Source organism: Micromonospora sp. NPDC050276, from assembly GCF_044459545.1.
Classification (GTDB): Bacteria; Actinomycetota; Actinomycetes; order Mycobacteriales; family Micromonosporaceae; genus Micromonospora.
This window is the reverse complement of sequence record NZ_JBITJA010000001.1, coordinates 478,600-536,142: the sequence shown is the minus strand read 5'-3', so window position 1 is coordinate 536,142 and position 57,543 is coordinate 478,600. Positions and strand designations below refer to the sequence as shown.

The window sequence follows — 57,543 nt, the reverse complement described above, 5'->3', positions numbered from 1 at the left end:
GGGCGTCGTTGACGGCCGCCAGGTCCTGGGCGGCCACCAATCCGTCCGGCAGCGGCCGCGCCGGCGCGGTGGGTTCGGGCACCGGCGTGACCGCCGTCGGCGCGACGGCCAGCCGGACCACCGGGGTGGCCAGCTCCCTGAGTGTGAACAGCCAGGCCGGGACCTGCGCCGAGCCCCGGCTCGTGTGGACCGGCACGGCGCCGAACGTCACCCGGGTGACGGTGAGCGGAAGACAGGCGGTCTGGGGGGCGCTCGTGGCCCATCCATCGGGCCCCGGTTCGACAGTGGGGCCGCCGGGGGTGGGCCGGCCGGGCCGCTTCGGCCGCCCGGGGCAGGGCAACGGGTCACCCTGGTCGAGCTGCCGGTACGCCTCGGCGGCGCTGACCAACGGCAGCGTCAGCCGTCCGTCCGGGAATCGGATCTCGCCGCCGACCCGGGTGGGCGGTATCGGGACGTCCGCCCGGTACCAGCCGGACCGGAAGGCCGCCTCGGTGTCCGGCGTGAAGCCCGGGTCGCCGGTGAGCAGGGTCGGCCCCTCCAGCGGCACGTACCCGGTGCGCCAGTCGGGGCCGGGCCGCCACGCCTCGGCCACCTGACTGGCCCGTTGGTCGAACGCCGCCGCGCCGTGGGTCGGGCTGCGCGGGCCGTCGGCCGGGCCGACGTCGGCCGCGGCACAACCCCCCGTGAGCAGCAACGGGAGTACGAGCAGCAGAACCGGTCGACGCATGTACGGTTCGACGCGTCCGTCGACCGGTCGGTTCCCGACCTGGGCTCAGGTCTCGCCACCCAGATCCGTCTGGTACGCCTCCCAGAGCAGGTCCGCGCCGCGCCGCCGATGCCGGGCCAACCTCCGCAGCAGGTGCCCGGCCCGATGCCGCAGCTCGTCGGGGTGCGCCTTGGGCCGCTCGGCGATCTGCTGAACCGCCAGGATCGCGGCGACGATCGCCGCGTGCTCGCGGGTCAGCAGCCGTACCCCATGGTCCAGTCGCGGCGACTGGGCCAGCAGCTCCCGGTAGAGGCCGGTGGGGCCCTCGGTGACCCGGACGTGCTCGGCGAAGCCCTGACGCACGGGACGGAGCCGGAGGAGGACGTCTTCGCGCCAGCGCGGCTCGGTGCTGGCGACGGCGACGGCTCGGCCGAAAGCGTGCACGTCACCGGCGAGTCCGGCCGGGCGTGGCTCGCCGGGCAACCCGATGGGATGTGCGTCGGCGGGGAGCCCCGCCGGCTGCGCGACGCGCGGTCGGGTGACGAGTGACGGCTGCTGGACCGGACCGGTGACCATGGCACCTCCCGCGCGGCGCTGCTACCTCATACCGCGATGGTGAGGCTGCCCACCCGCCCTGTCCAGGGCCCTGTGCCGCCTCATCTGCCCCGTTGGCCACAAAGTCCCCATCCGCCACACCTGTCGACCTGAACCGCCACGCGGCGGTGCTGCTGCTCAACCGGTCGGCGGGTGCGCTGCCAGGCGGCGCAGGTGGTCGGCCACGGCGTGCGTGTCGTGGTCCCGCCCGTCGCCCGGTCGACCCGTCGTGATCGCCTCGGGTCGCAGGCCGTCTCCCGCGGACAACGAAGCGCCCCGGCTGGTGGGCAGGGGCGCTTCGTTCGAGGTGGTGGAGGTGCCGGGAATCGAACCCGGGTCCTTCGCCGGTTTGTCAGGGCTTCTCCGAGCGCAGCTCGCTGTGCCTCTACTCGGCCCCACCGCTCACGCGAGCAAGTTGGTGTGACGGGCCCAGTCGCTGATTAATCTCGCCGCACGGACCCCGCGACCGGGTCCGATTGGCCAGCCTTCTAGCTGATGCCGGCTACTGGGACGAAGGCGTTCCCAGGCCGACAGACTTAGCTACTCGCCTCAGGCGGCGAGAGCGAAGTCAGCGCGAGTGTTCTTGGCGCTTATAAGTTTCCGACGACCGATTCTCGAGACGACGTCGGCTTCCTCGGCTCGCTTCCCCTGTCGCTGCGTACGAAGTCGAAACCAGTCACCCCCTCGACAGGCCACCGATGTGGTGGCACTGACAAGCCTAACGCCTGCCGCAACAGCTTTCATCCCGAGCCCCGGGCCGGCGCGCCGACCCGGACAAACGAGACGAACTAGTCGTCCATTCCCTTTCCTCGCCGGCCGGACACCCGGGCGATCTCCCGGTCCGCGTCCCGCTTGGCGAGGTCCTGGCGCTTGTCGTACGACTTCTTGCCCTTGGCCAGAGCGATCTCCACCTTGGCCCAGCCGTCGGAGAAGTAGACCTGCAACGGGACGATGGTCAGCCCGCCCTCCCGGGTCTTGCCGACGAGCTTGTCGATCTCGCCCCGATTGAGCAGCAGCTTGCGGGTACGCCGGGGCTCGTGGTTGGTCCAGGTGCCCTGGGTGTACTCCGGGATGTGCATCGCGTGCAGATACAACTCGCCGTCACGTTCCTGCGCGAACGCGTCGACCAGCGACGCCCGCCCGGCCCGCAGCGACTTGACCTCGGTGCCGGTCAACGCCATGCCCGCCTCGTACGTGTCGAGGATCGCGTAGTCGTGGCGCGCCTTCTTGTTGGAGGCGACCACCTTGCGCCCCTTTTCCCGTGGCATCGGCGCCACCCCCTCTCCTACGACGTCCGTGGCCGGGCTCACCCCGACCGGACAACCGATCATGCTACCCGAATGAGGCTTATTCGGGCTCTCGCCGCCGAGCAGGCCGTGCCATCGTCAGCGCCGCCCGAATAAGCCTCATTGACAAGGACCCTCCCGGGCCGTTTATTTCCGGCCGCGGGAGGGTCCTCGGGAGACGACGGGTCGACCCGTACGGTGCCTAGACCCGCAGGTAGAAGCGCAGGGTGATCCAGGCGGTGCCCGCGCTGACCAGACCACCGACACCGGCCATCAGCGGGAAGATGAACAGGATGTCGCCCCAGGTGATCGGCGAGAGCAAACCCTGCAACGCGCTCAACGACCCGTCGAAGAGCAGATACTTCGCCGCGACCAGGGCCACCAGACCGAGCAGTGCACCGATCAGGCCGGCCACCACGGCCTCCAGCACGAACGGCGCCTGGATGAACCAGTTGGACGCCCCGACCAGCTTCATGACCGCCACCTCACGCCGCTTGCTGTACGCGGCCACCTGAATGGTGTTCGCGACCAGCAGCAGAGCGGCGATCGCCATCACGATGGCGGCGGCCAGGGCGATGTTCTGGATCGAGGTGAGGATGTTGAAGATCTTGTCGAGCAGTCGACTCTGGTCGATGATCTCCTCGACGCCCGCCGTGTCCTTGTACTGCTCGTAGATGTCCTTGTATTGCTCCGGGTTGTTCAGCTTGAGCCGGAACGCCTCGGGCAACTGGTCCGGCTTCACCGCGTTCACCAGGTCCGGCGCGTCCTGGTACATCTCCTTGAAGCGCTTGTACGCCTCGTCCTTGTTGACGTAGAGGACCTCCTTCACGAGAGGGTCGCTCCGCAACTTGGTGTCCAGGTCGGTGCGCTCCTGCTCGCTCACCTCCTGGGTCAAGAAGATCGAGACTTCGATGTTCTTGTAGTAGAGGTCCTTCATGTCGTCGACCTGGCGGTACATCAGACCGCTGGCGCCGAGCATGGTCAGCGAGACCGCCATCGTGATGATCATCGCGATGGACATGGTCACGTTGCGCCACAGTCCGACCAGTACCTCGGACAGGACGTATTTCACGCGCATCGGGATTTCCTCCGGGTCTCCGGCATGAGGTGTTCGTCGTCAGGCTGCGCAGGGGTGGAGCGCCGGCTCACCCGTAGACGCCGCGGGCCTGGTCACGCACGATGCGACCGCTCTCAATCTCAACGACGCGGCGGCGCATCTGGTTCACGATGTTGGAGTCGTGGGTGACCATCACGACGGTCGTGCCGGTGCGGTTGATCCGGTCCAGCAGACGCATGATCTCGATCGAGGTGTCCGGGTCCAGGTTTCCGGTGGGCTCGTCCGCCAGCAGGATCAGCGGACGGTTCACGAACGCCCGGGCGACGGCGACCCGCTGCTGCTCACCACCGGAGAGCTCGTGCGGGTAGCGGTGCTCCTTGCCACCGAGCCCGACCAGCTCCAGCACCTCCGGCACGACCCGGCGGGCAACCGCCTTCGTCTTGCCGATCACCTCGAGGGCGAACGCCACGTTCTCGTACGCGGTGCGGTTCGGCAGCAGCCGGAAGTCCTGGAAGACACAGCCGATCGAGCGCCGGAAGTGGGGTCGCTTCCAGGACCGCATCGACGTGACGTCCTTGCCGTTGACGACGACGCGCCCCTTGTTGGGGGCCACCTCGTGCAGCAGCATCTTGATGATCGTGGACTTGCCGGAGCCGGATGGACCGATGAAGAAGACGAACTCGCCCTTCTCGATCGAGACGGACACGTTGTCGAGCGAAGGCCGGGACGCCTTCGGGTACGTCTTCGTCACTTGCTCAAGCTGAATCACGGGTGGTGAGTCTACGCGGTGTAACAACTGAGCCAAGCCCCACGCCCCGCCGATCCGGCACGAGTCGTCGAATCAGGCTTCTACCTGGAGATCGACGACGCGCTCCGCCCGCGCCCCGTCACGCACCGTCGCCGGCAAGCTGCCGCTGCTTACGCCAGCGGATGCCCGCCTCGATGAAACCGTCCAACTCACCGTCGAAAACCGCGCTCGGATTGCCGGTCTCCTGCTCAGTTCGGAGATCCTTCACCATCTGATACGGGTGCAGGACGTAGGAGCGCATCTGGTCGCCCCACGAACCGGCCGCGTTCTCCTTGAGCCCTTCGAGCTTGGCCTGCTCCTCCTGGCGCTTACGCTCCAGCAGCCGGGCCTGGAGCACCCGCAGCGCGGAGGCCTTGTTCTGCAGTTGGGACTTCTCGTTCTGGCAGGTCACCACGATGCCGGTCGGAATGTGGGTCAGCCGCACCGCCGAGTCGGTGGTGTTGACGCTCTGCCCACCCGGGCCGGAGGAGCGGTAGACATCCACCCGCACCTCGTTCTCCGGGATGTCGATGTGGTCGGTCTGCTCGGTCACCGGCAGGACCTCGACACCCGCGAAGCTGGTCTGCCGACGGCCCTGGTTGTCGAACGGGCTGATCCGGACCAGCCGGTGGGTGCCCGACTCGACGCTGAGCGTGCCGTACGCGTACGGCACCTTGACCGCGAAGGTGGCCGACTTCAGGCCCGCCTCCTCGGCGTACGACGTCTCGTAGACCTCGGTCGGGTAGCCGTGCCGCTCGGCCCAGCGCAGGTACATCCGCAGCAGCATCTCGGCGAAGTCCGCGGCGTCCACGCCACCCGCGCCGGCCCGGATGGCGACCAGCGCCTCCCGGGAGTCGTACTCGCCGGAGAGCAGGGTGCGGACCTCCATCTCCTGGATGGCCTTGGTCAACCCGGTGATCTCCGACTCGACCTCGGTCAGCACGCCCGGGTCGGCCTCGGCCTCGGCCAGCTCCAGCAGCACCTGAGCGTCGTCGAGGCCGGAACGCAGGCTGCCCAACTTGCTGATCTCGCCGTTGACGTACGACAGCTGCGAGGTCACCTGCTGGGCCTTGGCCTGGTCGTCCCACAGGTCGGGGGCGGAAGCCTCCTGCTCAAGGCGGGCCTTGTCCTCGTGGAGCCGGTCGATGTTGAGGACGGCCTCGATGTTTCGCAGGGTCGCGTCGAGTTCCTTGAGCTGTTCGGCGTAATCGGCAGCGGTCACGACAGACAAGCGTACTGCGCGGACCAGGAGTGAGCTTGCGAGCCCCGCAGGTCAGCGCAAAAGTGGCACTGTGCCTCCGGGAGCGGAGCAGCTCGTTGCCGGTGGGCGAACCAGCTGGAGGTCACCCGACGGGGGCGGACTTCAACCACGACAGGGCCGCCCGGTGGTAGGCGACGGCGAACTCCAGCGCGCTGGCGTCGTACGTCTCGCCGTCCCGTTTGGCGTTCTTTACCTGCTCCCGGACCTGGGCGAGGGCCTCGGTGTGGTATTCGTTGGCCGAGGCGTACAGGCCCTTCAGCTGGCTGGCGGAGTGCAGGTTGCCGAAGGCCATCCGCAGCGCGATCGGGTTGCGGATGGTGTCCCGCCCCGGGTTCTCCGCCAACCAGCGGGAAAATGTCCGTTTTCCGCTGGCGGTCAGCGCGTACGGCTGACTCATCCGCGGACCCGGCTTGCCGAGCCGCACAAAACCCCGCTCGGCCAGCACCGGCAACTCGCGGTACACCTGACTGCGGGTCATCGACCAATACGGCGCCAGACGGCGCTCAGCGGCGGCCATCAACTGACCGCCTGTCATCGGGCCCTCGTGGAGGAGGCCGAGCAGGGCCGCCGCCGTAGGGTTGACTCCGGAATCCGCCATGCCCACTACGCTGCCACTTTGCGCACCCGGCGTCCAGGATTTGCCAGTTTGCCACCCAACAGGACTTCCTAAGTGCACTGTCGGCGGCAGACTGTCCGTTGAGGACTATCGATGGCTTGCGCCATCTCGGCCGTCCGCCGGCGGCGCCACGCGCGCCGCCGGCGGATCGTCGCCGGTCAGCCCATGTGGGGGTACGTGTGGTCGGTCGGCGGCACGAAGGTCTCCTTGATCGTCCGCGGCGAGATCCAGCGGACCAGGTTGAGCCACGAGCCGGCCTTGTCGTTGGTGCCGCTGGCCCGAGCGCCACCGAACGGCTGCTGCCCGACCACCGCGCCGGTCGGCTTGTCGTTGATGTAGAAGTTGCCGGCCGCGTACCGCATGCGCTCGCCCACCGACTCGACGACCCGACGATCGGTGGCGAACACCGAGCCGGTCAGCGCGTACGGGGCGATCGACTCGGCCTGCGCGACCACCTCGTCGAAACGGGCGTCGTCGAAGACGTGCACGCCCAGGATCGGCCCGAAGTACTCGGTGGTGAACGTCTCGTGGGCCGCATCGCCGCACTCGAAGAGCGTCGGCCGGACGAAGTAGCCGACCGAGTCGTCGGCCGTGCCACCGGCCAGCACCCGGCAGCTGTCGTCGCCGCCGATCAGCTCCAGCGCGGCGGTGTGCCGGGCGAACGCCTTGTCGTCGATCACCGCACCGCCGAAGTTGCTGAAGTCGGTCACGTCACCGTAGGTCAGCGAGTCGGCGGTGGCGGCCAGCCGGTCCCGCAGCCCACCCTCCCAGATCGAGCGCGGCACGTACGCCCGCGAGGCCGCCGAGCACTTCTGGCCCTGGTACTCGTACGCGCCTCGGATAAGGGCGGTGTGCAGGGCGTCCACGTCCGCGCTGCTGTGCGCGACCACGAAGTCCTTGCCACCGGTCTCGCCGACCAGGCGCGGGTAGCCCCGGTAGCGGGCGATGTTGTCGCCCACGGTCCGCCACAGCTGCTGGAAGACCTTCGTCGAACCGGTGAAGTGGATGCCGGCCAGCTCCGGGTCGGCGAGGACGACGTCGGAGACCTCCTCGCCCCGACCGGTCACCATGTTGATCACGCCGGGCGGCAGGCCGGCGGCCTCGAACAGCCGCATGGTGAAGTGCGCGGCGAACTGCTGGGTCGGGCCCGGCTTCCAGACCACCGTGTTGCCCAGCAGGGCCGGCGCCGACGGGAGGTTGCCGGCGATGGCGGTGAAGTTGAACGGGGTGACCGCGTAGACGAAGCCCTCCAGCGGGCGGTGGTCGAAGCGGTTCCAGACGCCGGGCGAGGACGCCGGCTGCTCCTCCAGCAGACGGCGCGCGAAGTGCACGTTGAACCGGAGGAAGTCGATGAACTCGCAGGCCGAGTCGATCTCCGCCTGGATCGCGGTCTTCGACTGGCCGAGCATGGTGGCGGCGTTGAGGGTGTCGCGCCAGGGACCGGCGAGCAGCTCGGCGGCGCGCAGGAAGATCGCGGCGCGCTCCTCGAAGGGCAGCGCCCGCCACATCGGCGCGGCGTCCTTGGCAGCCTTGACGGCGGCGCGGGCATCGTCATGGTTGGCGTGCCCGGTCACACCCAGCACGTGCGCGTGCTTGTGCGGCTGCACCACGTCGATCGGATCGCCGCCGGCCATCCGCTGCTCGCCGCCAATGGTCATCGGCAGGTCGATGCGGTCGGCGGCGAGCTCGCTCAGCCGCCGCTGGAGCCGCTCCCGGTCGGGGCTGCCCGGCTCGTAGTTGCGAACCGGCTCGTTGCGCGGCTCGGGAACGGAGAACACGGCATCCATCAAGGCTCCTGGCGATCTCGACAGCAGTGGCGAAACCGGACCCGCAGGCACCGACCGGACGGTCGGACACCGGACGCCGCGCGGGAGGCCGAGCAGCGGCGGGACCTCCCGTGATTCTCCCATGAGGGGCCGGGCGCCCCGCCTCCGCCACCGCCCTGTGCCAAGGACCGGCCCACCCCTCCTCCCCTTACCGACCGGTCTCGATCCGATGACCCGCCCCCAGGTCCGGCCGCCGCCCGGCCCGCGCGACAGACATCCGCCCCGGGCTCGCTACGTTCCGGCCGTGGCGGCCCGGCGGACGGCCCAGTCGAGCCGATTGCGGGCTCGAACCGTTGCGGCCATCCCGGGGCGGCGGGCGGCCCAGCAGGCCCGCGTACCCTGAATGGTCGGTGACCTGCCGCCTCGAAGGGGAGACGATGACCAAGCAGCCCGGCCGCGTCCCGGCCGCCGAGTCGGACGAGCCGGCGGTCGACGAGACCAGCACCAGCAGCCGGCTGCTGCCCGCGCCCGGCGCGGCGGTGCTCGCACTGCTCGCCCTCGGGTGGCTGGCCGCGATGCTCTGGTCCACCCGGGAGGCCATCTCATCGGCGGCGGCCGGCGTCACCGCGATCAGTCTCTCCGCGTTCGCCCTGCCCGGTGTGATCTCGGCCGCGCTGGTGGCCGGGGCGGCCGTCGCGCTGGCCGGCGGCAACCTGCTGGCGCGCCGGTACGGCGACTGGGCCACCCTGCGCTTCGCCGGGGCGATCGGCGGCGGAATGGTGGTCGGCCTCGCTGCCGCACTGGCCATCAACCTCACCTACTTCGACACGTCCACCACCAACGTGATCGCCGGCACCACGGCCGCCGCGGCGATCATCGGGAGCGCGCTGGCCGGCGCGCGCACCGCCCCGGCGATCGGCGCGGTGGTCACCGCCGCGCTGGGCACACTGATCTTCGTGGTCGCGTTCAGCCAGGCCCGGGACCCGCTGTTCGACCTCTTCGGGGCCGGTGACAGCCAGGAATCGGTGGTCAACGCGGCCAAGTGGGTGTCCCGTACCGAATCGCTCGTCGCCGGGCTGCTCGCCGGGCTACTGGCCTTCGGCTACCTGACCTGGGCGCGACGTCGAGCCGTCCGCCGCGATCCCGAGGCCCCCGCGCTGCGCTGGCCGGCGTACCTGCTCGCCGGCGCCGGGCCGGGGCTGCTCCTGCTGCTCGCCGAGGTGATCATCCGGATCGGTGGCCGGTCGCTGCTCGATCTCGCCAGCGCGCTCAGTGAGGCGGACGCGGTGGCGCAGACCTCGCTAGGCACCTCGCGGGTGGACAACGGCATCTGGGTGCTCTTCGTGGGGGCGCTGACCGCCCTCATCGCCTTCGGCCGCACGCTCAGCCCGGCCCACGCCGACGACGACGAGCCGGCCGACGACTCGAACACCATCGCCGACCAGGTCGCCCCGGAAGACGACAAGCCGGGCTACGCCAAGGCGTTCGACACGGACCCGGCCGAGACGTTCGACGGTGACGCGTCTGAGACGTTCGACGCGGACCCGGCGAAGGTGGACCCGGCTCGCTGACACCGGACCGGTCGGCGGGTGTCCGACTCCGGCGGCCGGGCGGTGTCCAGCACAAGCCGGCGCGGGTGGTCTGCGGCCCAGGTGCCCCGCACCCCGGGGTCCAGCTCAGTCGGCCGCGCGCAGCAGCAGGTCCAGCTCCGTCACGTCGTACCACTCCAGCTCGTGGTCCTCGGCGCCGTCGACGGTGAACTGGGCGTCCGGGTCCCCGGCCGCCGCCTCCGCCACCACGTCGGCCGCCGCGCCGACCTCCTCGACCGCGTCCGCGCCGTCCACGTGGATGGCCGCCACGGCGCCCACCGGCAGCGCGCCCGTCAACGTCACGGTGCTAGAACCCAGCTCATCGTCACCGCGCCCGACCGCACCCGACGGCAGGTCGACCGAGACGACGACGCGGCGGCGGGGAGCGGTCGGGTCGGCCCGGAGCAGGTGCAGCGCGTCCTGGGCGGCCCGGGTGAACGCGACGTACTCCAGCTCCTCCTCGTCGCCCTCGGCGTACCACTCACGCAGCGTCGGAGTGACGGCGTGTGCCTGCTCGGCGGCCAGCCCCTCCTCGCGCAGCCGGGCCAGCATCGGTACGGTCGCCGGCACGTACACCCGGACAAGCTCCTCGGTCACCGGTGGTCTCCCCCGCGTCGTCCTCCACCGGCGGCCGCCGGCACGGGCGCAGATCATGCCGCACGCCGTGACCGTCATACACCCCAACCTCCGGCCGGAGGAAGTTCCCAGCCGGTGTGTCTCGCACGGTCGGGCTGCCATTAACGCGGTCTGCTGCTGGGCGGTCGGGGCTGTCGATGGCAAACTGAGCCAAACGCCACCAACCCCGGGAGTTCCTGTGCAGCCGAGGTTCCTGCTGCTCTCCGACGTGGCCGCCGAGCTCAATGTGTCGGACTCGCAGGTCTACCACATGGTGCGCAGCGGTGAACTGCCGGCGATCAAGATCGGCGGGCGCGGCCAGTGGCGGGTCGAGCGCGCCCGCCTGGAGGAGTACATAGCCCGCAAGTACGACGAAACCGCGGACTGGGTACAGAGCAACCCGCTGGTCGACCGCGACCCCGAATAGCGGCAGCCCGACCGCCCCGGCATCGCCCGCCCCGCGCCGGGCGTGCCCAACGCGCCCGACGGCACGCCCAGCGCGGCACGCCCAACGCGGCACGCCCAACGCGGCACGCCCAACGCGGCACGCCCAACGCGGCACGCCCAACGCGGCACGCCCAGCGCGGCATGATCAGCGCGGCAAGACCGGCATGACCAGCGCGGCATGATCAGCGCGGCAAGACCGGCATGATCGACTCGGTTTTCTGGAAGTCGGGGCATCAAGGCCGCTCCGATGCCCCGATATCAATGAACCCGAGTGGATCATGCCCATTGTCGGGCGAGAGCTGGCAGGAGCCATTGACCGAGGCTGTTTTTTTGCTCAGAATTGGTCTAGTCGAAGGCAAACGTAGGCAAACACAAGATCATGGAGGCCCTAATGAGCGGAGCGAGACCCGGTCCCTCTCGGCCACCGGTGCGATTGCGTCCCGTTCCGCCCTTCGACCCGCCATACGTCGACGAGACCGACGGGCCGTACTGGCCGGCACCGACCGAGGGTCAGCTCGCCCTCGACCTATTCGCCTCGACTCGACCACATCCGGTCCGGCCACCGGAGCGCCGAGCCGTCCTGCGCCCGGTGCCCACCCGGTCCACCGTCACCCATCCGGTCACGTCCTTACCGCGGGCGACCGCCCCGGAGACCACCCGAGCCGCACACCGCTTCGTCGGCAGCTGCCTGGAGGTGATCAACGGTTATCGTTCACCAGCCCAGGTGCGAGCGCTGCTCGATCCGGCCCGTGCAAGTGCCCTGCTGACCGAACTGGCCCGCGCGTCCGGCCGGGCCGGGGCATCCCGCCAGCGCGCCGGCCGGCCACTGGTCCGGCTGCTCCGCCTGCGAGTCTGCGAGCCCCGGGAGGCCGCGGTGGAGGCAGCCGCCGTCCTCACCGGCGCGGGCGGCCGGAGTTGGGCGATGGCGCTGCGCCTGGAGCATCGCCGGGGCCGCTGGCTCTGCACTGCCCTGCACGTCCTCTGACAGCCCGCGACTGACCACAGCCCACCGGCGAAGCAGAGCCCACCGCCGACCACAGCGCGCCGCTGAGCAGAGCCGCCGCCGACCACAGCGCACGACGAAGCAGAGCCGCCGCCGACCACAGCCCCACCGCTGGGCAGAGCCGATCGCCGACCACAGCCCACCGCTAAGCCGAGCCGATCGCCGACCACAGCGCGCCGCTGAGCAGAGCCAAGCCGCCGCTGAGTCGATCAGTCCAGCCACGCCCGCACGACCCCGGGCCGGGCACACCCGGGACGGGACCGGGGTGATCGACTCCGGTTGCAGGAAAACGTGGCATCCGGCTGTCGAGGATGCCCCGGTTTTCAGGAAGGCGAGATGCCGACGGGTCCCGGCCGTGAAGGCCGGGACCCGTCGGTCAGATGCTGGCGGTGCAGCTGCTGTCGGTCAGTTGCCGCCGTTGGGGGCGCCGTGGCAGCGCTTGTACTTACGGCCCGAGCCACACGGGCACGGCGCATTGCGGGACGGGCCGTTGCTCGCCTCCGCCTGGTTCGGTGCCGGTCGACGGGCGGCGGCCGACGGAACAGCCGGGCCACGCAGCCCGGAGGTCGGCCGCTGCGGAGCGGACGGTGCGGTCCGCCCCGGTGCCGCCGGGGCACCCGGAGCCGGTCGGCCCACACCGAGCGCCGGTGCCTGCTGCTCGGCCTGCTCCACGGCGACCGCGCCCGGGCTGGCCTCACCGTCGATGGTGGGAGCAGAGTATTGCAGGCCCTGCCGCTGCGGTGCCTGGTTGAGACCCTTGGCCCGGATCTCCACCGGCTTGTCGAGCAACGTGACCTCGTCGCCCCCCGCCTCCGGCTCCGGTTCGGTCACCTGGACATCGATGTTGTAGAGGAAGCCGACCGTCTCCTCCTTGATGCCCTCCATCATGGTGGCGAACATGTCGAAGCCCTCGCGCTGGTATTCGACCACCGGGTCGCGCTGGGCGTACGCCCGGAGGTTGATGCCCTCCTGGAGGTAGTCCATCTCGTAGAGGTGCTCGCGCCACTTCCGGTCGATGACCTGGAGCAGCACCATCCGCTCGAGCTGGCGCACCCCCTCGGTGCCGAGCTGCTCCTCACGCCGGTCGTACGCGGCGTTGGCGTCCTCCTTGAGGCGGGCGACCAGGAAGTCGGCGTCCATGCCGGCCCGGGAGCCGCCGGCCTCCTCCTCCAACTCCTCGATCGTCACGCCGACCGGGTAGAGCTGCTTGAGGCTGGACCAGAGCTGCTCAAGGTCCCAGTCCTCGCCGTAGCCCTCGGAGGTGGCGCCCCGCACGTACGCCTCGACGGTGTCGTCGATCATGTTGCGGACCTGGTCGGAGAGGTCCTCACCGTTGAGCACCCGGAGCCGCTCGGCGTAGACGACCTGGCGCTGCTTGTTGAGCACCTCGTCGTACTTGAGGACGTTCTTACGGATCTCGGCGTTCTGGCCTTCAATCTGGGCCTGGGCGCTCTTGATCTGCCGGGTGACCATCTTCGACTCGATGGGCACGTCCTCCGGGATGTTGAAGCGCTCCATCACCGCCTCGACCGCACCGGCCCGGAAGCGCCGCATCAGCTCGTCCTGCAGGGACAGGTAGAACCGCGATTCGCCCGGGTCACCCTGCCGGCCGGCGCGACCGCGCAGCTGGTTGTCGATGCGCCGGGACTCGTGCCGCTCGGTGCCCAGCACGTAGAGGCCACCGGCGGCGGCGACCTCGTCCGCCTCGGCGTCGCAGGCCTGCTTCCAGGTGGGCAGGACCTCCTCCATCGCCTTGGCGTACTCTTCCTCGTTCTCCAACGGGTCGAGGCCGCGCTGACGCAGCTCGTTGGCGGCGAGGAACTCGGCGTTGCCACCGAGCAGGATGTCCGTGCCACGGCCGGCCATGTTGGTCGCCACGGTGACCGCGCCCTTACGCCCGGCCTGCGCGACGATCTCGGCCTCCCGCGCGTGGAACTTGGCGTTCAGCACGTTGTGGGGGATGCCGCGGCGGCGCAGCAGCTGGGAGAGGATCTCGGAATTTTCCACCGAGACGGTGCCCACCAGCACCGGCTGGCCCATCTGGTGCCGCTCGGCGATGTCCTCGATGACCGCGTTGAACTTGGCCTTCTCGGTCTTGTAGATGACGTCCGGCCGGTCCTCGCGAACCATCGGACGGTGGGTCGGGATCGTCACGACGCCGACCTTGTAGACCTTGTTGAACTCGCCGGCCTCGGTCTGCGCCGTACCGGTCATTCCGGACAGCTTCTCGTAGAGGCGGAAGTAGTTCTGGAGGGTGATCGTGGCGAGGGTCTGGTTCTCCTGCTTGATCTCCACCCCCTCCTTGGCCTCGATCGCCTGGTGCATGCCCTCGTTGTAGCGGCGGCCGTGCAGGATGCGACCGGTGAACTCGTCGACGATCAGGACCTCACCGTCGCTGACGATGTAGTCCTTGTCGCGCTTGTAGAGCTCCTTGGCCTTGATCGCGTTGTTGAGGTAGCCGACCAGCGGAGTGTTCACCGACTCGTACAGGTTGTCGATGCCGAGCCGGTCCTCGACCTTGGCGACACCGCGCTCGGTCACCGCGATGGTGCGCTTGGAGTGGTCGACCTCGTAGTCGCCCTCACCGTCGGTGCCGGGCTGGAGCCGGCGCACCACGCCGGCGAACTCGCCGTACCAGCGGGCGGAGTGCTCGGCCGGGCCGGAGATGATCAGCGGGGTGCGGGCCTCGTCGATCAGGATGGAGTCGACCTCGTCGACCACTGCGAAGTTGTGCCCGCGCTGCACCAGCTCGTCCTTCGACCAGGCCATGTTGTCGCGCAGGTAGTCGAAGCCGAACTCGTTGTTGGTGCCGTAGGTGATGTCGCACTCGTACGCGGCACGGTGCTCGCTGGCCGGCCGGTTGGGCAGCACCACGCCGACGGTCAGCCCGAGGAATTCGTGCACGCGGCCCATCCAGGCGGCGTCGCGCTGGGCGAGGTAGTCGTTGACCGTGATCACGTGCACGCCCTTGCCGGACAGCGCGTTGAGGTAGACGGCCATGACCGAGGTCAGCGTCTTACCCTCACCGGTCTTCATCTCGGCGATGTTGCCGAAGTGCAGTGCCGCGCCGCCCATCACCTGGACGTCGTACGGCCGCTGGCCGAGCACCCGGGCGGACGCCTCGCGGGCCACCGCGAAGGCCTCCGGCAGCAGGTCGTCGAGGGTCTCCCCGTCAGCGAGCCGCTCCCGGAACTGTTCGGTCATGCCGGCCAGTTCCTCGTCGCTGAGGTTGACGTAGTCGTCCTCGATCGAGTTGACGGCGGCGGCGATGGCCTTCAGCCGGCGCACCATGCGGCCCTCGCCTGCGCGAAGGACCTTTTCCAGAATCGACACGGATCAACGCTCCCCTAGACGGTCTCGAACCATCGTAGGCGCTCCATCGGCGTGATGGTCACTGGTAGCGGCGGTCCATGGCGCCGAACCCGACATAACTCACGTACCAGATACGTCGGGGGCGTTATCCGGTTACGCCGTCGGCGAACGTTGCGGCACGATGCACGGGTGGATCCAGTGGAGATCATCGAGGACGGCGTGCTGCTGCGTCCCTGGCGGGAGGCCGACGCCGATGCCGTGCACAAGGCGTGCCAGGACCCGGACATTCAGCGGTGGACCACCGTGCCGCGCCCATACCTCCCGGAGCACGCCCACGGTTTCGTCGCCGAGATGAGCCGGCGGGCCTGGGCCGAGGGCACCGGTGCGCCGCTCGCGGTCTGCGACCCGAGCACGGGAGAGCTGCTGGGTTCCAACGGCCTGATCTCCATCGACCAGAACGGCACCGGTGAGATCGGCTACTGGACGGCCCCCTGGGCGCGTGGTCGGGGTGTGATGGTCCGGGCCACCCGAGCGGTGGCCCGCTGGTCCTTCGACACCCTCGGGCTGCGCCGGCTCATCTGGCAGGCCGAGGTGGGCAATCACGCTTCCCGGCTGGTCGCACTCCGGGCCGGCTTCCGGATCGACGGCCGGTTGCGGCTCGCCGACCCGGCGCCGCACGGCGGCGCGGACGGCTGGATCGGCTCGCTGCTGCCCGGCGAGGTGCCCGCTGTCGGGTCGACCGGTCCGGCCGGTCCGGGCACCCTCGCCGCCCGGCGGGCCGCCGTCTTCGGCCGCCCGCAGCCCGTTCTGTTCGCCACGACGGGGGCCGGCGAGCTGCGTCTGCGGCCGATGGAGGAGCGGGATCTGGACGGCGTGGTCCAGACCTGCCGGGACCCGGACACCATCCGCTGGACCACAGTGCCGGACCCGTACGAGCACGCCGACGCGCAGGGGTACCTGGTCTACGGCCGGGACGCCTGGGCTCGGGGGGACTCCGCCTGCTTCGTGATCGCCGACGCGGACGACCGGTACGCGGGCACGATCGACCTGCGGCTCTCCCCCACCGACGCACTGCTGGCCGACGTCGGCTTCATGACCGCGCCGGCGGCCCGGGGCCGGGGCTATCTGCCCGCCGCGCTGGTCGCGCTCAGCGCCTGGGGTTTCGGCACGTTGGGCCTGGCTCGGATCGAGTGGAAGGCGAACGTCGGCAACGCCTCCTCCCGTCGGGCGGCGGAGAAGGCGGGCTTCGTGATCGAGGGGACGGCCCGGGGCGGGGTGCTGCACCGGGGCGGACGGGTGGACGTGTGGGTCGGGGCGCTGCTCGCGAAGGATCTGGGATGAGTCGCGAAGGATCTGGGATGAGTCTGCGGCCGGTCGTCGAGGCGCACGGGGTCCGGCTGCGGCCGTTTCGCGCCGAGGACAGCGCGGACGTGGTCGACGGCTGCGCGGACCCGCTGACCCAGCGGTTCGTCCCGGGCTTGCCGACGCCGTACACCGAGACCGACGCCCGTTGGTGGATCGACGTCGGCGCGCCGGCGGCCTGGACCGGCGGTGGCGCGGCGTACGCCATCGCGGACCCCGCCACCAACCGGCTGCTCGGCGCGGTGGGGCTGTCCAGCCCGGTGCCCGCCCGAAGTCAGGCCGGCATCGGCTACTGGGTGCGACCGGCGGCGCGCGGGCGCGGAGTGGCCACGGCGGCCACCCGCGCGCTGAGCGAGCACGCCTTCGCCACCGGGACGGCCCGACTGGAGTTGCTCACCGACCCGGAGAACACCCCGAGTCAACGGGTCGCGCTGGCCGCTGGGTTCCAGTACGAAGGGCTGCGCCGGTCGGCCACCGTGAGCGCCACGGGCCGGCACGACCTGCTGGCCTGGGTACGGGTCGCCGGCGATCCGCCCGGCCCGACCGCCCGGCTGCTGCCTGACCTGCCCGGCGGGGTGCTCACCGACCAGGTGGTGGCGCTACGCCCGCTCGCGCCGGACGACGCGGCGCTGATGTACGACCTGCACAGCCGGCCCGAGGTGGTGGCGAACCAGGCACCGCCGGTGCCGCCGACGCCCGAGGCGATGCAGCGGCGTTGCCGGCTCGCCCAGAGCGGGTGGCTCACCGGTGAGATCGCCCGGTTGCTGATCGTGGATGTCGCCAGCGGGGAGCCGGCGGGCAGTTGCGGCCTGTCGTACAGCGACGTGGCCGCCGGCGAGGCGTCGGTCGGCTACGCGCTGCTGCCCGACTGGCGTGGCCGGGGGTACGCGACCCGGGCGGTCCGGCTGCTCGCGGGCTGGGCGTTCGGCCCGGCTGGCATCGCCCGGCTGTCGGCGGGCACGGTGCCGGACAACACCGCGTCGCACCGGGTGCTGGAGCGGGTCGGGTTTCGGCGCGAGGGTCTTCAGCGCGGCCGCCTGCCAGGGCTGGCCGGCACCCGTCTGGACGATCTGACCTTCGCGCTGCTCCCCGCCGACCTGCGCTGACAGATCATGGAGTTGTGGTGGGCACTCCCCACCACAACTCCATGATCGACACGGATCGGTTACCGGTCAGGTGGCGAGGGAAATGATGCCGTAGTCGTACGCGTGGCGCCGGTAGACGACGCTGGGGCGGCCGGACTCCTTGTCCTGGAAAAGGTAGAAGTCGTGGCCGACGAGTTCCATCTCGAACAGCGCGTCGTCGATGGTCATCGGCTCCGCCGGGTGCACCTTCTCCCGGGCGATGTGCCACGGCTGCTGGTCGTCGTACTCCTCCTCGACCCGCTCGGCGACCGCGGTGCCGGCGCGGGCGCCGTCACTCGGCGCGCTCAGCGCGCTGGAGACCAGGTCCGCGACCGGTAGGCCCGCGGTGGCCTCGGCGACCGAGATCGGCGCGTGCCGGCCACGGTGTACGCGGCGGCGGTCGGCCGCGCGGCGCAGCCGGGTGTCGAGCTTCGCGATGGCCGCGTCGAGTGCGCTGTAGAAGTCGTTCGTGCAGGCCTCGGCCCGAATTACCGGGCCACGGGAAACGCAGGTGATCTCCACCCGCTGGCAATGGTCGGCCTGGCGCGGATTGCGCTCGTGAAACAGCTCGACATCGACGCGAATAAGTTTGTGGTCGTAGCGTTCGATCTTCGCGAGTTTCTCAGCTACGTGTACCCGGTAATGGTCCGGCACTTCGACGTTTCGGCCCTTGACCACGATGTCCACGTGACCTCCCTTGTTCGGACGGTCTTCGATCCGGTTAGCCCGGCCGCGCGCCGTGGGGAGACCCGCTGGCGTCGACCGGTTGGTACGGCTACGCCTCCTCTCACCGCCGAGGGCGGTTGGAACGACCTCCTACCCCCGACAGCGAAACGCTAACTCCTGTTTGCCCGGCCGTCACCCCATGTTGCCGAGACGACCCAGGATTTTTCGCACCTCATACACCAACGGGTGAAACGGAAACACGATCGGTTACGACTGGTGTCTTTTCTCGGTCGCCGCGAGCACCGCGGCGACACTCGGTGCCCATCCCGTCGCGCTGAGCACCCTGGTCGCGGCGGCCAGTGTGACGCCGGTGGTGACGATGTCGTCGAGCAGCACCACGACCGGCGGCACGCTCGCGGCACGCACCCAGGCCGGCCCGGTCGAGCGGGGCTGGAAGGCGGCCTCGGCCGCCGCCGCCCGCCCGGCGCTGTCCAGGGTGACCGAGTCGGGCCGGGGCAGCGCCCGCAGCGGACGATGCACCCGCGCCGCCCAGCCGCCCTGGTTGAGCCGGGCCGCGCAGTGCCGGGCCAGCCGGTCGAGGTGGTCCCCGTAGCGGGACCGGGCCGCCGCCGCGGTGTCCGGAACGGGCACCAACGCCAGCGGACGAGCCACGCCGACGGCCGCGGCGACGACCTCGGCGAGCAGGGCCCCGAGCGGGCGGGCCAGCCCGTGCCGGCCGTGTTCCTTGTACGCCAGCAGGGACTCACGCAGCGGGCCGGCGTACGGGCCGAGCGCGACGCAGGGCGGCAGGCCCGGCGGGACGGGGGTAGGCAGGACCGATCGGGGCCGCAGGGCGCCCAGCGCCGCGACGCAGGCCGGGCAGACCCCGTGCCGGAGGCCGGATCGGCGCTCCCGACAGCCCGCACAGTCGGCCGGCAGCACCAGGTCGGCGAGGTCCGCCCAGAGCCCGCTCACCGTGTCAGTAGAGGAAGAACGGCGCCGACGGGTTGCTCGGCCGCACGCCGGTCGGCACCGGGGCGATGTCGCGGACCCGGCCGGGCTCGATCCGTTCGAACGGGCTGCTGCGGTAGGCCACCCCGTTCGCCTCGTACATGTAGGCCCCGCTGGGCACCCGAACGCTGCGATTGGTCGGGTACGCCGTCAGGTGATTGACCTTGGCACCGAGGTCGGTCCGCAGCGGCGTCTCCAGGGCGCCGTCGACACTGATCTCGTAGATCGCCGGCTGACCGGCCGACCCGGCCACCACCAGCTGATCCTCCCTGCCCCAGTCGACCGCCGTGATGCCGGTCAGCGAGGTGACCAGCTGGCGGGGCGGGCCGATGGAGACCCCGCCGCCGTCCAGGTTGACCGCCGCGACGTAGAGACGACCACCGGCGACCAGCGCGACCCGTTGGCCGTCCAACGCGGCAGCCACCGCCGTGACGGTGGCGGAGGGCAGGTTGAGCGGCACCGGATACATCCGGGCCGTCTCGTCGAACCGGTAGAGCTGCCCGTCGGCCACCACCAGGCCGCGACCAGGACGGGAGTCGACCGTACGCAGCCAGACCGGGCGGCTGATCGAGGAGTATTCGGTGCTGCTGCGACTGAGCACCGAGACCGGCTCGGCGCCCGTGCCCACCGCGAGTCGGTACCGGCTCTTGCCGGTGCCGGCCACCACCATCGCGGCGAGGATCCGCCGATCCTTGGCGAGCCCGAGGCTGGCGGAGACGACGTTGCGGTTGACCTCGGGTGCCAACGGCACCGGGCCGCTGGGTTCGCCATCGAAGTCGAGTGGGCGGATCGCGCCCTCGTACACCCCGAAGCGCTGCGGGCTGGCGGTGTTCGGGTAGAGCGCTTGGGAGTCTCGTCGCTCGCTCAGGTTCACGACGGGTTGCGGGTTGTTGCGGATCTTCAACTCCAGCTCGCCCGGCAGGTCGCCCAACGACCACGCGATCTGCGTGATCAGCTGGTCGATCCCGGTCTGGTCGTCACCGGACATGTCCAGGTTGACCTCCCACCGGCCGTTCCCGCCGGTGGCGTTGTTAATCAGCTCGGTGCGGTCGGGCAGCCCCACGACTCCCGGGCGCAGCCAGTCGGAGGGGCCGCCGACCAGCCACTTCACCACCTCGTTGACCCGGCGCTCGTCCGGCACCGCCTGCGGCCGGTAGCGCTGGTCGGGCACCAGGCGGGTGCGGTCGGAGCTCCAGAAGTAGATCGTCTCGTCCTGGTAATACTGTCGGAGGGCGGTGTCGCTGAGCAGCAGCACGTTGGGCGGGTTGATGATGTACAGGCCCGCTCGCTCGTCGTTGACGCCGCCGTTGAAGGCCGCGCTGCGCAGGCCGAACTCGTACTCCGTTTCGGTGGCCACCGGCGGCGCCAACGTGCCGTTGGCCCGCAGCACACCGATCTGCTGCACCGTGATCTTCACGGTGGTGGTCGAGTCGCTGTTGAGGGTGTAGATCGCCTCGCGCAGCCGGACCACGTTCAGCGCGACCTCGCTGCCCTTCTTGTCCTGCAGGCGGATCTTGTCCTCCGGGGCCACGAACGCCTTGACCCGCTCGTACGCCCGGTCCGGCTCACCCGCGGCGGCGGACAGGAAGTTGCGGACGAACGCCTCGTTGACGCTGCCGCTGGCCGTCCGCGTCGGTGGCTCACTGCCCCGGCTGATCACACCGGCCTCGGTCGCGGCCCCGCCCTTGCCGTCCACCCGCACGTCGGACGCCGCCGGGATGCCACAGCCGGCGCCCAGCAGCACCACCACGCCAAGCGCCCCGAGCAGAGTCGGCCGTCTCACGAGCGCACCTCCGCCCGCTGCCCGTCCCCGGCCGGAGCCGGGCCGATCGCCAGTGCCCCGCCGGTGCCGGGGCCGATGGCCAGGGGGCCGCCGTCGCGGGGACCGCCGAACGGCAGCGCGGCGTCGGCCGGCACCAGTCGCAGCGGCGAGGTGGTCAACCGGTCACCGGCGCGGGCCGGCAGGGTGAGCCGGAACTGCGCCCCCTGCCCCGGAGCACCCCACGCCTCCAGCCAGCCGCCGTGCAGTCGGGCGTCCTCCAGGCTGATCGACAGGCCGAGGCCGGTGCCGCCGGTCTGCCGAGCCCGGGACGGGTCCGCCCGCCAGAACCGGTTGAACACCAACTTTTCCTCACCCACCTTCAGCCCCACGCCATGGTCGCGCACGGTGATCGCCACGGCGGTCTCGTCGATGCCGAGGGTGATCAGCACGGGGCGGGCCTCACCGTGCTCGACGGCGTTGCCGACCAGGTTGCGCAGCACCCGCTCGACCCGGCGCGGGTCGACCTCGGCGATCACCGGCGTGCCCGGCAGATCAAGCTCGATCGGTACGCCCACCCGCTCGGCCAGGCCAGCCAACCGGTCGACCACCCGGTGCACCACCGGCACCAGGTCGGTCGGCTCGGAATCCAGCATGGCGAAGCCCGCGTCGAACCGACTGATCTCCAGCAGGTCGGTGAGCAGCTCCTCGAAGCGGTCCAGCTCGGCCTGGAGCAGCTCGGCACTGCGGGCGACCGCCGGGTCGAACTCGTCGCGCTCGGCGAAGATCAGGTCAGCGGCCATCCGGACCGTGGTCAGCGGAGTCCGCAACTCATGGGAGACGTCCGAGGTGAAGCGACGCTGCAACCGGGACATCTCCTCCAGGCGCAGGATCTGCCGTTGCAGGTTGGTGGCCATCTGGTTGAACGACGCGGCGAGTAGGGCGAGGTCGTCCTCGCCGTTGACCACCATCCGCTGATCGAGCAGGCCGGCCGAGAGCCGCTGGGCGGTCCGTGCGGCGACCCGGACCGGGTTGACCACCAGCCGGGTGACCAGCGCCGCGAGCAACCCGAGCAGGATCACCAGGGCGACACCGGTGGCCACCACGGTGGCTCGGGCGTCGGCGGCGGTGACGTCCTGCCGGGTCAGCGGCACCAGATAATAGAGCTCGATCTGACCGAAGCGGGTGGGCACCGGCGAGCCGTAGACCAGGTACTTGGTGGAGTCGCCGGTGAGCCGCCCGGTGCGGATCTGGCTGGCCACCTTGCCGTCGGCGACCGCGGCCCGCAACTCGGGGCTGATCAGCGACTGGACATTCGCGGAGGGGGCGGTGCGCGTCTGGATGTCGTTGGGGTAGCCGTCGGCGGTGATCGCCACCACCACCCCGCTGGTCTGCTGCGGATCGCCACCGGCCAGGTAGTTGACCGTGCCGTCGATGGTCTCCTGGAGCTGCGCCTCCTGCGGTTGGCCATAGAACGAGACCTGCTTGGCCGCGTAGCTGGCACCGCTGGTCACCCGCTGCCGGACGTCGCTGCGAGCGTTGTCGAGCAGGATGGTGGTGATCTTGTCAGCGATCAGGAACGCGAACCCGCCGACCAGCAGGCTGGACGCGACCAGTGTGATGGTGACGACCCGGACCTGCAGCGAGCGGCGCCAGGTCTGGTGCACCCGACTCACCACTCGCGCGAGCCGACCGCTCACCGCACGCCACAGCTCCCCGCCGGCGCTGGGCCGGCGGGCAGTCGTGCTCGGCGAGGGTGGGGGCGGCGAGGTCGACACAGTGCGACCAGGCTATCCGGTCCCCGCCTTGTAGCCCACGCCCCGCACGGTGAGGATGATTTCCGGTCGCTCCGGGTCTGGCTCGATCTTGGCCCGCAACCGCTGGACGTGCACGTTGACCAGTCGGGTGTCGGCCGCGTGCCGGTAGCCCCAGACCTGCTCGAGCAGCACCTCGCGGGTGAAGACCTGACGTGGCTTGCGGGCGAGCGCGACCAGCAGGTCGAACTCCAGCGGAGTCAGCTTCACCTCCTCGGCGTTGCGGCTCACGGTGTGCGCGGGCACGTCGATGGTGATCTGGTTGTCCGGTGGCCCGATGGTCAACATCTCGGGGGCCACGTCCTCGCCTCGGCGCAGTCGGGCCCGCATCCGGGCCACCAGCTCCTTGGGCTTGAACGGCTTGACCACGTAGTCGTCGGCGCCGGACTCGAGGCCCAGCACGACGTCCACGGTGTCGCTCTTGGCGGTCAGCATGACGATGGGCACGCCGGACTCCGCCCGGATCGACCGGGCGACGTCGATACCGCTCATCCCGGGCAACATCAGGTCAAGCAGCACGATATCGGGACGACTGTCGCGAAAGGCGGCCAACGCCCGCTCGCCGTCCGCCACAAACGAGGGCAGGAAACCCTCACTGCGCAGCACGATGCCGAGCATCTCGGCGAGCGCGGGGTCGTCGTCGACCACCAGTACGCGGGCTCTCATGGGATTAATATTGCATCCTCATTCAGATCGGTGGGACCGGCGTCCGCCGGTAACGCTGCGCACCGCCGTCGAACCGCTGACCGCGACCTGCGGCGGCGGCGCCACGTGCTGCGGGGGCCCGGCTCACGAAAGCGGCGCTTTACCAGGCCGTCACCATGATCCCCCTTCGACGCCGCCCGGCGCCACCGTAGGCTCGGCGGAGCCCACTGTCGCCATCCGGACGACGGTCAGCCGAACAGCGCGCGACCCCAGTGGTCCCCGCCGTCGCGTACCCCGGGCGGGCAGGCGAACACACCGCTGGAGACGTGCCGCAGGTACTCGTTCATCACGTCGTGCCGGGCCAACTGGGTCTGGATCGGGACGAACTGGCGGCGTGGGTCGCGCTGGTAGGCGATGAAGAAGAGGCCCGCGTCGAGCCGGCCGAGGCCGTCCGAGCCGTCCACGAAGTTGTATCCCCGGCGCAGCAGCTGGGCGCCGTTGTTGCGGCTCGGGTGGGCCAGCGCGACATGGGCATGCTCGGCGATCACCGGCTCGCCTTCCGTGCCACGCGCGGTGAAGTCGGGCTCGTCGAACTCGTCGGTCCGACCAAGTGGCGCACCGCTGCCCTTGCTCCGGCCGACGATCTCCTCCTGCTCGGCCAGAGAGGTCCGGTCCCAGGTCTCCACCAGCATTCGGATCTTGCGGGTGACCAGGTACGAGCCACCGGCCATCCAGTCCGGCCCGTCGCCCGGTTGCACCCACAACTGGTCGCGCAGCAGCTCGGTGTCCTCGGCCTTGAGGTTGGCCGTGCCGTCCTTGAAGCCGAACAGGTTGCGGGCGGTGGCCTGGTCGCGGGAGGTCGAGGAGGTCCGGCCGAAACCGAGCTGCGACCAACGGACGCTCACCACGCCCATGCCGAGCCGGGCCAGGTTGCGGATCGCGTGCACCGCCACCTGCGGATCGTTGGCGCACGCCTGGACGCAGAGGTCGCCGCCGGAGAGCTGCGGCTGCAACGCGTCGCCGGGGAACTTCGGCAGTTCGGCCAGTGCGGCGGGCCGCCGGTCGGCAAGGCCGAAGCGATCCCTGCCGTCGGCGTCGCGGAACAGCGTCGGCCCGAAGCCGATGGTGAGGGTGAGCTGCGAGGGAGGCAGGCCGAGCGCCTCGCCGGTGTCGTCCGGTGGGGCCTCCGGCATCCCGCCGACCGCGCCCAGCACCCCGGCGTCACGCCCGGCGGTCATCCGGGCGGCGGCGGCCGTCCACTCCTCGAGCAGTTCGACCAGCCGGGCCCGGTCCTTGGTGATCACGTCGAAGGCGACGAAGTGCAGCCGGTCCTGGGCCGGGGTGACGATGCCGGCCTGGTGCTCACCGTGGAACGGCACCGCCCCCGCCGGGTGGTCGCTCGCCGCAGCCGGGCCGTGGGAGCCGTTCATCAGTGCCCCCGCACCGACCGCCACTCCCGCGACACCGGCCACCCCGGCACCGGCGAGCGTGATCGCCCGCCGCCGGGTCAGTCTGCTCCCGCTCATCGAATCGCCCCCCTCTGCCATCCGGTCACTTCGCGACGGCCGCGGCGACCTTGCTGATCGGCTCGGCGAGCGCGTTGATCCCGTCGGAAAGCTCCTTGAGCTCGGCCTTGCTCAGCGCGGTGTGCAGCTTCCACCCGTCGCCGTCGCGGTGCTTGCCGAGCAGTGCCTCGACGTTGGCGAACTCGGTGTCCAGCTGCGCGACCAGCTCCGGCGCGCGCTGTTGCAGCGCGGGGCGGAGGGCGGAGACGGCGGCCTTGGAACCTTCGAGGTTGGCGGCGAAGTCCCACAGGTCGGTGTGCGAGTAGCGGTCCTCCTCGCCGGTGATCTTGCCGCTGGCCACCTCGTCGAGCAGTTCCTTGGCACCGTTGGCGAGCTGGAGCGGCGAGAGCTTCTCGGCGTTGGCCTTGGCCACGATCTCCTTGACGTCGACCAGCAGGCGGTCGGCGATCGGGCCGTCCTTGCTGATGTCGCCGGACTGCCAGAGGTCCTTCTCGATCCGGTGGAAGCCGGTGAACTCCATACCCTCCTCGATGACCTCCTCGCGGCCGTCGATCTTGGGGTCGAGGTCACCGAAGATCTCGGCCACCGGCTCGATCCGCTCCCAGTAGGTGCGGGCGACCGGGTAGAGCGCCTTGGACTTCGCGACATCACCGGCCTTGACCGCGCCGACGAACTCCTCGGTCTTGTCCAGCAGGGCGGCGGTCTGGCTCTTGACGTACCGCTGGTAGTTGTCGGTGGCGTCACTCAGCGCGGCGTCGGCGGTGAGCGGCTGCGCCGATCCGCTGACCTTGAGCGCGCCCCGGATGCCCTTGCCACTCATCCCCGGCTTGCAGGCCGTCTCGTACGTGCCGGCGGGCAGCTCCACGCGCAGTTCACGGCTCAGGCCGGGGGCGATGTTCTCCACCTCGCCCATCACCCGGTCGCCGTCGGCGTACACGTAGAACTCGGTCACCTTCGCGCCAGAATTCGTGATCTTGAAGGTGGCGGTGCCGGCGCCCAGGTCGGTCGAGCCGACCTCACAGGCGGTGTCGCTGGCCTTGACCACGATCGGGCCGCCGGCCGCGGCCGAGTCACCCTTGTCGGCATCGGAGCAGGCGGCCAGGCCGGCCGTCGCCAGCACGCCGGCGGCGGCCAGCGCGAAGAACTGGGTGGTACGCATCTGAGCTGTCTCTCCTCGTGGGTCAGGCACGCTGCGGCGTGGACGCCGCCTCGGCCTCGGCGCCGGTGTCGGCCCCGCGCTCGGTGATGGTGGTGGTGGTCGCGGTGGGTGCCGGCTTACGCCGGGCCGGTCGCAGGAAGAGCAGAAGAACCGGTACGGCGTACGCGACCCAGGCGATCGTCTCCAGCACGGTGGGCGCGGGCGTCACGTTGAACATGCCGGCGAGCAGGGCGGCGTACCAGGTGCTCGGGTCGAGCGCGCTGGTGATGTCGAAGGCCAGGTCGTTCAGGCCGGGCAGGACACCGGCCTCCTGGAAGTCGTGCACGCCGTACTTGAGGATGCCGGCGGCAACCAGGATCAGCAGCGCGCCGGTCCAGGTGAAGAACTTGCCGAGGTTGATCCTCAGGGCGCTGGCGTAGAGCAGCACACCGAGCACCACGGCGGTCACGATGCCGCCGATCAACGCGAGCAGCGGCCCGCTGTCGCCGGCCGCGCCCTGGGCGGCCGAGTAGAAGATCAGCGCGGTCTCCAGGCCCTCGCGGATCACCGCGAGGAAGGCCATGCCGGCGACCGCCAGGGACCCGACGGCCAACGCCTCGGTGAGCTTGCCCCGCAGCTCACCAGCGATGGTCCGGGCGGCCCGACGCATCCAGAAGATCATCCAGGTCACGAAGACCACGGCGGCGACCGAGGTGATCGCTTCGAACAGCTCCCGGTCCTCGGACCGGGACAGCAGCGAGGTCGACGTGTACTCGATCAGCCAGCCGAAGAGCACCGAGAGCGCCACGGCCAGGCCGACACCGCCCCAGACCTGCGGCAACCGGTCCCGGCGCTGCGACTTCACCAGGAAGGCGACCAGGATGCTGACCACCAGGGTGGCTTCCAGCCCTTCCCGCAGGCCGATCAGGTAGGTGGCGAACATCCAGGCTCCGAGTGGGTTAGGTACGCCTTGGCTGACTTAGGGCAGGCATACCTTCCTCCCTGCTCAGGGCCCTCGTCAAGTCGTTCACGACAACCTCACTCGCCGCACCACGAGGACCGTCGTCACCCGGCAGCCGGTCGGTCTCGGTCGGCTGTGGAAGGATCCCCGCCGTGAGGGGATTCCTGCCGTGGTTGACGGTGCTGGCCGTGGTGCTGCTGCTCAGCGCGCTACGCCTGCGGGCGCTGGCCACCGTCGTGTCGGTCGGCTGGCTGGCCTGGTGCGTCTGGACGTGGTTCCGCCCCCGTAACCGCAACCCCTAACCCCACTCCCACTTCCGCGATCTTGCACTTTCTGCGGTGGCTTCTCGCTGCAAAAGCCGCACATCTCCATCCGAAACTGCAAGATCGCGGGAGTGACGGGCGCGGCGCGGGAGTTACGGGGGCGGGGCTTGGGACGACGAAACCGGGCCGGCTGCGAACAGCCGACCCGGTCCGGAGATGTCGATCAGTAGCGGTAGTGGTCCGGCTTGAACGGACCCTCCGTGGAGACGCCGAGGTAGGCGGCCTGCTCCTTGGTCAGCGTGCTCAGCTTGGCGCCGAGCGCGCCCAGGTGCAGCCGGGCCACCTTCTCGTCCAGGTGCTTGGGCAGCACGTAGACGCCGATCGGGTACTCCTCGGTCTTGGTGAAGAGCTCGATCTGAGCGATCGTCTGGTTGGCGAACGAGTTCGACATCACGAAGCTCGGGTGCCCCGTCGCGTTGCCCAGGTTCAGCAGGCGGCCCTCGGAGAGCACGATGATGGCGTGCCCGTCGGCGAAGCGCCACAGGTCGACCTGCGGCTTGATGTTGACCCGCTCGACGTCGGAACGCTTGGCCAGACCGGCCATGTCGATCTCGTTGTCGAAGTGGCCGATGTTGCCGACGATGGCCTGGTGCTTCATCCGGGCCATGTGCTCGTTGGTGATGACGTCGAAGCAGCCGGTGGCGGTGATGAAGATGTCGGCCTGCTCGACCACGTCGTCCAGGGTGGCGACCTGGTAGCCGTCCATCGCAGCCTGCAACGCGCAGATCGGGTCGACCTCGGTCACCACGACCCGGGCGCCCTGGCCACGCAGCGACTCGGCGCAGCCCTTGCCCACGTCGCCGTAGCCCATGACGACCGCCATCTTGCCGCCGATCAGCACATCGGTGGCCCGGTTGATGCCGTCGATGAGCGAGTGCCGGCAGCCGTACTTGTTGTCGAACTTGCTCTTGGTCACCGAGTCGTTGACGTTGATGGCCGGGAAGAGCAGGGTGCCCGCCCGGTGCATCTCGTAGAGCCGGTGCACGCCGGTGGTGGTTTCCTCGGTGACGCCCTTGATGCCGGCGGAGATCCGGGTCCAGCGCTGGTTGTCCTCGCCGAGCGAGCGGTGCAGCAGTTCGAGGATGACCGCGTACTCCTCGGAGTCGGCGGACTCGACCGGCGGAACGGCCCCGGCCCGCTCGAACTCGGCGCCCTTGTGTACGAGCAGGGTGGCGTCGCCGCCGTCGTCGAGGATCATGTTCGGGCCCTGCCCGTCCGGCCAGGCGAGCACCTGCTCGGTGCACCACCAGTACTCCGGCAGGGTCTCGCCCTTCCAGGCGTACACCGGGACACCGGAAGGCGCCTCGGGGGTGCCGTTCGGGCCGACGACGATCGCCGCGGCGGCGTGGTCCTGGGTGGAGAAGATGTTGCAGGACGCCCAGCGCACCTGCGCGCCGAGCGCGACCAGCGTCTCGATCAGGACGGCGGTCTGGATGGTCATGTGCAGCGAGCCGGTGATGCGCGCACCGGCGAGCGGCTGCGCCTCGGCGAACTCCCGACGGATCGCCATCAGGCCGGGCATCTCGTGCTCGGCGAGCTGGATCTCTTTACGCCCGAACTCGGCGAGCGACAGATCCGCCACCTTGAAGTCGCCGTCGGCAAGCGTGCTTGGCCGGGCCTCGGACGGCGTGCCGCTGGCGGACGCCGGGAGGGTGCTGGTCATGAAAGCTCCTGTCGAACGATGTCTGCGCCGACCCTCCACCTTACGCGCGTCAGTGACGGGCAGCGGGGCACGGCCCTCGGACAGCGCACGGGGCGGTCGGTGATGGACGGTTTCCCGCCCACGTCCCGCCCGCCCCGTGCATCCCCCCGGTTTGGTTCCCCCGCACGTTCTCGGACCGTCGTCGCGATAACGCTGCGTACTCATAGAGTCACACTCGGCCAGGGTGACGTCAAGCTATTCCGGGAAAGTCGGACTTGTGTCGTTGCCCGGCGCGGGTCAGCGGAGCCCAGACGTCGCCACGTACGCCAGACCGGCACCGTCAATTCGCAACGGCTCGCCGGCCGCCGTGCCGATCGCCGCCTCGCCGGAGACCATCGTCAACGCGCCGGCACCGTCATCCACGGTGATCGAACCGCCGGCGCAGAGCACCACCCGGGGGCCGGGCAGCGGTAGCGCCACCGAGGGCACCGCTGCGTCCACCCGCACCCGGTGCAGCGCGAAATCGTCCACCGGCACGGGCCACCAGTCCACACCCGGGCCGACCGGCTGCGCGGCCCGCACCGGCTCGTCGAGCACCTCGAAGCGCAACACCCGCAGCAACTCGTCGACGTCCACCCGCTTCGGCGTCAGACCGCCGCGCAGCACGTTGTCGCTGGCCGCCATGATCTCCACTCCGCAGCCGCTCAGGTAGGCGTGCAGGTTGCCGGCGGGCATCCAGATCGCCTCCCCCGGCACCAGCCGCACGTGGTGCAACAGCAGCGCGACAAGCGCCCCCGGATCTCCCGGGTACGCCCTGGCCAGCCGGCGGGTCAGCTCCGCGTCCGGGCCGTCGGCCGCCGACGCCACCACGGCGGCCAGCAACTCGTGACGCCGGGCGGCCGGCCAGCCGAGCAGCGTCCGTACCGCCGTCCGCAGCCCCGCCGGCCCGGTCCGCAACGCGGCGACCACCGGCGCCAACTCCGGTACGCCGAACGCGGCGAGCGCCTCGGCCGACTGCGCCGGATCCCGGAACCCGCACAGCGCCTCGAACGGGGTGAGCGCGACCAACAACTCCGGCTTGTGGTGCGGGTCGGAGTAGTTGCGCTGCTCCTCGGGACGCCCCGCCTCCGCCGCGTAGCCGACCCGCGCCTGCTCGGCGTCCGGGTGCGCCTGCAGACTCAGCGGAGCGTCGGCCGCGAGCACCTTGAGCAGGAACGGCAGCCGATCGCCGAACCGCTCGGAGACCCGCTGGCCGAGCCACTGTCCGGGCTCGTCCCGCACCAGGTCGCAGAGGCTCACCCGCAGACCGGCGCGGTCCACCCGGGCCGGGGCGCCCGGGTGGGCGCCCAACCACAACTCCGCCTCCGGGCCCGCGCTGGGCACCGGTCGCCCCTGGAGGAGGGCGATGGCCGAGCGGGACCCCCAGGCGTAGTCCCGGATCGGCCCGTACAGTGGCTCCACCCGTCAGCCCCCGGGTCGCCCGGCCGCCTCGCCCGGCGTGTCCTGCGGCTGCGGCACGGCGGTGTCCGCGGCGGTACCGGTGCCGGCCTCGGCCGCGGCGACGCTGTAGACGTCCGGCTCCAGGTAGATCACCCGGGCGATCGGCACCGCGGCGCGGATCCGCGCCTCCACGGCGTTGATGCCGCGCGCCAGGTCGTGGGCGCTCTCCCACGCCGGGACGGCGATCTTCGCGGCCACCATCAGCTCTTCCGGCCCCAGGTAGAGCGTCTTCATGTGGATGATCCGCTCCACCTCGGGGCCGTCGGTGACGGCCCGCTCGATGGCGGCCACGTCGGACGCCTCGGCGCCCTCACCGAGCAGCAGGCTCTTCGTCTCGATGGCCAACACGACGGCGATGACGACCAGCAGGATGCCGATCATCGCGGTGCCGGCGGCGTCCCACTCGCCGTTGCCGGTGATCAGCGTCATGGTGACGCCGAACAGCGCGAACACCAGACCGACCAGCGCGCCGAAGTCCTCCAGGAGCACCACCGGCAGCTCCGGCGCCTTGGCCCGACGGATGAAACGCACCCAGGACTGGTTGCCCCGGACTTGGTTGGACTCCTTGATGGCGGTCCGGAAGGAGAACGACTCCATGATGATCGCCGCCACCAGCACGGCCACCGGCAACCACTGCCACTCGGTGATCCCGTGCGGATCGTGCCACTTGTGGTACGCCTCGTAGAGCGCGAACAGGCCACCGATGCTGAACAGCACGATGGACACGATGAACGCGTAGATGTAGCGCTCCCGGCCGTACCCGAACGGGTGTTCCGGGGTGGCTGCCCGCTTCGCCCGCTTGCCGCCGAGCAGCAGGAGGCCCTGGTTGCCGGAGTCGGCGACCGAGTGGACCGCCTCGGCCAGCATCGACGACGAGCCGGAGAGCAGGAACGCAATGAACTTGGTGACGGCGATGCCGATGTTGGCCAGCAGGGCGGCGACAATCGCCTTCGTCCCACCGTTGGCGCTCATGCCACCGCTCCGCTTCGCCGCACGAAGCCGCCCGGTTCGCACATGGCGCGCCGCCCCCTACGTTGGTTCACTGGTTCGACAGCTCCTTCATCTCGGTGATGGCCGGAACGGCCATCGGGTCCAGCCCGTGGGCCAGCGCAAGGTAGATCGAAGCGAAATCCGGCACGGCGATCAGCGAAGCCAGCCGCTCCAGGGCGGAACCACCCTCGGCGGTCACCACGTCGCACCGCACACCACGACGCTCCGCGAGGGTCTGCACCGCGTCCGCACGGCGCTCCTCTACGGCGAGGGGCTCGTCGGTGTCGTCCTCGGCGTTGAGCCCGCCGTCGCGCAGCAGCACCAGCCGCAGCCGGGTGCCCTCGCCGTCGTCCTCGGCCGGGTCGGCGAAGATGTCCCGCTCACCCTCGGCCAGGCCGCCGAAGACGCCGTCGAGCAGCCCGACGCGGCCCCGCCCGGCCTCACCCAGCGCCCCGGTGACCACCGGATAGCGGGCGTTGGCCGACAGGGTGTCACCGAACCGGCGGGCGGCCACCGTGGCCAGCGGGGACGAGCCCCAGACGATCGGGATCGAGCCGGCCAGGCCCAGGGCCAGCGACTTCGCCGGGTTGACGAAGGACTCCGCAGCGGACCGGCAGCGGTCGGCGTCCGCGTCGAGCCGGGCCGCCGTCTCCGCCAGGTCCGCCTCGTTGACCTTCACCAGCCCGAGGGAACGGGCGGCGAGCAGGACCGGCACGGTGAGCGCCCAGAGGCTGGCCCGGGCCGGGGCACGCCGGGGCACCGGAATGAACGGCGCCCGAGCCTGCTCGGCGATCGACTGCAACTGCGAATCCGGGGCGCCCACGGCGACCAGTCGGGCGCCACGCCGGTGCGCCGCCTCGGCGGCGCCGAGCGCCTCCGGGCTCCGGCCGGACGCGCTCACCGCGATCACCACGTCGGCCGCGCCCACCCAACCGGGTACGCCGGCACTGCGGTGCGCGATGACCGGGACGGGGCAGCGCGGTCCGGCGACCGTGGCCAGCACGTCCCCGGTACGCCCCGCGGTGCCGATGCCGGCGATCACCACGGCTCGCGGACGCCCGTCGTCGGCGAGCACCGCCAGATTCGCCTCGGCGGCCAGGGCAGCGCTCTCCCGGACCTGCGCACCGGCCGACGCCGTGTGTCGGAGCATGCCACCCGGGTCGGCCTCGGCCAACGCCGCCGGGTCGTCGAGCAGGGCCTCGTCGGCGTCACGGCGTCCGCTGACCCCGGCCGTACCGTCGATCATGACGACTGCCCGGGGCCGCCGCGCGCCTCGTCGAGCAGCAGCACCGGCACGTCGTCGCGGACCTCGAAGATCCGGCCGCACTCCGTGCAGGTCAACGTCTGCGCCTCGGCGTCGTAGATGAGCGGGGCGTGGTGCGTGTCCGGACAGGCGAGGATCTCGAGCAACTGCGGATCCAGGGCCATGGCACGGCTCCTTCCACGTGTGCGGCTTGACCGACGGCGGTGCCGACCGGCGCAGGCGATCTTATCGGCGAACGCGGTCGAGCACGTCGTCCCGGAGCGAGACCATCCGATCCCGGGTGGGCGCCTCGACGTTGAGCCGCAGCAACGGCTCGGTGTTGGAGGCACGCAGGTTGAACCACGCGCCGTCGGGGAAACGCAGGGTGAGCCCGTCCATCTCGTCGGCCACCGCGTCGGGGTACGCGGCGCGCACCTCGGCCACCGCCGCCGCCTGGTCGACCACCGTCGAATTGATCTCACCGGAGGCGATGTAGCGCTCGTACTCACCGGCCAGCACGGACAGCGGCAGCGACTGCTCGCCCAGCGCGGCCAACGTGTGCATCGCGGCGAGCATCCCGGTGTCGGCGAACCAGAAGTCCCGGAAGTAGTAGTGCGCGGAGTGCTCGCCGCCGAAGACGGCGTTGGTCCGCGCCATCTCGGCCTTGATGAAGGAGTGCCCGACCCGGGCGACGACCGGCTGCCCGCCGTGCTCCCGAATGATCTCCGCGACCGCGCTGGACGTGATCAGGCCGTGGATCACCGTGGAACCCGGGTGCTTGGCCAGCTCACGGGCGGCGACGAGAGCGGTGATCGCCGACGGCGAGACCGGCTCACCGCGCTCGTCCACCACGAAGCACCGGTCGGCGTCACCGTCGAAGGCCAGCCCGATGTCGGCTCCGTGCTCCACCACCGCGCGCTGGAGGTCGACCAGGTTCGCCGGGTCCAGTGGGTTGGCCTCGTGGTTCGGGAAACTGCCGTCCAGCTCGAAGTAGAGCGGCACGATCTCCAGCGGCAGCGGCGACAGGGCCGCGTCGCCCAGCACGGTCGGAACGGTGAAGCCACCCATGCCGTTGCCGGCGTCGACCACCACCTTCAACGGCCGGATGCCCGAGAGGTCGACCAGCTTGCGCAGGTAGCCGGCGTAGTCGGGAAGCAGGTCGCGCCGCTCGGCGGGGCGGGTCGGCGCACCGGCGGGACGGGCGTCGCCCGAGCTCAGCAGGGCCTGGGCCCGGTCCCGGATCTCGGCCAGACCGCTCTCCTGGCCGATCGGCCGGGCGCCGGAGCGGCACATCTTGATGCCGTTGTACTGCGCGGGGTTGTGGCTGGCGGTGAACATCGCGCCGGGCAGGTCGAGCGAGCCGGAGGCGTAGTAGAGCAGATCGGTGGAGGCGAGCCCGATCTCGATCACCGAGCGCCCCTCGGCGCGTACGCCGGCGGCGAAGGCGGTCGCCAGACCAGGCGAGGTGGCCCGCATGTCGTACCCGACGACGACCGCGTCGCCCGGCTCGTCGGTGGAGTTGAGCAGCTGGGTGAAAGCGGCTCCCAGCGCCTCGGCGACCCGCTCGTCCCACTGGTCCGGCACCGTCCCTCGGACGTCGTACGCCTTCACAATCTGGGACAGATCAGACACGTGTTCCACTCCTTGGCCGCAGGTTAGACACCGATCCTGAGCCTAACGGAGGGGCCGGGTCGTACCCCGGTCAGCCGGGGAGCCGGGGTATGAAGACCGTGTGACCGTCACCGTCGGCGGGCGGATCCCCAGGCAGCTGCCGACCCTCGGGCCGCCCCGGCATCGGCTGCGTCGCCTCCGGCGCGGGCGCGGGAATGCCCGGCCGGGCACCGTAGACGCCACCGGTGGCGGGCCGCGGGGACGGCACCGTACCCCAACCAGCGGCCGGTGGCTGCTGGCCGTACACCTGGCCGGGGCGATTGGGCGCGGCCGGCAACCCACCCCCGGCCCGGTAGGTGGTGCCACCGGGGTTGCCCGGCAGGATGCCGGGCTCCTCGTCGGTCGGCTTCCGATCCTGTCGCGAGCGACGGAACAGCAGCACGATGAGCAGCAGACCGACCGCCACCAGCACGATGCCGAAGAACATCACCGGCGAACCACCTCCGGACGATTCGGCGGCGGTCGCCGTGGTGTCCGGCGGGTTGGACGCGACGCCCAGCGCCGCCGGGTTCACCGCTTCGTCGACGGTCGCGGCCTCGGTCGGGCTCGGGGTGGGCGTCGGCTTCTTCGACGGCGTCGGCGACGGCGTGACCCGCGCGCCGGTCAGCCGCGCCGCGTCGGAGGCGCGGCCCAGCAGGTGGCCGTCGGCACGGAGACCCGCGCCCGTGACGATGAGCCGGCCTGCCGGGGTATCGGTCGCGAACGCCACCCGGTAGCGCACGGTGATGCTCTTGCCCTTGCATAGGGTCGGCTTCGAGGGCGACGTCTGCGCGGTCGACACGTTGCCGGCGCCGCCGCTGACGGCCACCGGGAACCAGCGCCCGCCCGCGTTGACCTCGACCGCCACCTGGTTCGGTTGGAGATTCTCAAGTTGGAAGCCCAGCGCGGTGCGCAGCAGGACGCACCCGTCGGTGCGCTTGCGCACCGCGACGTTCACCCCCTGGGCGGAACCACCGGCGGCGAAGCTGCTGGCCGCACCCACCCGGACCGAGTCCTCGTCGGCCAGCGCCGGCGACGCACCAAGCATCACCAGGCCGCCCGCCAGACCGCAGACCGCCGCGAGCCGTGCCACGCGTCGACGCACAGTCATGATCACCTCACCGTTCTCCCCGGGTGGGGTCCGCGGGTCAGGCTACTACCGGCCCACCCACCCCACCGGTCATAGAGCGGCCGGCATGTGTGCGGCGTTACGGTTTACGGCCCGCCCACCAACCCCCGGTCGGCCGGGCTGACCAGCCAATCAGTCGGCCGATCCGGCCTGCTGCGCGTCGCGGAGGGCGTCGCGGCAGAGCCGGTCGGCGGTGCGGGTGGTCTCCGGCAGGCGGTAGCGCGGAGTCAACGCGAGCACCTGCGTCGTCGCGTTCTCCAGGCTCATCCGATGCCCGACGCTGACGAAGACCGGCTTCACCTTGTCCTGGGTCCGCAACACCCGGCCGACCACGTCACCGCCGTCCCGCAACGGCGACCAGGCGCCCCGCTCCGCCGACGGCGGCTCCCACGTCCCCACCAGCGGCGTCTTGCCCACCCCGATCGTGGGCAATCCGGTGACCACCCCGAGATGACACGCGAGCCCGAACCGGCGCGGATGGGCCAGCCCGTGCCCGTCGCAGAGCAGCAGATCCGGAATGGTGGTCAGGCGGTCAAGCGCACCGAGCAACGCGGGCAACTCGCGGAAGGCGAACAACCCCGGCACGTAGCCGAACGCCGGCCGCCCCACACCGACCGCGGAGTCCACCACGGTCAACGTCCGGGCATCCAGGACCGTCACGGCTGCCGCCAGAAGGTCACCACCCTCGGCGTACGCGACATCCAGCCCAGCCACCGTCGCAGGAGCGCTCGGACCCGGCCCGACCAGGTCGACCAACGGCCGCAACCCCTCCTGTACGGCCACCGCCTCGGCCACACTGCCCGGCCCCGCGCCCGCCGCCCGCCATGATCCACTCGACGTCCTGAAAGTCGGGCCATCCCTGCGGCCTTGATGCCCCGACATCAATGAACCGGAGTCGATCACCCTCGACTTGAGGCATCGGCGCCGTCCCCGGCAGCCCTGCCGTCCTGGCCACCCTGGGCAGGATCGCCTGCAGCCCGGCCCCGGATCACACCCAGGCCGAGCGCGAAGGCGACGCCGAGGGCGACACCGAAGGCAACACCACCCTTCGCCCCGAACACGGGAATGCCGATCGCCAAGCCGATCAGGATGCCAACCGGCCAGGCCCAGAGATTGGACGTGCTGCTCTGCGTACCGGATTTCGCCACGGGTCGATCTTATTCGGCTCCGCCACAACCACCTCGCCGAGCGCATTCCACGACAGACTCCCGGTCAGGCGTCATCACCTGGTGGACCGTGCCCACCCAGAACAGCGACTCGCCCTCACCACGGGCGTCACCCAACTCCCAGTAGAGCCCGGCCGCCCGCTCGAAGAGCGGCAGCTCCGCCGCGTCCTCCAACCCGGTATCGAGGAAACGCGCGTGCAGGATCTTCCCCCGGGCCAACGCCACATCAGCGTCCATCGGCTATATCGGGGTCCGCGCCAAGGTCACCGGCCGCGCGAAGCTGCTCCTCGAACATGACGAACGTCCGCTGCCGAATCCCGCGGATGATGGCCTGCTCCTTCGGCGGCACCCTTGGTTACGGCTGACCGGACGACTGCGAACCAGCGGCGCTGGCGCCAGCCGCGAACATAGCTCGGATATCGTCCTCGTCCGGCAGTTCGGCACCCCCGCTGATGGTCTCGGCAACCCTCTCGGCCGCCGCCCGATCAACGGTTTCATAGCGGTCATCATTTCGATAATCATTGACAAAGCGCACAACCAGAGCTGGATCGAAGGCCCAGCCCCCGCTGCGGTGATCCCAAAGGATCGCCTTACCTTCCCCTACGTCCATCACAAAGAGTCCGGCGGGACCTCCTGCCCTCTCGTCATTCCGGTAGATTACGTAATACGTCAACAATCTCTTTCTCCAACTTGACGGCGACGTCCGGTGCTATCGGGAAGTCGGAAGAATTTAACCCCAACCCATGCACTACTTGCGAAAAGCTGACCCCTTGACGATCGAGCCACGATCGATACTTCTGCCAGGCGTCTCCATTCCGACTCAACCACTTGGCAAAACTTGCGTCCTTTGTGGGGAAATGATCCTCCAAGTCGGGTGGGACGGATTCCGACATCCGACGTTCACGGTTCGCGGCAAGCATCCGTAGGAACGCTTGTACATGCTCCTCCGGGCTGATGGAGACCCTGCGCAGGATCTCGTAATCACCATGAGTCTGCATCCAAGCTTCCCGCGAGCCGTGCGTGTGCAGCTGCAGCTCGACGAGGAACCCGTCGGGAGATCGTAGGGTGCAGTTGAATCCGTAGAACCTGTTGCCTGCCCGCCAAAAGTTCTTGAGGTCCGACGGCGGGACGGAGAACCCGGCCTCCACAAGGCCCGCGAGTACCAGCTGAACCGCGCGCCGATAATTCTCCCCGGGCGGCATCTCGAACAAGAATCGGAGCACGTCGTTAACCGTCTCTGAAAACTCCTCGACCCCGATGTTCAGGCCTCGCGCCTCGTCGACGAACTTCCGCGCCAGCGAATCCAGCCCCTTGACACGAAAAGCGCGGTCGCGCAGCTGCACCGGCACTCTCAGGCCCATCGCCTCTGTCACGTTCCGCCCGACCTGAGTCAGAGTCTCCTCGACTTGATCGGCGACCGCGAGTGCGCGCTGACGGAGATTCGTGAGAGTTGCCAGCTCCGCTGTCGTAAGTTGCGCCAGCTCCGCCCCTGGATCACGCGACTCATTCGCTGCGGTCGCGTCGCTCGGCGTTTCCGGCTGCTGCACGGAGCCCGGGCCGTCAAGGAGGAGGTACATCCGGTTGATGTACGGGTCACCGTGGCTGCCGTTGTCGTGTGTCGGCGGGTGATCCGGCAGGTCGGGCCGCTCGCTGAACCGGCCCCGGGGCAGTCCGCCGAGCGGCATCGGTCGGCCGTCCCCGCTCAGCACGAGCGCGTCGATGCCGACCACGTCGGGGTAGAGCGGCCGGTCCCGGACCACGTTGTTCTGCGGGTCCACGTAGAGCACGGTGCCGTTTTGGTTGAGCGCCACCCAGGCGTGCGAACCGCCGTGCGGCCACTCGGTGACCATGAACGCGTAGCTGCCGTGGCCGCCCAGCAGCAGTTGGTCGTGCAGATTGCGGTAGCCCCGGTCGGCGGCCTGCCGCGCCTGTTCGGCGTTCGGGCGTTGGCCGGTCTGCGGGGCGAGGAGTTGCTGGAAGCGACCGCCGGTCACGTCCTCGACCCGTCCCGGGCCGCCTGCCTCGCCCCGGATGGGCCGCCGAGTGTCACCATCCAGGTAGCCGTCGAAGGTTCGCGGGGCTGACACGCGTGGTCGCCCGTGCACCCACGTCTCGAACAGCGACAGCGTGCAGTCCAGGCAGTTGATGCCCCGGGTGGCGTCGGCCGCGGGGCCGCCGTCGTTCAGGAGCCGGAACCAGCCGCCCTGTCGGGGGTCGGCGGTGCGGGTCACGGTGCCGTCCGGGTCGCGGGGCACCTGCCGTTCGACGTCGACCTGATGCAGGGCGAGCGGTGGGCGCAGGCCCCCGGGCCGCCCGTACGGTCGGGAGTCGTCGATCGGCGGGGGATTGTCGTCGCCGGTGAGCCGGGACGGGCCGGTGGCCTCTACCGCGCCGAGCGCGAGCGCGCCCACGTCCCGGTTGGCGTGCTCGAAGGTGGCGGCGCCGATGTCTACGACCGCGGGCGCCGTGGTGCCGGCCAGCACCGCGTCTGCCAGGTCACGCCACTGGGAGTACGCGCGAGCCTCGTCGTTCGCGGCCCGCTGCCAGCCGTCGGACCACTGCCGGTTGCCGGCTTGGTGCAACTGTCGGGCGTAGGTGGCGTACTCGACGGCCCGGCGATCGTGCTCTGCTGCCCGGGCGCGTAGTCGGGCGGCCTCGGCCTGCCGGCGGTTGGCCTCGAATCCGGTCCGCTGGGCTTCGTAGTGGCCCTGGTAGCGCTGCCGCTCGGCGGCTTCGGCCGCGGCGGCCCACTGCGCCGCGTACGAGTCGTCGGTCTCGGTCTCGCGCACCGGCGGGGCACCGAACGCGGCCACGTCGACCGGGATCGACGCCCTTCCCCGGGCCGGGTGGTCGGGCGCGCGGACCTCCCGGGTCGGAACCCGCGCTGGCACGGCGAATCGACCCACCACCGGTTGGGTGGGGACAACCGGCGACGGGCCGTTGGTGGTGGCCGGGGCGGCGAACGGGACCGGCGTTGTCGGGCCGGGGGCGATGGTCGGCGTGGCCGTCCCAGTCGTCGGAGACCAAGCGGTGGGTGCGGAGGCGCTGGCGTGCGGCGATTGGCCGGCGTGGCCCGACGGGGCACCGGTGGAGGCCGGCCCGCTGCTCGATTCGTAGGCCCCGGCGACGGGCGCGGCCACCGACGACAGCGCCGGATCAGCAGCCACCGACGACAGCGTCGGATCAGCAGCCACCGGCGGCCTCGGATCGGCCGCCACCGCCGACCGGCCGGGATCGGCGGCCGCCGAGAGCGTGGGGTCGTTGGTGAGCGGGTGCGGTGCGCCCACTCTCTCCCCGACCGGCCCGCCCGGCAACGGCGTCGCCGCCTCGGACGGGCGCACCGAACGGTCCTCCGCGTCCACGTCGGACACCGGGTCGACCGGCGACGGTGACGTGGTGGTCACGTCGGACACCGTCGAAGACGCGAGCCGGGCTTCCCGCCCCTCACCGACGCCCGAGGACGTCAACGCCTCGGCGCGCGCCGACGCCGGTTGGTCCGGCGATGACGTGGTGACAGCCTCCGTGGCCTGCGCAGGGATGCCCGGAGCCGGGCCCAGACCACCGGAAGCCACGCCGCCGACGGCCACCGCGGACGAGACCGTCGCAGACGCAGCGTCCGCCGCGGACGCGGCACTCGGGGAGGAAGACGCCGAATCCGCGGCGACAGGCGGCACGGGCGAAAGGGAGGATCCCGCGATTGATGCTCCGGTGAGGGCATTGGCCTGCGCGTCGAGCCGGGCGCGTAGCGCGTGGTCGGTTTGGCCGGTGGCCGAACCGGTGGCGCCGGACGCGGCAGCACGCGCCACGTCCTCCATTGAGGTCAGGCCCTGGCCGGTCGCCATGCTGGCCGCGTTCTCGGCGAGCACTTCGCCGGTCATCTCGCGCCCCAGGTGCTCCCCGACCCGCGCGGCTCGCCCGGTCGCGTGCCGGCCCAGACCGGCCAGCGGAGCCACCGCCCCACCGGCGAGCCCCCCGACCGCCGAGGCACCGAGGTCGGTCAGGTCCAGGCCGTGGGCCCGCCCGGTGGAGTTCTGGTACGCCTGGGTGGCCAGGGTGACCCCGGCCTCCTCGGCAGCCTCCTCCAGCCCTTCGCGGGTGGCCCGCTTGGCGAGCCCCCGTACGCCTCCGCGGGCGACCTCCTTGGCGGCCCGTTCACCGGCCTCCTTGAGCCCGTGCTTGAGGGATTTGCTGGCCAGTTGGCCCATCAGCCGCTTGAAGATCTGTTGGACCAGCAGCCGCGTCGCGGTGATCGCCGCGCCGGCCGCCGGGGTCGCGGCACCGGCGGTCAACACCGCCGCGACCGCCACGGTGAGCAACTCGATGACCAGGATGCCCAGCTCGATCCAGACTTCCAGCTTGGCGCCCTCGATGTCGCAGCCACACTCCTCGACCAGTCGGCCCAGGTCGGCCGTGACCGCGAGCAGCACGGGCAGCGGGGCGTCGGCGTCCTCGGCGATCCTTCGCCAGGCCGCCTCGAACGCCGCGTCGACCATTCCGACACCGCCGTACCCGCTGCGCACCTCGACGGCGGCCGTGGCGGCGTCGTTGTGCGGCCCGGCGAGCACGGAGGCGACGGCGTACCACTGGTCGGCGACGTCCCAGACGGCCCGCTCGTTGCCCTCCGGCCACTGCACACCGACCACCCAGTCGAGGGCCTCGTAGATCCAGCCGGGCACGTCCCACGGTGCGTAGTCCAGTGGGTGCGGGATGGGACTCGGCAGCACGCTCATCTCAGATCGTCGGCCGTCAGCGCTGGTCGGCGGCCCGACCGAGCCGGATGGCGTTGGCCCCGTCGGTCTGCACGCTCGCATCGACCGCCTCGACCACGTCGTTGCCCAGCTCGGTGAGCCGATGCCCGACCCCCGCCCAGGCCCGCAGCACGGTCTGCTCCAACCCGCGGTAGTTGCGCTCGAACGCGGCGCCGATGTCGTCACGACCCCATGGCCTGGCGCCGCTGGCGGCCTCGATGGCGCCACCCTCGGCGGCCCGACGGGCCGTCACCGCCTCGCCGGCTAGTGCCAGGTCGGCGCCGCCCCGACGGGCCCGGAGCGGATCGAGCCAGAGCTGCCCGTCGGTCATGCCGCCCCCTCACCCTTGCCGAGCGCGGCGTCGGCCCGGCCGAGCAGCGCGGCGTAGTCGCCGGTCTTGAGGAAGTCCATCGACCCGGAGCCGGCCGGCATGCTCTCGGCGACGAGGTCACGTGTGGCGTCGGCGGCGGCGCTCGCGGCGGCCCGGATCGTTTCGGTGACTTTTCGGCTGAGCGCGGCGACGTCCCGGTCCCGGTAGACGGCGGGCGTCAGCTCGACCTCGATCACCTGGCCCTGCGCGCCCACCGTCGCCGTCACCTGCCCGTCGGCCGACCGGCGGGTCACGCGCAGCGCGGCGAGTCGCGTCTGGAGGGTGTCCAAACCGGACCTGAGCTGCTGGTATTGCCCGTACACGTCGTCGAATCGGGCCCGTAGCTCGCGATTGACGCCCCGGTCCGCCTGCTCGCCCACCGCCGCCCCTCCCGTCACCGTCGGTAGAGCGAAACAATACCGGCCGCCATCGATCCGTGTAGTCCGGTAGTTTCAATGCGTGATCGACCGTCAACAGGCCGAGCAGCTCGCGGCCACCTGGGCCCGCCGCGACTCGCAGCGCCTCGGCTACGAGTGCACCGCGATGGTCGACGAGTTCGACCTCGGTTACGTCATCACGTCCGTGGTGCCGACCGAGGTGCGCACCGTGCCGGGTGACCTGCCGACGACCGTCATCGACAAGCAGACCGGCAAGGTCACCACCTGGCCCCGGGTGCCGAGCACGGTGGTGGCGGAGATGTACCGGCGCAGCCAGCCCACCGGGCCGACCGCTCCCCGCACGGTCGACCCGTCGAGTCTGCTGGTCCGGGAGATCAACCGGGGCGTCACGCCGAACACCGAGGCGCATCTGACCATCGACGGGCGGATCTGGACGGCCCAGGGCACGAGGGCCGAGGTGCCACTCAACCATCACCCGCTGGTCCGCGATTATCTCCACCAGCTGCCCCCGGGCGAGCTGGTTCGCGGCGGGGAGGCCCATGCCGAGCTGATCGTGGTCTCCGACGTCCTGCATGAGTACGATCACCGCCGCGCCGCCGAGGGCATCGCCCCGATGGGCCGGGCCGAGGCGGCCGCGCTGCTGGAGGACGCTCGCTTCGAGGTCTTCCGGGTCCGCGAGCCGGGTGATCCCGCTGCTGGGCCCGCCGAGCTGCCCTGCGACTCGTGCATCAGTTTCCTGGTGCGGGCCAACGTCCTGCCGGAGTCGGCTCGCGCCTACACCGAGCCCTGGCACGCGCCGGAGGCGCCCGACCCCGATCCGGGGCGCTTCCCGGCGGAGGTCGCCAACGCGCTGGTCGCGGCCGGGTGGCGACCACACATCGGGGATCAGATCATGGCCGCCGCGGCGGTACGGGACGTCACCGCGGTGGCGGGGGTGAACCATCAGCACACGGTCTTCCCGGCCGCCGTGGAGGCGCTGACCGCCTTCCCCAGCCTCGTCGGCGCCCGGCGCGGGCGGGGTGAGCAGGTGTGGATCTCCCGCTTCGACATCCGCCCGCACACCATCGCGCACACCGCCGACACCCTCGCCGACTTCGGCGCGGTCCTCGGCGTACGCCTCTTCCCGATCGGCACCGAGCAGCAGGACAGCATCCTGGCGGTGGATGAGCGCGGCCGGGTCTTCGCCCTCGATCAGGCCGGCGAGTGGTTCCTCGGCGACACCATCGACGCGGCCCTGACCACGCTGCTGCTCGGCCGCGCTCCTGCCCGGGTCCGCGACGACGGCACCTGGCCGGCCGGCTAGCCCGGCCGGGCTAGAGCGCGAGGCCGGTCAGCACCATGACCCGGGGTTCGGTGTAGTCGTCCATCGCGCTGCGCAGCCCCTCCCGGCCGACACCGCTGCCCTTCACTCCGCCGTACGGCATCTGGTCGGCGCGGTACGACGGCACGTCACCGACGATCACCCCGCCCACCTCCAGCGTGCGGGCGGCGGCGAAGGCCACGTCCAGACGCCGGGTGAACACGCCGGCCTGCAGCCCGTACGCCGAATCGTTGACGGCGGTGAACGCGGCCTGGTCGTCGGTGACCGGGGCGACCACCAGCACCGGCCCGAAGACCTCCTCGGCGACGACCTTGGCGTCCGCCGGCACACCGGTGAGCACGGTCGGCGGGTAGGTCGCGCCGTCGCGGAGGCCGCCCACCTCGACGGTGCCGCCGGCGGCGACCGCTTCGTCCACCCACGTCTCGACCCGGCGTGCCGCGTCCTCGGACACCATCGGCCCGACGTCGGTCAGCTCGGACGCGGGGTCGCCGGTACGCAGCCCTCGCACCGCCGCCACCAGCCGGGGCAGGAAGTCGGCGTGGAGCCTGTGGTGCACGTACACCCGCTGCACGGCGATGCACGACTGGCCGGCCTGGTAGTTGGCGAACGTCGCGATGCGCTGCGCGGCGAAGTCCAGGTCCTCGTCGGAGGTCCAGTCCGCACAGAGCACCGCCGCCGCGTTGCCGCCCAACTCCAGCGTCACGTGTTTCTCCGGTGCCGCCCGACGGATGGCCGCGCCCACCGGCCCGGACCCGGTGAACGACACCACCGGAAGCCGGGGGTCGCTGACCAGTTCGGCGGCGCGGTCGTTGGGCAGCGGCAGCACCGAGAACATGCCGATCGGGAGGTCGGTCTCGGCCAGCAACTCGCCGAGCAGCAACGCGGACAGCGGGGTCGCGGGTGCGGGCTTGACGATGATCGGCGCACCGACGGCGATGGCCGGCGCCACCTTGTGGGCGACGAGGTTGAGCGGGAAGTTGAACGGCGTGATGCCCAGCACCGGCCCCCTCGGCACCCTGCGAACCAGCGCGATCCGCCCACTGGCGGCCGGGTCGGTGTCGAGGCGTTGCAGTTCGCCGGAGAAGCGCCGGGCCTCCTCGGCGGCCCACCGGAAGGTCGACACCGCACGCCCGACCTCGGCGCGGGCCCACTTGAGTGGCTTGCCGTTCTCCGCGGTGATCAGGGCGGCGACCTCGTCGGCGCGCTCGGCGAGCCGCCGGGACACGTGGTCCAGGGCCGCCGCGCGGGCGTGCGCGGGCAGAGCCGCAGCCTGCGCGGCCACTCCGGCCGCCGCCGCGAGAGCGGCGTCGACCTGGTCGGGCGTGGCAACCGTGGTACGCCCCACCGGGCGGCCGTCGTACGGGTGGTGGACGGTCAGCTCACCCTCGCCGGTGGCGGGGCGGGAGGCGACGAAGAAGGGTGCGGACTCCACGCCGAGCAGCGTAGCCGGTTGACCTGTCGACGGAAACAGTCGCGATAACCCTTGTCTGCCGCGAATTCGGTAGCGAAGATGGCAGGGAGATTGCGATAACCGCCGCAGAACCGCACCCCCGGCCCCCTCGGAGTGATCCCGTCATGAGTGACCAGCAGCAGCTGCGCAACTTCGTCAACGGCTCCTACGTCGACCCGGCCGATGGCGGCTACGCCGACCTGGTCGACCCCTGCACAGGTGAGGTGTTCGCCCAGGCGCCGGTCTCCGGTGTCGCCGACGTGGACGCGGCGATGAGCGCCGCCGCCACCGCGTTCGAGAGCTGGCGGGAGGTCACCCCCGCCGAGCGGCAGCGGGCGCTGCTCAAGCTCGCCGACGCCGTGGAGGCGCGGGCCGCCGAGCTGGTCGACGCCGAGGTGCGCAACACCGGAAAGCCCCGCCAGCTCACCGCCGAGGAGGAGCTGCCCCCGGCGGTGGATCAGTTCCGGTTCTTCGCCGGCGCGGCCCGGATGTTGGAGGGGCGGTCCGCCGGGGAGTACCTGGCCGGGCACACCTCCTACGTGCGGCGAGAGCCGATCGGCGTCTGCGCGCAGGTCACCCCCTGGAACTACCCGCTGATGATGGCGGTCTGGAAGATCGCCCCGGCGCTCGCCGCCGGCAACACGGTGGTGCTCAAGCCGTCGGACACCACGCCGGTGTCGACGCTGCTGCTCGCCGAGATCGCCGCCGAGTTCTTTCCGCCGGGGGTGTTCAACGTGGTCTGTGGCGACCGGGACACCGGTCGTACCCTCGTGTCGCACCCGACCCCGCAGCTGGTGTCGATCACCGGCTCGACCCGCGCGGGCATGGAGGTCGCCGCCGCGGCGGCCCCGGACCTGAAGCGGACCCACCTGGAGCTGGGCGGCAAGGCCCCGGTGGTGGTCTTCGACGACGCGGACGTGGCGGCGGCGGCCGAGGCCATCGCGCTGGGTGGCTACTTCAACGCCGGGCAGGACTGCACGGCGGCCACCCGGGTGCTGGCCGGTCCGGGCGTCCACGACGACTTCGTGGCGGCGCTCGCCGAGCAGGCCCGCACCACGAAGACCGGCGCCCCGGACGACGCCGACGTGCTCTACGGTCCGCTGAACAACGCCAACCAGCTCGCCCGGGTCAGCGGCTTCGTGGACCGCCTGCCGGACCACGCGGCGATCCAGACCGGCGGGTCCCGGCAGGGCGAGCGCGGTTACTTCTACGCGCCGACGGTGGTCTCCGGGCTGCGTCAGGCCGACGAGATCATCCAGGACGAGGTGTTCGGGCCGGTCATCACCGTGCAGCGCTTCTCCGACGAGGACGAGGCGGTGCGCTGGGCCAACGGCGTCGACTACGGCCTGTCCGCCTCGGTCTGGACGAGGGACCACGGCCGGGCCATGCGGATGACCCGCCGGCTCGACTTCGGCTGCGTCTGGGTCAACACGCACATCCCGTTCGTCTCGGAGATGCCGCACGGTGGCTTCAAGCACTCCGGGCACGGCAAGGACCTGTCGGTCTACAGCCTGGAGGACTACACCCGGATCAAGCACGTCATGCACAACATCGAGACTCAGTGAAGCGCGAGGAGTGAGCCGGGTTTGCGAGCCCCGCAGCCGCGAACGAAATGAGGCACAGGCCCATGACCACATCCGATGAGTTGCACAAGCGGCGCGGCGGTGCCGTCGCCCGGGGTGTCGGCAGCGTCATCCCGTCCTACGTGGACCGCGCGTCCGGCGGGACGATCACCGACGTCGACGGCCGGGAGTGGATCGACTTCGCGGCCGGCATCGCCGTGACCAGCGTCGGCAACTCCGCCCCACGGGTGGTCGAGGCGGTCCGGGCGCAGGTCGAGCGGTTCACCCACACCTGCTTCATGGTCGCGCCGTACGAGTCGTACGTGGCGGTGTGCGAGCAGCTCAACGCGTTGACGCCCGGCGGGTTCGAGAAGCGCTCGGCGTTGTTCAACTCCGGCGCGGAGGCGGTGGAGAACGCGGTGAAGGTCGCCCGCCACGCGACCGGGCGACCGGCGGTGGTGGTGTTCGACCACGCGTACCACGGCCGGACCAACCTGACCATGGCGTTGACCGCGAAGAACATGCCGTACAAGCACCGGTTCGGGCCGTTCGCCGGGGAGATTTATCGGGTGCCGATGTCTTACCCGCTGCGTGATGGCGGGCTCTCCGGCGCGGAGGCGGCGACCCGGACCATCGAGATGATCGAGAAGCAGGTCGGCGCGGAGAACGTCGCCGCGCTGCTCATCGAGCCGATCCAGGGTGAGGGTGGCTTCGTCGTACCCGCGCCGGGTTTCCTGCCCGCGTTGCGTGCCTGGGCGACGGCGGCCGGGGTGGTCTTCGTCGCCGACGAGATCCAGACCGGTTTCTGCCGGACCGGCGACTGGTTCGCCTGCCAGCACGAGGGCGTCGAACCCGACCTGGTGACCCTGGCCAAGGGCATCGCCGGTGGCCTGCCGCTGGCCGCGGTGACCGGTCGGGCCGAGCTGATGGACGCCGTGCACGTGGGTGGGCTGGGCGGCACCTACGGCGGCAACCCGATCGCCTGCGCCGCCGCGCTGGCCACCATCGAGACCATGCACGAGCTGGACCTGGCCGGCGCGGCCCGACGGATCGAGTCGGTGCTGGCCTCCCGGCTACGGGCCATCGCCGCGCGGGATCCCCGGGTCGCCGAGGTACGCGGCCGGGGCGCGATGCTCGCCGTGGAGTTGGTACTGCCGGGCACGCTCACCCCCGACCCGGTCGCCACCGCGGCGGTCTCGGCGGCCTGTCACGCCGCCGGTCTGCTCACCCTGACCTGCGGCACGTACGGCAACGTGCTGCGTTTCCTACCCCCGCTGGTCATCTCGGACGCCCACCTCAATCGGGGCGCGGACCTGCTCGACGCGGCCTTCGGCTGAGCCGAGGAGGGGCCCGGTGCACGGGCCCCTCCTCCGAGGTCAGCGCAGCACCTCGACCGTGTTGCGGCGCACCAGGTTCTTGCCCGGCTCGCGGATCTGCTCCATGGCGGCGGAGTTGAGCAGCACGCAACTGCCCGACGGGCCGGTCACCGTCACCGTGGTCGCCCGGTTGTTGTCCAGGTTGGTCACCCGCAACCGGGTACCCACCGGAAACTGTCCGCTGGTCGCCGCCGGCCCGGCCGCCTCCTCGAAGAAGGTGATCGCCCCCGAGCAGGCCGACCGGGGCGCCGGGCCGGGCGCGCCGGGCGACGCGGCGCCGGGGCGGACCGTGCCGGGAGCCGGAGCGCCGGCGGGCGGTGCCGCGTCGTCGACGCGCTCCACCACGTTGCGTCGGATCACGTTCTTCCCGGGCTCCCGGACCAGTTCCATGGCCGCCGCGTTCAGCAGCACGCAACTGCCCGACGGGCCGGTCACCGTCACCGTGGCCGCCCGGTTGTTGTCCAGGTTGGTCACCCGCAGCCGGGTACCCACCGGGAACCGGTCGCTGGTCGCCGCCGGCGCCCCGCCCTCCGCCGAGAAGGTGACCGAGCCGGAGCAGACCGACGACCGTGCGGGGGACGTGTCGGCGAACCCGAAGCTGGTCCCCACCGACACGCCCACCGCGGCGAGCACCGCCACACCCGCCGCCAGCACGTGCCTGCGCTGCACCCTCATCGCCGTCACTCCCGTCCTCGGTGGTGTTCTTCCTCCCCTGGTACGGACCGGAGCGCCCTACCGTTCAGCCGGCACGGGTATCGATCGGGCGGCGGCCAGGTCCACCGGCCCGTACCGGGTGCGCGGCGCCCCGGTGATCAGCGCCCAGTAACGGTCGCCGTACGACCAGTGCCACCACTCGGTCGGGTAGTTCACCATCCCCGCACCGCCGAGAGCGTCCACCAGGATCTGCCGGTGCCGACGGGCGGTGCCGACGATCGCCGGCGCGTCGGTGAAGCAGGCGTCGGCGCTGTCCTCCGGGGTGGCGTCGATGGCCGTGCCCAGGTCCAGCTCCACACCGTCGTCGGTGCACAGCGTCAGGTCCACCGCGCCGCCCGTGCTGTGCGGGGCCACCTCGACCGGTGAGACGAACTTGGTGGTCTCCCGGTGCAGCCGCTCCGGCGACCAGTCCGGGTGTCGTCGGCGCAGCTCGTCCCGGTAGCCGGTGAAGATGGCCAGCTGTGCCCGGTACGGCCGGTAGCCCTCGACCACCAGCAGGCGCATCCCACCGGGCAGGGCACGCTGCGCGGCCAGCAGGCGCTTCACCACACCGGCGCGCAGCCGGGCGTACGCCCCGGCCGGGTCGGCGGCCCGGCCGTCGAGCCGCAGCTCGGGCAGCTCTCGCAGGTCAACCAGCGGGTCACCGTCGTCGGCGCTGGGCACGGCCGCCACCCGGGGATCGGAAAGCAGGATCATCGGAGGCTCCCCACGGTGCTCGTCGGCCGTTCCGCGTGCCGGGCCCGGGCCAGCTCGACGAGTCGGTCCACCACCTCCCGGTAGCTGACACCGGCGGCGGCCCACACCTTCGGATACATCGAATGCGCGGTGAAGCCGGGCATCGTGTTCAGTTCGTTGACGTACAGCTCACCGGCCGCCTCGTCGTAGAAGAAGTCGACCCGGGCCAGCCCCCAACCGCCGATCGCGGCGAACGCGCGGACCGACAGCTCGCGGATCCGCGCGGTCACCTCGTCCGGCAGGACGGCGGGGACGATCATCGGGTCGGCGTCGCCAAAGTACTTCTGCTGGTAGTCGAACCAGCCGCCGGCAACCCGTACCTCGCCCACCGCCGACGCCTCCGGCCGCCAGCCGCCGAGCACCGCGCACTCCAACTCCCGGCCGGTGACCCCCTGCTCGACCAGGACGAGCTGGTCGTGGCGGAACGCCTCCTGCACGGCGGCGGCCAGGTCGTCGCCCGCACCGACGCGGGAGATGCCGATCGAGGAACCCATGCTGGCCGGCTTGACGAAGAATGGCCGACTCAGCCCACGCACCAGCTTCTCCGGGTCGTCGGCCGCCCGGTAGGTCTGCGCGTCGAACGCCACGTACGGGGTGACCGGGACGCCCTCGGCGCGAAGCGCCCGCTTCATCGCCACCTTGTTCATGCCCACCGCCGAGGCGAGGATGCCGCACCCGACATACGGCACGTTCAGCGACTCCAGCAGCCCCTGCACCACACCGTCCTCACCGAACGGACCGTGCAGCACCGGGAAGACCACGTCGAGTTCGGCGTGCACCGCGCCGGGGGCGCTGGCCGCGGAGACCTGCACGACACCCGGACGCGGACCGGGCCGCAACTCGACGGCCGGCCCGGTCACCACCAAATGATCGTCGATGGCCCGCGCACCGGGCGGCTGATCACGCAACTCGGCCAGCAGCGCGTCGGGCAGCAACCGAAACCCGCCGCTGCGGGTGACACCGATGGCGACCGTGCGGTAGCCACCGCCGGCCAGCGCCCGGACCACCCCGAGGGCCGAGGCGCAGGAGACCTCGTGCTCCGCCGACGGTCCACCGAACAGGATGCCGATCCGCGTGGGCGCGCTCACGCCGCCGCCCCTTCCGCGGTCGTCACCTCGACGGGCCGCGGGAGCATCAACCGGGCCACCAGCGCCGCCTCCACGTTCCCGCCGGTCAGCACGACCCCGACCGTCCGCTGCCGGTCCGTTTCGGGAGCGAGGCGAAGCACGCCGGCCAGACCCGCCGCCCCGGACGGCTCGGCGAGCACCTTGAGCTCCATCAGGATCAGCCGGAACGCCGCCGCGATCTCGTCGTCGTCGACCCGGACCACCCCGCTTAGCGTGTCCCGCACGACGGCGAACGGCAACTCGCCCACGCAGGACGGCCGCAGCCCGTCCGCGATGGTCGGCGCCGGCGCGACCGGGACCCGTACACCCGCAGCCAGGCTGCGGGCCAGCGAGTCGCAGCCCACCGGCTCCACGCCGTACACCTTGATGCCCGTGCCGGCGGCGGCCAGGCACGCGCCGGCCACTCCGCCACCACCACCGACCGGTACGACCAGCGCGTCCAATGGCGTACCCGCGCGCTCGGCCTCCTCGATCAACTCCATGCTGGCCGTGCCCTGCCCGGCGATCACGTCCGGGTGGTCGTACGCGTCGATGACGGGATGACCACTCTCGTCGCTGAGCCCGTTGGCCACCGCCACCCGCTCCTCGACGGCGGTGCCGGCGAACACCACGCGCGCCCCCGCCGCCCGAGCCCGGTCGACCTTCGTCGGTGCCGCGTCGACCGGCAGCACCACCGTCGCCGCGAGCCCGTGCTGCCGCGCCGCCAACGCCACCGCCACCGCGTGGTTGCCGGTGCTCTGCGCGATCACCCCGGTGTGGCCGGCCTCGGCGAGGCGGCCCACGGCGCGCAGCGCACCCCGCATCTTGTACGAGCCGCCGTGCTGGAGATTCTCGGCCTTGAGCAGGACCCGTGCCCCGGCGATTTCGTCGATCACCGGGGACCGCAGCACGGGGGTACGGACCACCCGGCCGGCAAGCCAGCGGGTGGCCTCCCCGACATCGACCCGGACTTGGCCAACGGTGCGTGACATCGTTTCTCCTTTCGGGCACACCACGGGCGGGATCCAGCGGTGCGTGGATCCCGGTGACGTGGGTGGAAGAGTTAGGTCAGGGTGGGTAGCTGGACGTCGACCCGCAGGCCGCCGTACTCGGCGGGCCGGGCCGCGATGATGCCGTCATGCGCCTGCGTGATCGAGCGGGCGATGGCCAGACCCAGGCCGGCCCCACCCCCCTGCGAGGTCCGGTCCCGGGCGAGTCGACGGAACGGCTCGAAGAGACCGGCCACCGCCTCGGCCGGCACGGGCTGGCCGGTGTTCACGACCGACAGCGCGGGCGTGTGGTTCACCACGACGGTCAGCGATCCGCCCGGCCGGTTGTACTTGATTCCGTTCTCCACCAGGTTGGTGACCAGGCGCTCCAACAGCACCCGCTCGCCGACGACCACCCGGGGTTCGAGATGGGTCTCCACGGTGACCCCGGCCTCCCGGGCCCGGTCCAGGTACCCGGCGAGCACCGACTCGACGATGGCGTCCAGCCGCTGCGGGATCCGCGAGCGCAGGCCCTGGTCGCTTTCGCTGAGCGCGAGCAGACCCTCGATCAGCCGCTCGTTCCGCTCGTTGGTCTCCAGCAACTGGCTGGTCAACAACTCCAACTGCTCGCCGGTGAGCGTCCGGGCCATGCCGACCTCGATGAGCGTCCGCTGCACCGCGAGGGGCGTACGCAGCTCGTGCGAGGCGTTCGCGGCGAACCGCCGCTGCCCCTCGTAGCCGGCGGAGACGCGTTCCATCATCTCGTCGATCGCCCGGGACAGCCGGGCCAACTCGTCGCGGCCCCGAGGCCGGATGCGGTGACCGAGGTTCTGCGGGCCGAGGTGCCCGATCGGCCCGGCCAGGTCAGCGACCGGGCGCATGCACCACACCGCGCCGAACCAGAGCCCCACCAGGGCGGCCACGGTCACGAGCAGGACGGCCGCCAGGGGCAGCACGAACGCCCCCGGCCGCACATTGCCGCAGACCGTCGACAACCCGGGCACGGGCAGGTCACAGAACTGCTGCCCCCAGATCCAGGTCACCCCCGACAGCCACTTGCCCATCGCCGGCAGCGCCGGCCCGGCCAGCAGCGCCAGCAGGCCCACCAGCAGCACCCGACGTCGGGGCGTCCAGCTCACGCCGTACCGCCGATGCGGTAGCCGGCCTTCGGAACGGTGTGGATGATCGCAGGATCGCCGAGCTTCTTGCGCAGAGTCATCACGGTGACCCGTACGGCGTTCGTGAACGGGTCGGCGAACTCGTCCCAGGCCTGCTCCAGTAACTCCTCCGCGCTGACCACCTGACCGTCGGCGCGCAGCAGCACGTGCAGCACCGCGAACTCCTTGGGGCTCAACGCGAGCGGGCGGCCGTCCCGGGTGGCCACGTGCCGACCCACGTCCAGCACCAGGCCGTCCTGGGCGAGCACCGGCGGCAGCGCCGGCGTGGACCGTCGACCGAGGGCCTGCACCCGGGCCACCAACTCGGCGAAGGCAAACGGCTTGGTCAGGTAGTCGTCCGCGCCGAGGCCGAGACCCTCCACCCGGTCCCGGATGCCAGCCGCCGCGGTGAGCAGCAGCACCCGGGTGCCGACCTGCGAGTCGGCGATGCTGCGGCACACCTCGTCGCCAGTGTGCCCGGGCATGTCCCGGTCCAGTACGGCGACGTCGTACCGGTGCACCCCGACCCGCTCCAACGCACCGTCACCGTCGTAGCAGACGTCGACGGCCATCGAGAGGCGGCGCAGCCCTTCGGCCACCGTGTCCGCCAACAACCGCTCGTCGTCCGCCACCAGCACCCGCACGTCTTCCGCTCCCCCGAGTTCGGCTTGCCCGGCATACCGTCTCAGGCCCGGGTTAAGGGTTCCGTAAGCACCCGCCGCAGCCATCCTCCACGCGAACGTCCAACGGGCAAACCACCACCACCCAGGAGATGTCGACTTCGTGCCGCCCACACACCCTCTGCGCCATCCGTCCGCAAGAACCCCGACGGTCGCCGCTCCCGCGTGACCTGCGTCACGAGGCCCCCACTCCACCCCACCCCACCCCACCCCACCCCACCACCCTGTCGATCATGGAGTTGTGGTGCCTCACAAAAGGCGCGAAACGTCATTCAATGCCCACCACAACTCCATGATCGACGGGCGAGATGGGGCCGGGGCGGGGTGGGGTGGGGTGGCTAGGGGTGGAGGAGGGGGAGCACGGCTTGGAGGATGTAGCCGGGGCGTCGGTAGAGGTCTCGGTCCGTAAAATGGCGCATTTGCCAGCCGTTGGCGGCGAGCCAGTTCGTTCGAGAGCGATCGTGCCGGAGCCGGGCACGGTCCAGGTGGGACGACCCGTCGTACTCGACACCGACGCGTTGTCGCCGGTACCCAAGATCGAGGCGGTAGAGGGGTATCCCGTAGCTGTCTACGACCCACATCTGCGGCTCCGGCGGTGGCAGGCCCCCGTCCATCAGCACCAGCCGCAGTTGACTCTCCTGCCGACACTCCGCCCGAGGATCGGCGCGCGGCACGAGATCACGCGCCTGGCAGACTCCACGCAAACGATCGTGCCGAGCGACCTCGACCCTAAGTTCCTCGGGCTGGCAGGCGCCTACGCGAAGGCAGAGATCCAGCAGCGGCATCGTTTCCATTCGAGACAACGACCGGGCCAAGTCCACCGCGCACCTGACGGCGGGTGCACAGGGCACTCCGGCCAGCAGCACCGGATCGCGCACCGGCAGCACCGCCTCGTGAATGACCACGCCACGAATACGCGGGACGTTCTCCCCTGCCGGCACGATCACGTGCACATCCGGGCTTTGTGCGTCACCGAAGCCATGCAGTTGCGCGCCGGTGTGAAAGCCGACGACGGCGCTGGCGGGCAGCCGCCGGAAGAGTGCCGGTAGGCGCCCGGCCTGGTCGGCCGATGGTGCGTAGACGCCTCGCGACATCCGGTGCAGGCGGGAGAGTTCGGCCGACCTGCGTACTTGTTCCCGGCTAAGGCCGGCTGCGAGTAACTCCGAGTATCGATACAGAGGCTCCGCCATGCCGCAGCAATCTGCAGCACCAGGCCGCCGATCCTCGACCCCAATGAAGCCTCCTGTGGATAACCACGAGCCCTGTGCACAACCCCCGCAGCCTCCCCGAATGTGCTATGGCGCCGAGCCCGCCACCATGAGTCGATCATGGAGTTATGGTGGTGGACGAACGCCCCGTAATAGCTTCTTCCGCCCACCACAACTCCATGATCCACGGGACTGGGGGCGCTCCTTCAGGACCCAGCGCCCGGTCACCGCTCCTCCAGACCCCAGGGCGAGCCGTAGCTGGTCAGCAGGTCGAGGAACGGCATCGGGGGCAGCGCCTCCGGGCCGAGCACCCCGACACCGGCCCACGCGCCGGAGGCGAGCAACTCCAACGCGACCACCGGGTTGACGGCGGTCTGCCAGACCACTGCCTGGTGCCCGTACTCCCGCATCGACCACTCGTTGTCGACCACGTGGTACAGGTAGACCTCGCGGGGCTGCCCGTCGGGGCCGAGGCCACGAACCCAGGTGCCGGCGCAGGTCTTGCCGCGCATCCGGGCGCCGAGCGTGGCCGGGTCGGGCAGACTCGCGGCCACCACGTCCCGCGGGGAGACGTCGACGCCGCGTACCCGCACCGGGGAGACCGCGTCCAGGCCGAGTTTGTGCAGGGTCTTGAGCACCTCGATGAACTCGTCGCCGAGGCCGTACTTGAAGGTGACCCTCCGGGCCTTGACCCAGCGCGGGATAAGCAGCACCTCCTCGTGCTCGACGTTGACGCACTCGACCGGCCCGATCCCCTCCGGAAAGTGGAAGATTTCCGGCTCGGAGAACGGTTCGGTGGTGAACCAGCCCCGGTCCCGCTCCCAGACGACCGGCGGGTTGAGGCACTCCTCGATGGTGGTCCAGATGGAGAACGAGGGCGCGAAGTCGTACCCGTCGACGGTGAGGTTCGCCCCGTCCCGCACGCCGATCTCGTCGATCTCGCTGAAGAGTTCGTCGGCGGCGTAGCGGGCGAACACGTCGGAGAGGCCGGGCTCGACCCCGATGCCGCACAACGCCAGCCGACCGGCCGCCGACCAGGAGTCGGCCAGCGCGAACTGTTCGTCGCCGAGCTTCACCCCGGTCTCGGCGTGCGACAGCGACATCGCCATGTCCAGGTAGTCCGCCCCGGCCGCGAACGCGCCGTCGAAGATCGGCATGACGAACCGTGGGTCGACGGCGTTGAGCACGTGCGTGATCCGGTGCTCCCGGCACAGCGCGGTGACCGCGTCGGCCGAGGAGGCGTCCACCTGGGCGGCGACGAAACGGTCGCCGTGCCCGGCGACCGCGCGTTCGGCGCGCACCGGGTCGTGGTCGGCGACCACCATGGTCTCGAAGAAGGTCCGTCGGGCGGCGATGGCTACGGCGGCGGAGCCGACGCCACCGGCGCCGACGAGGAGGACACGCATCAGGAATCAAACCCCAAACCGAAACGATCGAGAGTACGGAGCCAGAGGTCGCGCCGGCCCTCGCGCGCGTCGGCGCGGGCCAGTGACCAGCGGGTGAGATTGATGCCGACCGCGCGGACGGGTTCCGGTGGGAACGGCAGTGGCTTGCGGCGAACAAGGTCGAGCCGGGTCAGCGGGGTGTTCCCGCCGTCGAGCAGGTCGAGCAGGACCCGGGCGCCGAAGCGGGTGGCCCCGACGCCGAGGCCGGTGTAGCCGGCCGCGTACGCCAGCCGCCCGCCGTAGGCGGTGCCGAAGAACGGGCAGAACCGGGTGCAGGTGTCGATGACGCCGCCCCAGCGGTGGCTGAACCGCACGTCGGCGAGCTGCGGGAACGTGGTGAAGAAGTGGCGGGCGAGGGTGGTGAAGGTGGCCGGTCGTTGCTCCAGCTCCGGGGCGACCCGATTGCCGTAGTGGTAGACGGCGTCGTAGCCGCCGAAGAGGATCCGCCCGTCGGGAGTGATCCGGTAGTAGTGGAACTGGTTGCCCGTGTCGGCCAGCCCCTGCCGGTTGCGCCAACCAATGGCGTCCCGCTGGGCCGGAGTGAGGGGTTCGGTCATCAGCACGTGGTCGTAGACCGGCACCAGGTACGCTCGGAGTCGGCGCAGCAGCGGCGGGAAGGCGTTGGTGGCCAGCACGACCCGACGCGCGCGCACCGAGCCGGGCGCGGCGTCCGGCCCGCCGACGGTCGTCGCGTGCAGGGCCGCGCGGTCGGCGCGCAGGCCGGCGACCCGGGTGTGCTCGTGCACGCGTACGCCGAGGTCGAGGCAGGCGCGGCGCAGCCCCCAGGCCAGCTTCGCCGGGTCCACCATGGCCACCCGGTCGGCGTCGAACATGCCACCCAGGTACGTCGGTGAGTTGACCTCGGCGCGTACCTCGTCGCGGTCGAGCAGCCGCACCCGGTGGCCGTACCGGCGGGCCAGGTCCGCGTCGGCGGCCAACCCGTCGAGCTGGTACGGCTCGACGGCGACGGACAGCTCGCCAGTGCGCTCGAAGTCGCAGTCGATGTCGAAGGCGGCGACGGTGGCGGCGATGGCGTCCAGGTTCTCCCGGCCGAGGCGTTCCAGCTCACCGACCTCGTCGGGGAACCGGTCGACGCCATTGGCGAGGCCGTGGGTGAGCGAGGCGGCGCAGAACCCGCCGTTGCGTCCGGACGCGGCCCAACCGCAGGTCCCGGCGTCGACGAGCAGCACGTCCCGGTCGGGGTCGGCCTGTTTCGCCAGCAGCGCGGCCCACAGTCCGCTGTAACCGCCGCCGATCACCAGCAGGTCGGCGGCGTGCCGGCCAGCCAGTGGCGGCAGCGGGTCGGGGCGGTCCGGGCGGTCGAGCCAGTACGGCACGGGTGCCGCGTCGGCCAACGCCCGGCCGGTATGCGGGAGCGTCATGACGGCCCGCCGGTCGGACGGCCCGGCGACCGGCCCGCATTCGGGAGGGTCATGACGACCGGCGCGCGGGACGTGCCGGCCCGGCCAGCAGGTTGGCGCGGCGGGCCCGGCGACCCCGCAGCGAGCTGAGGCCGACGAGCAGCAGCGCGACCGCGAACATCGCGGTGCCGATGACGTTGACCTGCGGTGGGATGCCCCGCTGGGCGGCGCCCCA

The 57,543-nt window shown here is 71.1% G+C and carries 52 protein-coding genes and 1 other RNA gene (2 of these 53 cut by a window edge); 9 read left to right on the top strand and 44 right to left on the bottom strand.

The window, feature by feature from the left end; genetic code table 11:
* From ACIBF8_RS02515 to pruA, 9 genes are all read right to left on the bottom strand, one after another.
* Nucleotides 1-727, bottom strand: the 5' portion of a protein-coding gene (locus tag ACIBF8_RS02515) for a hypothetical protein (protein WP_396780541.1). 227 nt of this gene lie to the left of the window's left edge; the window shows 727 of its 954 coding nt (coding positions 1-727); the start codon lies at nt 725-727; the stop codon falls past the left edge of the window.
* 45 nt (nt 728-772) lie between these two features.
* Complete coding sequence (locus tag ACIBF8_RS02510) at nt 773-1,282, bottom strand: hypothetical protein (protein WP_396780540.1); 510 nt, start codon at nt 1,280-1,282, stop codon at nt 773-775.
* Nucleotides 1,283-1,608: 326 nt separating this feature from the next.
* Nucleotides 1,609-1,984: a transfer-messenger RNA gene (ssrA, locus tag ACIBF8_RS02505) on the bottom strand.
* 104 nt (nt 1,985-2,088) lie between these two features.
* Entirely contained in the window at nt 2,089-2,568 is a 480-nt protein-coding gene (smpB, locus tag ACIBF8_RS02500; RefSeq protein ID WP_124775313.1) for an SsrA-binding protein SmpB, read from the bottom strand.
* Nucleotides 2,569-2,788: 220 nt separating this feature from the next.
* On the bottom strand, nt 2,789-3,664 hold the full coding sequence (ftsX, locus tag ACIBF8_RS02495; RefSeq protein WP_396780539.1) for a permease-like cell division protein FtsX: 876 nt from the start codon (nt 3,662-3,664) through the stop codon (nt 2,789-2,791).
* A 67-nt stretch (nt 3,665-3,731) separates the two neighbouring features.
* Complete coding sequence (gene ftsE / locus ACIBF8_RS02490; protein ID WP_030331491.1) at nt 3,732-4,412, bottom strand: cell division ATP-binding protein FtsE; 681 nt, start codon at nt 4,410-4,412, stop codon at nt 3,732-3,734.
* Between the two features lie 118 nt (nt 4,413-4,530).
* A complete protein-coding gene (gene prfB / locus ACIBF8_RS02485) occupies nt 4,531-5,652 on the bottom strand; it encodes a peptide chain release factor 2 (protein WP_363614597.1) in 1,122 nt (373 codons plus the stop codon).
* A 121-nt stretch (nt 5,653-5,773) separates the two neighbouring features.
* Nucleotides 5,774-6,289 carry a PadR family transcriptional regulator gene (locus tag ACIBF8_RS02480; RefSeq protein ID WP_091393967.1) on the bottom strand — a complete coding sequence of 172 codons (516 nt, stop codon included), beginning with the start codon at nt 6,287-6,289 and terminating at the stop codon, nt 5,774-5,776.
* A 176-nt stretch (nt 6,290-6,465) separates the two neighbouring features.
* Entirely contained in the window at nt 6,466-8,094 is a 1,629-nt protein-coding gene (gene pruA, locus ACIBF8_RS02475) for an L-glutamate gamma-semialdehyde dehydrogenase (protein ID WP_396780538.1), read from the bottom strand.
* Between the two features lie 416 nt (nt 8,095-8,510).
* On the opposite strand from pruA, the gene ACIBF8_RS02470 reads away from it, so the two are divergent.
* Entirely contained in the window at nt 8,511-9,644 is a 1,134-nt protein-coding gene (locus ACIBF8_RS02470; protein ID WP_396780537.1) for a hypothetical protein, read from the top strand.
* A 105-nt stretch (nt 9,645-9,749) separates the two neighbouring features.
* Here ACIBF8_RS02470 and ACIBF8_RS02465 read toward each other — a convergent pair whose 3' ends face one another.
* Nucleotides 9,750-10,259: a DUF6912 family protein gene (locus ACIBF8_RS02465; RefSeq protein WP_396780536.1), complete on the bottom strand. Its 510-nt coding sequence runs from the start codon at nt 10,257-10,259 to the stop codon at nt 9,750-9,752.
* A 217-nt stretch (nt 10,260-10,476) separates the two neighbouring features.
* Here ACIBF8_RS02465 and ACIBF8_RS02460 point away from each other — a divergent pair, with 217 nt between their 5' ends.
* A complete protein-coding gene (locus ACIBF8_RS02460; RefSeq protein WP_396780535.1) occupies nt 10,477-10,704 on the top strand; it encodes a helix-turn-helix domain-containing protein in 228 nt (75 codons plus the stop codon).
* Nucleotides 10,705-11,115: 411 nt separating this feature from the next.
* Nucleotides 11,116-11,709, top strand: a complete 594-nt coding sequence (locus ACIBF8_RS02455; RefSeq protein WP_396780533.1) for an Rv3235 family protein — start codon at nt 11,116-11,118, stop codon at nt 11,707-11,709.
* Nucleotides 11,710-12,132: 423 nt separating this feature from the next.
* On the opposite strand, the gene secA is transcribed toward ACIBF8_RS02455, so the two are convergent.
* On the bottom strand, nt 12,133-15,060 hold the full coding sequence (secA, locus tag ACIBF8_RS02450) for a preprotein translocase subunit SecA (RefSeq protein WP_396780532.1): 2,928 nt from the start codon (nt 15,058-15,060) through the stop codon (nt 12,133-12,135).
* 168 nt (nt 15,061-15,228) lie between these two features.
* Between secA and ACIBF8_RS02445 the strand changes: the two genes are divergently transcribed.
* Together ACIBF8_RS02445 and ACIBF8_RS02440 are read left to right on the top strand one after the other, a co-directional pair.
* Nucleotides 15,229-16,380 carry a GNAT family N-acetyltransferase gene (locus ACIBF8_RS02445; protein ID WP_396780531.1) on the top strand — a complete coding sequence of 384 codons (1,152 nt, stop codon included), beginning with the start codon at nt 15,229-15,231 and terminating at the stop codon, nt 16,378-16,380.
* A 17-nt stretch (nt 16,381-16,397) separates the two neighbouring features.
* Nucleotides 16,398-17,507, top strand: a complete 1,110-nt coding sequence (locus ACIBF8_RS02440) for a GNAT family N-acetyltransferase (RefSeq protein ID WP_396780530.1) — start codon at nt 16,398-16,400, stop codon at nt 17,505-17,507.
* Nucleotides 17,508-17,573: 66 nt separating this feature from the next.
* Here the strand turns inward: ACIBF8_RS02440 and hpf are convergent, their stop codons facing one another.
* From hpf to efeU, 8 genes are all read right to left on the bottom strand, one after another.
* Nucleotides 17,574-18,212, bottom strand: a complete 639-nt coding sequence (hpf, locus tag ACIBF8_RS02435; RefSeq protein WP_396780529.1) for a ribosome hibernation-promoting factor, HPF/YfiA family — start codon at nt 18,210-18,212, stop codon at nt 17,574-17,576.
* A 246-nt stretch (nt 18,213-18,458) separates the two neighbouring features.
* Entirely contained in the window at nt 18,459-19,166 is a 708-nt protein-coding gene (locus ACIBF8_RS02430; protein ID WP_396780528.1) for a ComF family protein, read from the bottom strand.
* 4 nt (nt 19,167-19,170) lie between these two features.
* Complete coding sequence (locus ACIBF8_RS02425; protein ID WP_396780527.1) at nt 19,171-20,985, bottom strand: LpqB family beta-propeller domain-containing protein; 1,815 nt, start codon at nt 20,983-20,985, stop codon at nt 19,171-19,173.
* Complete coding sequence (gene mtrB / locus ACIBF8_RS02420) at nt 20,982-22,739, bottom strand: MtrAB system histidine kinase MtrB (RefSeq protein WP_396780526.1); 1,758 nt, start codon at nt 22,737-22,739, stop codon at nt 20,982-20,984. The genes ACIBF8_RS02425 and mtrB overlap by 4 nt, the downstream gene beginning before the upstream one ends.
* Before the next feature lie 12 nt (nt 22,740-22,751).
* The gene (mtrA, locus tag ACIBF8_RS02415; protein ID WP_396780525.1) at nt 22,752-23,441 is read right to left on the bottom strand and encodes an MtrAB system response regulator MtrA; all 690 of its coding nucleotides are present in this window, start codon (nt 23,439-23,441) and stop codon (nt 22,752-22,754) included.
* A 227-nt stretch (nt 23,442-23,668) separates the two neighbouring features.
* The gene (gene efeB / locus ACIBF8_RS02410) at nt 23,669-24,946 is read right to left on the bottom strand and encodes an iron uptake transporter deferrochelatase/peroxidase subunit (protein ID WP_396780524.1); all 1,278 of its coding nucleotides are present in this window, start codon (nt 24,944-24,946) and stop codon (nt 23,669-23,671) included.
* Between the two features lie 25 nt (nt 24,947-24,971).
* Nucleotides 24,972-26,105, bottom strand: a complete 1,134-nt coding sequence (gene efeO, locus ACIBF8_RS02405; protein ID WP_396780523.1) for an iron uptake system protein EfeO — start codon at nt 26,103-26,105, stop codon at nt 24,972-24,974.
* Between the two features lie 22 nt (nt 26,106-26,127).
* Nucleotides 26,128-27,027, bottom strand: a complete 900-nt coding sequence (efeU, locus tag ACIBF8_RS02400) for an iron uptake transporter permease EfeU (protein ID WP_396780522.1) — start codon at nt 27,025-27,027, stop codon at nt 26,128-26,130.
* Nucleotides 27,028-27,197: 170 nt separating this feature from the next.
* Between efeU and ACIBF8_RS02395 the strand changes: the two genes are divergently transcribed.
* Nucleotides 27,198-27,347 carry a hypothetical protein gene (locus ACIBF8_RS02395; RefSeq protein ID WP_396780521.1) on the top strand — a complete coding sequence of 50 codons (150 nt, stop codon included), beginning with the start codon at nt 27,198-27,200 and terminating at the stop codon, nt 27,345-27,347.
* Between the two features lie 184 nt (nt 27,348-27,531).
* Here ACIBF8_RS02395 and ahcY read toward each other — a convergent pair whose 3' ends face one another.
* The 14 genes from ahcY to ACIBF8_RS02325 form a co-directional block, all read right to left on the bottom strand.
* Nucleotides 27,532-29,031 (bottom strand): adenosylhomocysteinase, encoded by a 1,500-nt coding sequence (gene ahcY / locus ACIBF8_RS02390; protein ID WP_396780520.1) that lies wholly within the window; start codon nt 29,029-29,031, stop codon nt 27,532-27,534.
* Nucleotides 29,032-29,307: 276 nt separating this feature from the next.
* On the bottom strand, nt 29,308-30,471 hold the full coding sequence (manA, locus tag ACIBF8_RS02385) for a mannose-6-phosphate isomerase, class I (RefSeq protein ID WP_396780519.1): 1,164 nt from the start codon (nt 30,469-30,471) through the stop codon (nt 29,308-29,310).
* A gap of 3 nt (nt 30,472-30,474) precedes the next feature.
* Nucleotides 30,475-31,482, bottom strand: a complete 1,008-nt coding sequence (locus tag ACIBF8_RS02380) for a cation diffusion facilitator family transporter (protein WP_396780518.1) — start codon at nt 31,480-31,482, stop codon at nt 30,475-30,477.
* Nucleotides 31,483-31,549: 67 nt separating this feature from the next.
* Nucleotides 31,550-32,746, bottom strand: a complete 1,197-nt coding sequence (locus tag ACIBF8_RS02375) for an SIS domain-containing protein (protein ID WP_396780517.1) — start codon at nt 32,744-32,746, stop codon at nt 31,550-31,552.
* On the bottom strand, nt 32,743-32,928 hold the full coding sequence (locus tag ACIBF8_RS02370) for a Trm112 family protein (protein WP_396780516.1): 186 nt from the start codon (nt 32,926-32,928) through the stop codon (nt 32,743-32,745). Before ACIBF8_RS02370 ends, ACIBF8_RS02375 begins: the two co-directional genes overlap by 4 nt.
* Nucleotides 32,929-32,989: 61 nt before the next feature.
* Nucleotides 32,990-34,375 (bottom strand): phosphomannomutase/phosphoglucomutase, encoded by a 1,386-nt coding sequence (locus ACIBF8_RS02365; RefSeq protein ID WP_396780515.1) that lies wholly within the window; start codon nt 34,373-34,375, stop codon nt 32,990-32,992.
* A 70-nt stretch (nt 34,376-34,445) separates the two neighbouring features.
* Nucleotides 34,446-35,504: a hypothetical protein gene (locus tag ACIBF8_RS02360; protein ID WP_396780514.1), complete on the bottom strand. Its 1,059-nt coding sequence runs from the start codon at nt 35,502-35,504 to the stop codon at nt 34,446-34,448.
* Nucleotides 35,505-35,654: 150 nt separating this feature from the next.
* The gene (gene nfi, locus ACIBF8_RS02355) at nt 35,655-36,305 is read right to left on the bottom strand and encodes a deoxyribonuclease V (RefSeq protein WP_396780513.1); all 651 of its coding nucleotides are present in this window, start codon (nt 36,303-36,305) and stop codon (nt 35,655-35,657) included.
* A 116-nt stretch (nt 36,306-36,421) separates the two neighbouring features.
* Complete coding sequence (locus tag ACIBF8_RS02350) at nt 36,422-36,670, bottom strand: hypothetical protein (protein ID WP_396780512.1); 249 nt, start codon at nt 36,668-36,670, stop codon at nt 36,422-36,424.
* Between the two features lie 9 nt (nt 36,671-36,679).
* Nucleotides 36,680-36,925, bottom strand: coding sequence for a hypothetical protein (locus ACIBF8_RS02345; protein ID WP_396780511.1), 246 nt, complete (start codon nt 36,923-36,925; stop codon nt 36,680-36,682).
* A gap of 118 nt (nt 36,926-37,043) precedes the next feature.
* Complete coding sequence (locus tag ACIBF8_RS02340) at nt 37,044-37,361, bottom strand: hypothetical protein (protein WP_396780510.1); 318 nt, start codon at nt 37,359-37,361, stop codon at nt 37,044-37,046.
* The gene (locus ACIBF8_RS02335; RefSeq protein ID WP_396780509.1) at nt 37,333-41,418 is read right to left on the bottom strand and encodes a toxin glutamine deamidase domain-containing protein; all 4,086 of its coding nucleotides are present in this window, start codon (nt 41,416-41,418) and stop codon (nt 37,333-37,335) included. The genes ACIBF8_RS02340 and ACIBF8_RS02335 overlap by 29 nt, the downstream gene beginning before the upstream one ends.
* Before the next feature lie 16 nt (nt 41,419-41,434).
* Nucleotides 41,435-41,767, bottom strand: a complete 333-nt coding sequence (locus ACIBF8_RS02330) for a hypothetical protein (protein ID WP_396780508.1) — start codon at nt 41,765-41,767, stop codon at nt 41,435-41,437.
* Nucleotides 41,764-42,186 (bottom strand): YbaB/EbfC family nucleoid-associated protein, encoded by a 423-nt coding sequence (locus tag ACIBF8_RS02325; protein ID WP_396780507.1) that lies wholly within the window; start codon nt 42,184-42,186, stop codon nt 41,764-41,766. Before ACIBF8_RS02325 ends, ACIBF8_RS02330 begins: the two co-directional genes overlap by 4 nt.
* Nucleotides 42,187-42,265: 79 nt before the next feature.
* Between ACIBF8_RS02325 and ACIBF8_RS02320 the strand changes: the two genes are divergently transcribed.
* Nucleotides 42,266-43,507 (top strand): SUKH-3 domain-containing protein, encoded by a 1,242-nt coding sequence (locus ACIBF8_RS02320; RefSeq protein WP_396780506.1) that lies wholly within the window; start codon nt 42,266-42,268, stop codon nt 43,505-43,507.
* 10 nt (nt 43,508-43,517) lie between these two features.
* Here the strand turns inward: ACIBF8_RS02320 and ACIBF8_RS02315 are convergent, their stop codons facing one another.
* On the bottom strand, nt 43,518-44,957 hold the full coding sequence (locus ACIBF8_RS02315) for an aldehyde dehydrogenase family protein (protein ID WP_396780505.1): 1,440 nt from the start codon (nt 44,955-44,957) through the stop codon (nt 43,518-43,520).
* Nucleotides 44,958-45,100: 143 nt separating this feature from the next.
* On the opposite strand from ACIBF8_RS02315, the gene ACIBF8_RS02310 reads away from it, so the two are divergent.
* Nucleotides 45,101-46,540: a gamma-aminobutyraldehyde dehydrogenase gene (locus ACIBF8_RS02310; protein ID WP_396780504.1), complete on the top strand. Its 1,440-nt coding sequence runs from the start codon at nt 45,101-45,103 to the stop codon at nt 46,538-46,540.
* A gap of 62 nt (nt 46,541-46,602) precedes the next feature.
* Nucleotides 46,603-47,874: a 4-aminobutyrate--2-oxoglutarate transaminase gene (gene gabT / locus ACIBF8_RS02305; protein WP_396780503.1), complete on the top strand. Its 1,272-nt coding sequence runs from the start codon at nt 46,603-46,605 to the stop codon at nt 47,872-47,874.
* A gap of 39 nt (nt 47,875-47,913) precedes the next feature.
* Here gabT and ACIBF8_RS02300 read toward each other — a convergent pair whose 3' ends face one another.
* From ACIBF8_RS02300 to ACIBF8_RS02255, 10 genes are all read right to left on the bottom strand, one after another.
* The gene (locus tag ACIBF8_RS02300; RefSeq protein ID WP_396780502.1) at nt 47,914-48,588 is read right to left on the bottom strand and encodes a hypothetical protein; all 675 of its coding nucleotides are present in this window, start codon (nt 48,586-48,588) and stop codon (nt 47,914-47,916) included.
* Nucleotides 48,589-48,645: 57 nt separating this feature from the next.
* Entirely contained in the window at nt 48,646-49,323 is a 678-nt protein-coding gene (locus ACIBF8_RS02295) for a M15 family metallopeptidase (protein ID WP_396780501.1), read from the bottom strand.
* Nucleotides 49,320-50,450, bottom strand: coding sequence for a D-alanine--D-alanine ligase family protein (locus ACIBF8_RS02290; RefSeq protein ID WP_396780500.1), 1,131 nt, complete (start codon nt 50,448-50,450; stop codon nt 49,320-49,322). Before ACIBF8_RS02290 ends, ACIBF8_RS02295 begins: the two co-directional genes overlap by 4 nt.
* Nucleotides 50,447-51,460 carry a threonine/serine dehydratase gene (locus tag ACIBF8_RS02285; protein WP_396780499.1) on the bottom strand — a complete coding sequence of 338 codons (1,014 nt, stop codon included), beginning with the start codon at nt 51,458-51,460 and terminating at the stop codon, nt 50,447-50,449. Before ACIBF8_RS02285 ends, ACIBF8_RS02290 begins: the two co-directional genes overlap by 4 nt.
* Nucleotides 51,461-51,531: 71 nt before the next feature.
* Nucleotides 51,532-52,596, bottom strand: coding sequence for a sensor histidine kinase (locus ACIBF8_RS02280; protein WP_396780498.1), 1,065 nt, complete (start codon nt 52,594-52,596; stop codon nt 51,532-51,534).
* Nucleotides 52,593-53,258 (bottom strand): response regulator transcription factor, encoded by a 666-nt coding sequence (locus tag ACIBF8_RS02275; RefSeq protein WP_396780497.1) that lies wholly within the window; start codon nt 53,256-53,258, stop codon nt 52,593-52,595. The genes ACIBF8_RS02280 and ACIBF8_RS02275 overlap by 4 nt, the downstream gene beginning before the upstream one ends.
* 374 nt (nt 53,259-53,632) lie before the next feature.
* Nucleotides 53,633-54,484, bottom strand: a complete 852-nt coding sequence (locus tag ACIBF8_RS02270; RefSeq protein ID WP_396780496.1) for a DUF559 domain-containing protein — start codon at nt 54,482-54,484, stop codon at nt 53,633-53,635.
* Nucleotides 54,485-54,726: 242 nt separating this feature from the next.
* Entirely contained in the window at nt 54,727-55,908 is a 1,182-nt protein-coding gene (locus ACIBF8_RS02265; protein WP_396780495.1) for a saccharopine dehydrogenase family protein, read from the bottom strand.
* Nucleotides 55,908-57,329 carry an NAD(P)/FAD-dependent oxidoreductase gene (locus ACIBF8_RS02260; RefSeq protein ID WP_396780494.1) on the bottom strand — a complete coding sequence of 474 codons (1,422 nt, stop codon included), beginning with the start codon at nt 57,327-57,329 and terminating at the stop codon, nt 55,908-55,910. Before ACIBF8_RS02260 ends, ACIBF8_RS02265 begins: the two co-directional genes overlap by 1 nt.
* 49 nt (nt 57,330-57,378) lie before the next feature.
* Nucleotides 57,379-57,543, bottom strand: partial view of an ABC transporter permease gene (locus tag ACIBF8_RS02255; protein WP_396780492.1) — the 3' portion only. The gene runs 672 nt beyond the window's last position; only the last 165 of its 837 coding nucleotides appear in the window; the start codon falls outside the window, past its right edge; its stop codon occupies nt 57,379-57,381.

Coding starts and splice junctions, on each gene's coding strand:
- ftsX (WP_396780539.1), bottom strand. CDS start 3,664: ATGCGCGTGAAATACGTCCTGTCCGAGGTACTGGTCGGACTGTGGCGC.
- ACIBF8_RS02440 (WP_396780530.1), top strand. CDS start 16,398: ATGAGTCTGCGGCCGGTCGTCGAGGCGCACGGGGTCCGGCTGCGGCCG.
- gabT (WP_396780503.1), top strand. CDS start 46,603: ATGACCACATCCGATGAGTTGCACAAGCGGCGCGGCGGTGCCGTCGCC.
- pruA (WP_396780538.1), bottom strand. CDS start 8,094: ATGGATGCCGTGTTCTCCGTTCCCGAGCCGCGCAACGAGCCGGTTCGC.
- ACIBF8_RS02285 (WP_396780499.1), bottom strand. CDS start 51,460: ATGTCACGCACCGTTGGCCAAGTCCGGGTCGATGTCGGGGAGGCCACC.
- efeU (WP_396780522.1), bottom strand. CDS start 27,027: ATGTTCGCCACCTACCTGATCGGCCTGCGGGAAGGGCTGGAAGCCACC.
- mtrA (WP_396780525.1), bottom strand. CDS start 23,441: ATGAGAGCCCGCGTACTGGTGGTCGACGACGACCCCGCGCTCGCCGAG.
- ACIBF8_RS02310 (WP_396780504.1), top strand. CDS start 45,101: ATGAGTGACCAGCAGCAGCTGCGCAACTTCGTCAACGGCTCCTACGTC.
- ACIBF8_RS02260 (WP_396780494.1), bottom strand. CDS start 57,329: ATGACGCTCCCGCATACCGGCCGGGCGTTGGCCGACGCGGCACCCGTG.
- ACIBF8_RS02300 (WP_396780502.1), bottom strand. CDS start 48,588: ATGAGGGTGCAGCGCAGGCACGTGCTGGCGGCGGGTGTGGCGGTGCTC.
- ACIBF8_RS02335 (WP_396780509.1), bottom strand. CDS start 41,418: ATGAGCGTGCTGCCGAGTCCCATCCCGCACCCACTGGACTACGCACCG.
- ACIBF8_RS02370 (WP_396780516.1), bottom strand. CDS start 32,928: ATGGCCCTGGATCCGCAGTTGCTCGAGATCCTCGCCTGTCCGGACACG.
- ACIBF8_RS02470 (WP_396780537.1), top strand. CDS start 8,511: ATGACCAAGCAGCCCGGCCGCGTCCCGGCCGCCGAGTCGGACGAGCCG.
- efeB (WP_396780524.1), bottom strand. CDS start 24,946: ATGAGCGGGAGCAGACTGACCCGGCGGCGGGCGATCACGCTCGCCGGT.
- ACIBF8_RS02330 (WP_396780508.1), bottom strand. CDS start 41,767: ATGACCGACGGGCAGCTCTGGCTCGATCCGCTCCGGGCCCGTCGGGGC.
- ACIBF8_RS02270 (WP_396780496.1), bottom strand. CDS start 54,484: ATGGCGGAGCCTCTGTATCGATACTCGGAGTTACTCGCAGCCGGCCTT.
- ACIBF8_RS02345 (WP_396780511.1), bottom strand. CDS start 36,925: ATGGACGCTGATGTGGCGTTGGCCCGGGGGAAGATCCTGCACGCGCGT.
- efeO (WP_396780523.1), bottom strand. CDS start 26,105: ATGCGTACCACCCAGTTCTTCGCGCTGGCCGCCGCCGGCGTGCTGGCG.
- ACIBF8_RS02360 (WP_396780514.1), bottom strand. CDS start 35,504: ATGACTGTGCGTCGACGCGTGGCACGGCTCGCGGCGGTCTGCGGTCTG.
- ACIBF8_RS02480 (WP_091393967.1), bottom strand. CDS start 6,289: ATGGCGGATTCCGGAGTCAACCCTACGGCGGCGGCCCTGCTCGGCCTC.
- ACIBF8_RS02380 (WP_396780518.1), bottom strand. CDS start 31,482: ATGAGCGCCAACGGTGGGACGAAGGCGATTGTCGCCGCCCTGCTGGCC.
- ACIBF8_RS02455 (WP_396780533.1), top strand. CDS start 11,116: ATGAGCGGAGCGAGACCCGGTCCCTCTCGGCCACCGGTGCGATTGCGT.
- ACIBF8_RS02265 (WP_396780495.1), bottom strand. CDS start 55,908: ATGCGTGTCCTCCTCGTCGGCGCCGGTGGCGTCGGCTCCGCCGCCGTA.
- ACIBF8_RS02295 (WP_396780501.1), bottom strand. CDS start 49,323: ATGATCCTGCTTTCCGATCCCCGGGTGGCGGCCGTGCCCAGCGCCGAC.
- ahcY (WP_396780520.1), bottom strand. CDS start 29,031: ATGACCAGCACCCTCCCGGCGTCCGCCAGCGGCACGCCGTCCGAGGCC.
- smpB (WP_124775313.1), bottom strand. CDS start 2,568: ATGCCACGGGAAAAGGGGCGCAAGGTGGTCGCCTCCAACAAGAAGGCG.
- ACIBF8_RS02375 (WP_396780517.1), bottom strand. CDS start 32,746: ATGATCGACGGTACGGCCGGGGTCAGCGGACGCCGTGACGCCGACGAG.
- ACIBF8_RS02510 (WP_396780540.1), bottom strand. CDS start 1,282: ATGGTCACCGGTCCGGTCCAGCAGCCGTCACTCGTCACCCGACCGCGC.